At 69.6% G+C, this 57,671-nt stretch carries 45 protein-coding genes (1 of these 45 only partly in view); 31 read left to right on the forward strand and 14 right to left on the reverse strand.

Annotated features, from left to right (window positions below):
• From A3G1_RS0101195 to A3G1_RS0101205, 3 genes are all read left to right on the forward strand, one after another.
• Window positions 1–277: the final stretch of a Ppx/GppA phosphatase family protein gene (locus A3G1_RS0101195; RefSeq protein WP_018347629.1), read on the forward strand. It extends 638 nt beyond the left edge of the window; only the last 277 of its 915 coding nucleotides appear in the window; its start codon lies off the left edge, out of view; it ends in the stop codon at window positions 275–277.
• 82 nt (window positions 278–359) lie between these two features.
• Window positions 360–722, forward strand: coding sequence for a hypothetical protein (locus A3G1_RS0101200; RefSeq protein ID WP_018347630.1), 363 nt, complete (start codon window positions 360–362; stop codon window positions 720–722).
• Window positions 723–798: 76 nt separating this feature from the next.
• Window positions 799–1,608, forward strand: coding sequence for a sugar phosphate isomerase/epimerase family protein (locus A3G1_RS0101205; RefSeq protein ID WP_040477435.1), 810 nt, complete (start codon window positions 799–801; stop codon window positions 1,606–1,608).
• Here the strand turns inward: A3G1_RS0101205 and A3G1_RS0101210 are convergent.
• On the reverse strand, window positions 1,605–2,153 hold the full coding sequence (locus tag A3G1_RS0101210; protein ID WP_018347632.1) for a CGNR zinc finger domain-containing protein: 549 nt from the start codon (window positions 2,151–2,153) through the stop codon (window positions 1,605–1,607). The genes A3G1_RS0101205 and A3G1_RS0101210 overlap by 4 nt on opposite strands.
• A 134-nt stretch (window positions 2,154–2,287) precedes the next feature.
• Between A3G1_RS0101210 and A3G1_RS0101215 the strand changes: the two genes are divergently transcribed.
• The 5 genes from A3G1_RS0101215 to A3G1_RS0101235 all read left to right on the forward strand — a co-directional run bounded on the left by A3G1_RS0101215 (window position 2,288) and on the right by A3G1_RS0101235 (window position 5,792).
• Window positions 2,288–3,208, forward strand: a complete 921-nt coding sequence (locus A3G1_RS0101215; RefSeq protein WP_018347633.1) for a proline dehydrogenase family protein — start codon at window positions 2,288–2,290, stop codon at window positions 3,206–3,208.
• Window positions 3,209–3,503: 295 nt separating this feature from the next.
• On the forward strand, window positions 3,504–3,719 hold the full coding sequence (locus A3G1_RS0101220; RefSeq protein WP_018347634.1) for a helix-turn-helix domain-containing protein: 216 nt from the start codon (window positions 3,504–3,506) through the stop codon (window positions 3,717–3,719).
• A 100-nt stretch (window positions 3,720–3,819) separates the two neighbouring features.
• Window positions 3,820–3,921 (forward strand): 30S ribosomal protein bS22, encoded by a 102-nt coding sequence (locus A3G1_RS39335; protein ID WP_007465623.1) that lies wholly within the window; start codon window positions 3,820–3,822, stop codon window positions 3,919–3,921.
• Between the two features lie 115 nt (window positions 3,922–4,036).
• The gene (locus A3G1_RS32615; protein ID WP_018347635.1) at window positions 4,037–4,981 is read left to right on the forward strand and encodes an NAD-dependent epimerase/dehydratase family protein; all 945 of its coding nucleotides are present in this window, start codon (window positions 4,037–4,039) and stop codon (window positions 4,979–4,981) included.
• Window positions 4,974–5,792 (forward strand): lysophospholipid acyltransferase family protein, encoded by an 819-nt coding sequence (locus A3G1_RS0101235; RefSeq protein ID WP_018347636.1) that lies wholly within the window; start codon window positions 4,974–4,976, stop codon window positions 5,790–5,792. Before A3G1_RS32615 ends, A3G1_RS0101235 begins: the two co-directional genes overlap by 8 nt.
• On the opposite strand, the gene A3G1_RS0101240 is transcribed toward A3G1_RS0101235, so the two are convergent.
• The 3 genes from A3G1_RS0101240 to A3G1_RS0101250 all read right to left on the reverse strand — a co-directional run bounded on the left by A3G1_RS0101240 (window position 5,789) and on the right by A3G1_RS0101250 (window position 8,725).
• A complete protein-coding gene (locus A3G1_RS0101240; RefSeq protein WP_085985649.1) occupies window positions 5,789–6,652 on the reverse strand; it encodes an HAD family hydrolase in 864 nt (287 codons plus the stop codon). The genes A3G1_RS0101235 and A3G1_RS0101240 overlap by 4 nt on opposite strands.
• On the reverse strand, window positions 6,649–7,779 hold the full coding sequence (locus A3G1_RS0101245) for a DUF5667 domain-containing protein (protein WP_026211692.1): 1,131 nt from the start codon (window positions 7,777–7,779) through the stop codon (window positions 6,649–6,651). The genes A3G1_RS0101240 and A3G1_RS0101245 overlap by 4 nt, the downstream gene beginning before the upstream one ends.
• Before the next feature lie 142 nt (window positions 7,780–7,921).
• Window positions 7,922–8,725: an ECF subfamily RNA polymerase sigma factor, BldN family gene (locus A3G1_RS0101250; RefSeq protein WP_425411370.1), complete on the reverse strand. Its 804-nt coding sequence runs from the start codon at window positions 8,723–8,725 to the stop codon at window positions 7,922–7,924.
• Window positions 8,726–9,239: 514 nt separating this feature from the next.
• On the opposite strand from A3G1_RS0101250, the gene A3G1_RS0101255 reads away from it, so the two are divergent.
• The 3 genes from A3G1_RS0101255 to A3G1_RS0101265 are packed head-to-tail and all read left to right on the forward strand — an operon-like array spanning window position 9,240 to window position 11,545.
• Entirely contained in the window at window positions 9,240–10,643 is a 1,404-nt protein-coding gene (locus tag A3G1_RS0101255; protein ID WP_018347640.1) for an AMP-binding protein, read from the forward strand.
• Window positions 10,640–10,867, forward strand: a complete 228-nt coding sequence (locus A3G1_RS0101260; protein ID WP_018347641.1) for a glutaredoxin family protein — start codon at window positions 10,640–10,642, stop codon at window positions 10,865–10,867. The genes A3G1_RS0101255 and A3G1_RS0101260 overlap by 4 nt, the downstream gene beginning before the upstream one ends.
• 39 nt (window positions 10,868–10,906) lie before the next feature.
• Window positions 10,907–11,545 (forward strand): HAD family hydrolase, encoded by a 639-nt coding sequence (locus tag A3G1_RS0101265; RefSeq protein ID WP_018347642.1) that lies wholly within the window; start codon window positions 10,907–10,909, stop codon window positions 11,543–11,545.
• A 4-nt stretch (window positions 11,546–11,549) separates the two neighbouring features.
• On the opposite strand, the gene A3G1_RS0101270 is transcribed toward A3G1_RS0101265, so the two are convergent.
• Together A3G1_RS0101270 and A3G1_RS0101275 are read right to left on the reverse strand one after the other, a co-directional pair.
• Window positions 11,550–12,194, reverse strand: coding sequence for a LuxR C-terminal-related transcriptional regulator (locus A3G1_RS0101270; RefSeq protein ID WP_026211693.1), 645 nt, complete (start codon window positions 12,192–12,194; stop codon window positions 11,550–11,552).
• 24 nt (window positions 12,195–12,218) lie between these two features.
• On the reverse strand, window positions 12,219–13,475 hold the full coding sequence (locus A3G1_RS0101275; protein WP_018347644.1) for a sensor histidine kinase: 1,257 nt from the start codon (window positions 13,473–13,475) through the stop codon (window positions 12,219–12,221).
• A gap of 715 nt (window positions 13,476–14,190) precedes the next feature.
• Here A3G1_RS0101275 and A3G1_RS32620 point away from each other — a divergent pair.
• The 5 genes from A3G1_RS32620 (at window position 14,191) to hemB (ending at window position 19,787) form a co-directional block, all read left to right on the forward strand.
• Window positions 14,191–14,892: a redox-sensing transcriptional repressor Rex gene (locus A3G1_RS32620; protein ID WP_018347645.1), complete on the forward strand. Its 702-nt coding sequence runs from the start codon at window positions 14,191–14,193 to the stop codon at window positions 14,890–14,892.
• A complete protein-coding gene (locus A3G1_RS0101285; protein WP_018347646.1) occupies window positions 14,889–16,238 on the forward strand; it encodes a glutamyl-tRNA reductase in 1,350 nt (449 codons plus the stop codon). Before A3G1_RS32620 ends, A3G1_RS0101285 begins: the two co-directional genes overlap by 4 nt.
• On the forward strand, window positions 16,235–17,143 hold the full coding sequence (gene hemC / locus A3G1_RS32625; protein WP_018347647.1) for a hydroxymethylbilane synthase: 909 nt from the start codon (window positions 16,235–16,237) through the stop codon (window positions 17,141–17,143). The genes A3G1_RS0101285 and hemC overlap by 4 nt, the downstream gene beginning before the upstream one ends.
• Window positions 17,140–18,738, forward strand: a complete 1,599-nt coding sequence (locus tag A3G1_RS0101295; RefSeq protein WP_018347648.1) for a bifunctional uroporphyrinogen-III C-methyltransferase/uroporphyrinogen-III synthase — start codon at window positions 17,140–17,142, stop codon at window positions 18,736–18,738. Before hemC ends, A3G1_RS0101295 begins: the two co-directional genes overlap by 4 nt.
• Window positions 18,739–18,803: 65 nt before the next feature.
• Window positions 18,804–19,787, forward strand: a complete 984-nt coding sequence (gene hemB / locus A3G1_RS0101300; protein WP_018347649.1) for a porphobilinogen synthase — start codon at window positions 18,804–18,806, stop codon at window positions 19,785–19,787.
• A 177-nt stretch (window positions 19,788–19,964) separates the two neighbouring features.
• Here hemB and A3G1_RS40275 read toward each other — a convergent pair whose 3' ends face one another.
• Together A3G1_RS40275 and A3G1_RS32630 are read right to left on the reverse strand one after the other, a co-directional pair.
• Window positions 19,965–20,531 (reverse strand): hypothetical protein, encoded by a 567-nt coding sequence (locus tag A3G1_RS40275; RefSeq protein WP_157640833.1) that lies wholly within the window; start codon window positions 20,529–20,531, stop codon window positions 19,965–19,967.
• Between the two features lie 6 nt (window positions 20,532–20,537).
• A complete protein-coding gene (locus A3G1_RS32630; protein WP_018347650.1) occupies window positions 20,538–27,218 on the reverse strand; it encodes a polymorphic toxin-type HINT domain-containing protein in 6,681 nt (2,226 codons plus the stop codon).
• A gap of 354 nt (window positions 27,219–27,572) precedes the next feature.
• On the opposite strand from A3G1_RS32630, the gene A3G1_RS0101310 reads away from it, so the two are divergent.
• Entirely contained in the window at window positions 27,573–31,997 is a 4,425-nt protein-coding gene (locus A3G1_RS0101310; RefSeq protein WP_169437513.1) for a LamG-like jellyroll fold domain-containing protein, read from the forward strand.
• Window positions 31,998–32,033: 36 nt separating this feature from the next.
• On the opposite strand, the gene A3G1_RS0101315 is transcribed toward A3G1_RS0101310, so the two are convergent.
• Window positions 32,034–34,733 (reverse strand): ATP-binding protein, encoded by a 2,700-nt coding sequence (locus A3G1_RS0101315; RefSeq protein ID WP_425411363.1) that lies wholly within the window; start codon window positions 34,731–34,733, stop codon window positions 32,034–32,036.
• A gap of 545 nt (window positions 34,734–35,278) precedes the next feature.
• On the opposite strand from A3G1_RS0101315, the gene A3G1_RS32635 reads away from it, so the two are divergent.
• The 10 genes from A3G1_RS32635 to mqnP all read left to right on the forward strand — a co-directional run bounded on the left by A3G1_RS32635 (window position 35,279) and on the right by mqnP (window position 45,070).
• A complete protein-coding gene (locus tag A3G1_RS32635) occupies window positions 35,279–35,785 on the forward strand; it encodes a lytic murein transglycosylase (protein WP_018347653.1) in 507 nt (168 codons plus the stop codon).
• A 145-nt stretch (window positions 35,786–35,930) separates the two neighbouring features.
• Complete coding sequence (locus A3G1_RS0101325; RefSeq protein ID WP_018347654.1) at window positions 35,931–36,935, forward strand: GNAT family N-acetyltransferase; 1,005 nt, start codon at window positions 35,931–35,933, stop codon at window positions 36,933–36,935.
• Window positions 36,936–36,998: 63 nt separating this feature from the next.
• A complete protein-coding gene (gene hemL, locus A3G1_RS0101330) occupies window positions 36,999–38,300 on the forward strand; it encodes a glutamate-1-semialdehyde 2,1-aminomutase (protein WP_018347655.1) in 1,302 nt (433 codons plus the stop codon).
• A complete protein-coding gene (locus tag A3G1_RS0101335) occupies window positions 38,293–38,949 on the forward strand; it encodes a histidine phosphatase family protein (protein WP_018347656.1) in 657 nt (218 codons plus the stop codon). Before hemL ends, A3G1_RS0101335 begins: the two co-directional genes overlap by 8 nt.
• Window positions 38,946–39,503: a TlpA family protein disulfide reductase gene (locus A3G1_RS0101340; protein WP_018347657.1), complete on the forward strand. Its 558-nt coding sequence runs from the start codon at window positions 38,946–38,948 to the stop codon at window positions 39,501–39,503. Before A3G1_RS0101335 ends, A3G1_RS0101340 begins: the two co-directional genes overlap by 4 nt.
• Before the next feature lie 2 nt (window positions 39,504–39,505).
• Window positions 39,506–40,255 (forward strand): cytochrome c biogenesis CcdA family protein, encoded by a 750-nt coding sequence (locus A3G1_RS0101345; protein ID WP_018347658.1) that lies wholly within the window; start codon window positions 39,506–39,508, stop codon window positions 40,253–40,255.
• Window positions 40,255–41,730 carry a cytochrome c biogenesis protein ResB gene (resB, locus tag A3G1_RS0101350; RefSeq protein WP_018347659.1) on the forward strand — a complete coding sequence of 492 codons (1,476 nt, stop codon included), beginning with the start codon at window positions 40,255–40,257 and terminating at the stop codon, window positions 41,728–41,730. Before A3G1_RS0101345 ends, resB begins: the two co-directional genes overlap by 1 nt.
• Entirely contained in the window at window positions 41,727–42,686 is a 960-nt protein-coding gene (gene ccsB / locus A3G1_RS0101355; protein ID WP_018347660.1) for a c-type cytochrome biogenesis protein CcsB, read from the forward strand. Before resB ends, ccsB begins: the two co-directional genes overlap by 4 nt.
• A 13-nt stretch (window positions 42,687–42,699) precedes the next feature.
• Complete coding sequence (locus A3G1_RS0101360; protein ID WP_018347661.1) at window positions 42,700–44,148, forward strand: menaquinone biosynthesis decarboxylase; 1,449 nt, start codon at window positions 42,700–42,702, stop codon at window positions 44,146–44,148.
• Between the two features lie 46 nt (window positions 44,149–44,194).
• Window positions 44,195–45,070: a menaquinone biosynthesis prenyltransferase MqnP gene (mqnP, locus tag A3G1_RS0101365; protein ID WP_018347662.1), complete on the forward strand. Its 876-nt coding sequence runs from the start codon at window positions 44,195–44,197 to the stop codon at window positions 45,068–45,070.
• A 149-nt stretch (window positions 45,071–45,219) separates the two neighbouring features.
• On the opposite strand, the gene A3G1_RS0101375 is transcribed toward mqnP, so the two are convergent.
• Window positions 45,220–45,666, reverse strand: coding sequence for an Lrp/AsnC family transcriptional regulator (locus A3G1_RS0101375; RefSeq protein ID WP_026211699.1), 447 nt, complete (start codon window positions 45,664–45,666; stop codon window positions 45,220–45,222).
• A 135-nt stretch (window positions 45,667–45,801) separates the two neighbouring features.
• On the opposite strand from A3G1_RS0101375, the gene A3G1_RS39340 reads away from it, so the two are divergent.
• Window positions 45,802–46,041: a BldC family transcriptional regulator gene (locus A3G1_RS39340; RefSeq protein ID WP_026211700.1), complete on the forward strand. Its 240-nt coding sequence runs from the start codon at window positions 45,802–45,804 to the stop codon at window positions 46,039–46,041.
• Window positions 46,042–46,092: 51 nt separating this feature from the next.
• On the opposite strand, the gene A3G1_RS0101385 is transcribed toward A3G1_RS39340, so the two are convergent.
• Window positions 46,093–46,716, reverse strand: coding sequence for a UbiX family flavin prenyltransferase (locus tag A3G1_RS0101385; protein ID WP_040477282.1), 624 nt, complete (start codon window positions 46,714–46,716; stop codon window positions 46,093–46,095).
• Between the two features lie 60 nt (window positions 46,717–46,776).
• Between A3G1_RS0101385 and cds1 the strand changes: the two genes are divergently transcribed.
• Window positions 46,777–47,868, forward strand: a complete 1,092-nt coding sequence (gene cds1 / locus A3G1_RS0101390; RefSeq protein WP_018347666.1) for an L-cysteine desulfhydrase Cds1 — start codon at window positions 46,777–46,779, stop codon at window positions 47,866–47,868.
• Between the two features lie 56 nt (window positions 47,869–47,924).
• Here the strand turns inward: cds1 and A3G1_RS0101395 are convergent, their stop codons facing one another.
• Window positions 47,925–49,361, reverse strand: a complete 1,437-nt coding sequence (locus tag A3G1_RS0101395) for a DEAD/DEAH box helicase (protein WP_342664482.1) — start codon at window positions 49,359–49,361, stop codon at window positions 47,925–47,927.
• Between the two features lie 247 nt (window positions 49,362–49,608).
• On the opposite strand from A3G1_RS0101395, the gene A3G1_RS0101400 reads away from it, so the two are divergent.
• Window positions 49,609–50,733 (forward strand): MalY/PatB family protein, encoded by a 1,125-nt coding sequence (locus tag A3G1_RS0101400; RefSeq protein WP_018347668.1) that lies wholly within the window; start codon window positions 49,609–49,611, stop codon window positions 50,731–50,733.
• Here A3G1_RS0101400 and A3G1_RS0101405 read toward each other — a convergent pair.
• Both A3G1_RS0101405 and A3G1_RS0101410 read right to left on the reverse strand, forming a co-directional pair.
• Window positions 50,730–54,065 (reverse strand): hypothetical protein, encoded by a 3,336-nt coding sequence (locus tag A3G1_RS0101405; RefSeq protein ID WP_018347669.1) that lies wholly within the window; start codon window positions 54,063–54,065, stop codon window positions 50,730–50,732. The genes A3G1_RS0101400 and A3G1_RS0101405 overlap by 4 nt on opposite strands.
• A 774-nt stretch (window positions 54,066–54,839) precedes the next feature.
• Entirely contained in the window at window positions 54,840–56,123 is a 1,284-nt protein-coding gene (locus A3G1_RS0101410) for a C40 family peptidase (protein WP_018347670.1), read from the reverse strand.
• A 364-nt stretch (window positions 56,124–56,487) separates the two neighbouring features.
• On the opposite strand from A3G1_RS0101410, the gene mqnE reads away from it, so the two are divergent.
• Window positions 56,488–57,657, forward strand: a complete 1,170-nt coding sequence (gene mqnE / locus A3G1_RS0101415; RefSeq protein ID WP_018347671.1) for an aminofutalosine synthase MqnE — start codon at window positions 56,488–56,490, stop codon at window positions 57,655–57,657.
• Window positions 57,658–57,671: the final 14 nt, after the last annotated feature.

Genomic DNA, 57,671 nt, shown 5'->3' on the forward strand with positions numbered 1-57,671 from the left:
CGCGGCACCTTCCCGGGCCGGCCTGTGGGCGCCGCGCAGCCTCTCCCTGGAGGGCGTGCACCAGGTGCTCGGTTTCATCCGCAGGATGCCGGCCGACGCACTGGCCGAACTGGACGGTGTGAGCCCGCGCCGCGCCCACCAGCTGGTCGCCGGTGCCGTGGTCGCGGAGGTCGCGCTGCGCCAGCTCGGCGTGGAGCGGCTGGACATCTGCCCGTGGGCGCTGCGGGAAGGCATGATCCTGCGCTGGCTGGACCTGGCGGAAACCGGGGCTCCGTAAGGGAAAACTCAGGGTTTCCTCCGGGCAGGGCTGCCAGATTCCGGACCGCCGATCATGGATGGATGCGGCTACTGTGTCCGGTATGCAGCCGCATCACTTTCCCACCCGTGAATCCGCCGCGTTCCCCGTGCCCGCCGACGAGGTCACCGCGCTGATCGCCGCCCGCAGGGACCTCGGCCCCGAGGCCGAGGACGCGGTCGTCGCGATCTTCCTGGAGAAGGCCGGCCGGGCCATCGACGCCCGGGTCGAGCAGCGGGTCGCGGAGCTGCGCCGGGAGCGCAGCGGCCCGAGCTCGGGGCAGAGCCTGGCCCTGGCCATCGTGTCGATGGGCGTCGGCATCCCGGTCACGGCGATCGCACTGGGCCTGGACAGCGGCATCACCGCTGCCCTGGCCTGGGCCACCATCGCCGGGGTCAACTTCATCTTCAACCGTGGCAAGCGCTGACTGACCCCGGGATGAAACCGGCATACCCTTCAGATCCGGACCGGGCATGATCACCCGGCGCGGCTACCCTGGACAGGTGACGCCGCCAATCCCCGTCCTGCTGTCCAGCTCTTCCGTATACCCAGAAGCGACCCCCGCGGCCTTCGAGGTCGCCGCCAGCCTTGGTTACGACGGGGTCGAGGTCATGGTGTGGACCGACTCGGTCAGCCAGGACCCGGCAGCCCTGCGCGGGCTGTCAGCCCACTACGACGTGCCGGTCCTCGCGATCCACGCCCCCTGCCTGCTCGTCACCCAGCGGGTGTGGAGCCCCGACCCGTGGGAGCGGCTGCGCCGGGCGGCGGTCCTCGCCGAGGAGCTGGGCGCGCCGACCGTCGTCGTCCACCCGCCCTTCGCCTGGCAGCGCGACTACGCCCGGGCCTTTGTGGAGGGACTCGGCCGCCTCGGCCGCCAGCACCCGGACGTCAGGTTCGCCGTCGAGAACATGTACCCGCTGCGGATGGGCAAGCGCGAGTTCGTTCCCTACGCCCCGCACTGGGACCCGACAGCCGTCGGCTACGACGCCTACACCCTCGACCTCTCGCACTGCGCAGCCGCCAAGATGGACGGTCGCGACCTGCTCGCCGCGATGGGCGACAGGATGGCGCACCTGCACCTCGGCGACGGCACGGGCAAGGCGACCGACGAGCACCTCGTCCCCGGCCGGGGCACGCAGCCGTGCGCAGAGGTGCTGACGGCGCTCGCCACGCTCCCGGCCGGTACGTGCCAGGTGTCGCTGGAGGTCAACACCCGTAAGGCCGGGTCGCGCGCCCAGCGTGAGGCCGACCTGGCCGAGTCGCTGGCCTACGCCCGCAAGTACCTGGCCAGCTCGCCGGTCACGACGCCCTAAGCGGCAGGCTGCGCGGCCGTTTCGGCCGTCTCGGCCTTCTTCCGGGCGCGGTGCGCGGCGACGTGTGACCGGGTCGCGCAGCGCTCGGAGCAGAAGCGGCGGCAGCAGTTCGACGAGGTGTCCAGGTAGACGTTGCCGCACCGCTCGTCGGCACACACCCCGAAGCGGGCACTGCCGTGGGTGCACAGCCACACGGCCAGCCCCCACACCGCGCCAGCCAGGTACTCGGCGCTGACGGCCGAGCCGCGCCCCGTGACGTGCATGTGCCAGTCTGTCGCGTCGTGCCCGGAGATCCGCGGCTGCATCGGGTGGGCGGCGAGCAGCAGGTTCAGCTCCTCGACCGCGCCGGGGTCGTCTCCTGCCGTACCGGCCTCGAAGACGCCCCGCAGCCGCTTCTGGGCCCGGCGCATCGCGACGAGATCCCGGTCGGCGAGCTTGCTCTGCCGCCACGGGTGCCCGTCGAAGAACGCCGTCAGGGCGTCCATGTCGTCCAGCCGCGCGTTGACAAGATCAACCGCTGTCTGGGCGTACGCGTCGAAATCCACGCCACAACGGTAGACAATGTTCCGCCGCGTAACCAGTCCGGCGCGTAACCGGCATCGGGCGGGCCAAGTCCTTACCGGTCAGAGGCGGCGGCCCAGCGTTCCGTCGATGCGAACCGACCGTTACGCTTCAAAACATGCTCCGTTCGGTAATTCTCGCCGCGGCCCGCAGCAAGCGGGTCGAGCGGCTGGTTGAGAAGGCCCCGGTCAGCCGGGACGTTGTCCGCCGGTTCGTCGCGGGCACCACCACCGAAGACGCGCTCGCCGTGACCACGAAGCTGGTCGCCGACGGTCTCGCCGTGACGCTCGACTTCCTCGGCGAGGACACCTTCACGGCGGAGCAGGCCATAGCGACCAAGGACGAGTACCTCCGGCTGCTCGCCGCGCTCGACGCCGCCGAGCTGACCCCGGCCGCCGAGGTCAGCCTCAAGCTGTCGGCCCTCGGCCAGCGCTTCGACGAGGAACTCGCCCTGGCCAACGCGCGGGAGATCTGCGCGGCGGCTGCCGCGGCCGGCACGACAGTGACCCTCGACATGGAGGATCACACCACCACCGACTCCACCCTCGACATGCTCGCCGAGCTGCGCAAGGACTTCCCGACGACGGGCGCTGTCCTCCAGTCGTACCTGCGGCGCACCGAGGCCGACTGCCGGGAGCTGGCCGGGTCCGGCTCGCGGGTCCGGCTGTGCAAGGGCGCGTACAAGGAGCCGGAGTCCGTCGCGTACCAGTCGGCGCTGGAGGTCGACAAGTCGTACGTGCGCTGCGTGAACACGCTGATGGCCGGCGAGGGGTACCCGATGCTCGCCACGCACGACCCGCGCCTGATCACGATCGGCGAGGACCGTTCGCGCTGGTTCGACCGCTCGCCGGACTCGTTCGAGTTCCAGATGCTGTACGGCGTGCGGCCGGAGGAGCAGAAGCGGCTGGCCAAGGACGGGTACACCGTCCGCGTCTACGTGCCGTACGGCGACGAGTGGTACGGCTACCTGATGCGCCGCCTGGCCGAGCGCCCGGCCAACCTGTCGTTCTTCGCCCGTTCGCTGGTGACGAAGAAGTAGGCCCGGTACGCCGACGAGGGGGTCCCACGATGGGGCTCCCTCTTTTTTTGTCAATCTACTTGTCGGATATTGGCTGAAATAGCCGCATAAGTGGCTGTTGACCTGCGGAAACAGCAGTTCGTGCAAGGATTCGATTACATAGAGCTATCGCGCCAGCCCCACCGGTCCCGCTACCGTACAAGGAGCACGTGCGTGACCCGCCGACTCAGGCAGCCGCCGTCGGCCGCACGGGCTGATGGGCCGGGGTGCGCGGCAGCAGCGGCCGGGCGCCGGGCCAGGAGGGCACGGTGCGGACATGTCTGTGGCACAGGGCGACAACCGGCTGGCGGAGGTGCGGTTCCTCACCGTGGCCGAGGTGGCACTGCTGATGCGGGTGTCGAAGATGACCGTGTACCGGCTGGTGCACTCCGGCGAGTTGCAGGCCGTCCGGGTCGGCAGGTCGTTCCGGGTGCCGGAGCAGGCCGTGCACGCCTACCTCAAAGGGGCCTTTTCGGACCACGGCCCTGGCTGACCCGGCGCCGTCGGCGCGCAGGACGTGGCCCGATTAGCTCCTCGTAAATGCTACGGCTACCCTGAACAGGTTCACCTACCAAACTTTGAGGGGTTGCCGTATGGGCTCCGTGGTCAAGAAGCGCCGCAAGCGCATGGCGAAGAAGAAGCACCGCAAGCTGCTGCGCAAGACCCGCGTCCAGCGTCGCCGTTTGGGCAAGTAGTGTTCCGCGCCCCCCGGCGCTGACACTTCTTGCCTCACCTGCGCTACCCCGGGCGCGGTGCCGCCCGGGCTTTCCGGCCTCGCGGCGTACAGCCGTCACCCCAGGGAGCCGCCCCATGACCGTCCTCGTGACCGGCGCGGGCCGGTACCTGGGGGCGCACACCGCGGCCACGCTCGCCGCGTCGGACACCGTGCACGCCGTCGACGTGGTGCCACCCACTCCCGAGCTGGCGGCCGTACTGGCCGCAGCCGGGGTGGAGTTCTCCACCGTCGACCCGTCCGACGGCCACGCGCTGGGTGCCCTGCTCGACGAGCACTCGGTGCGCACCGTCGTGCACATGGCCATCGCCGCGATGCCGTTCCGCGAGGGCGGCCGGGCTGCGATGAAGGAGCTGAACGTCATCGGGACGTTGCAGCTCCTCGGTGCCTGCCAGCGCTCCGGCACCGTCCGCAAGGTCGTCGTGCGTTCCTCCAGCGCCGCATACGGCGCCTCCTCCCGCGACCCCGCGATCTTCACCGAGGACACCGAGCTGCGCGCCGTGCCGCGCGGCGGGTTCGTCAAGGACATCCTCGACATCGAGGGTTACGTGCGCGGCTTCCGCCGCCGCCGGCCCGACGCGGTCGCCACAGTGCTCAGGTTCTCACCCTTCCTCGGGCCCGCCGCCGACACCGCGCTCGCCCGCTACTTCTCCCAGGCCCTGGTACCGACGGTGGCCGGCTTCGACCCCAGGCTCCAGTTCGTCCACGTCGACGACGCGCTCGAGGTGCTCCGCCGGGCCGTCAGCGAGGACCACCCCGGCGTGTACAACGTGGCCGGTCCCGGCGTGCTCGTGCTCTCCCAGGCCATCCGGCGGGCCGGGCGGACGGCGGTGCCCGTGCCGGGCCTGGCCATCCCGGTCTTCGCGAAGGCCTTCGCCAACCTCTCGATCGACCAGCTCGAGTACCTGATGCACGGCAAGGTGCTCGACGTGGCCCGGCTGATCAGCGAGTTCGGTTTCCGGCCGCGCTCGACGCCGGAGACGTTCAAGGAGTTCGTCAGTGCCGTCGGCTCACATGAATAAGTTCGGTGACTTCCTCCGCCGCCGGCTCGACGGCGACTACGAGGTGGACGAGTTCGGCTTCGACCCGGACATGACCGACAACGTCTTCCTGCCGATGCTCCGCCCGCTGTACCGGAAGTGGTTCCGGGCGGAGATGACCGGCGTGGAGAACATCCCCGCAGATGGCAAGGCGCTCGTGGTCGCCAACCACTCCGGCACCATCGCCGTCGACGCCGTCATGCTCGCGCTCGGCATCCACGACGAGCACCCGGCCAGCCGCCACCTCCGGCTGCTCGGCGCCGACTTCGTGTTCGACACCCCGATCCTCGGCGAGTACGCCCGGAAGTCCGGCGCCACCCTCGCCTGCAACCCGGACGCCGAGCGGCTGCTCAACGCCGGTGAGCTGGTCGGGGTGTTCCCCGAGGGCTTCAAGGGCGTGGGCAAGCCGTTCAGGGACCGGTACAAGCTCCAGCGCTTCGGGCGGGGCGGCTTCGTCTCGGCCGCGCTGCGGACCGGCGCGCCGATCATCCCGGTGTCCATCGTGGGCGCCGAGGAGATCTACCCGCTGATCGGCGACATCAAGCCGCTGGCCAGGCTGCTGAAGATCCCGTACTTCCCGGTCACCCCGACCTTCCCGTGGCTCGGCCCGCTGGGCGCAGTCCCGCTGCCGAGCAAGTGGCTGATCGAGGTGGGCAAGCCGATCGAGACCGCCGAGTACGCCGACGGCGCCGACGATCCCGCCGTGGTGTTCAACCTGGCAGACCAGGTACGCGAGACGATCCAGCAGACCCTCGGGGAACTGCTGCTCAAGCGCCCCGACCCCTTCGCCTAGAGCTTCCTCCGGCGGCTGTGCCGGATGGCCAGGGCGACGGCCGCCACGGCCACACCCGTGCCGAGGACGACGGGGAGGCTGATCCTGGCCGCCTTGCGGACGGTACGGAAGTCGCGGATCTCCCAGCCCTCCCGGCGGGCCACCCGGCGCAGCTCGGAGTCCGGGTTCACCGCGACGGCCTGGCCCACACAGGACAACATCGGCACGTCGTTGTGCGAGTCGGAGTACGCCGTGCAGTGGCTCAGGTCCAGCCCCTCGGCGGCGGCGAGCTTGGCGATCGCGAGCGGCTTGGCCGGGCCGTGCAGCAGGTCGGTGGTGAGCCGTCCGGTGTAGACGCCGTCGCGGACCTCGGCCTCCGTACCGAGCGCGCCGGTCAGCCCCAGCCGCCGCGAGATGATCGAGCCCAGCTCGGCAGGTGCCGCGGTGACGAGCCAGACGCGCTGGCCACGGTCGAGGTGGAGCTGGGCGAGCGCCCGGGTCCCCGACCAGATCCGGTGCGCCATCAGCTCGTCGAAGATCTCCTCGCAGATCGCGGTGAGCTCGTCGACCCGGCGCCCGGCGACGAAACCGAGGGCCGCCTGCTTGGCGCCCTCGATGTCCTCGTGGTCCTCGGTGCCGCCCACCCGGAACTTGAGCTGTCCCCACGCGAACCTGGCCAGGTCGCGGGCCGAGAAGAACCGCCGGGCCGCGAGGCCACGGGCGAAGTAGTAGATCGAGGCGCCGCGCATCATCGTGTTGTCCACATCGAAGAACGCGGCGCCCGTCGGGTCCTGCGGCACGGTCAGGGCTGTCTCTACCTCATAGGAGGCCCAGCCAGGACCAGGAAGAACGTTCACAGCATCGAGCGTAGACCGCCTCAGCCGAAAATCCCGCCGAGGATCTTCCCGACCGTGCCGAACAGGCCGTCGTCCGGCGCCTGGGACGCACCCGGGGCCGGGCTGCTGGCCTGGGCGGCCGGAGCCTTCGAGGCCGGCTGCGAGGCCTGGCCGGCCGCGCTCGGCGGGAGCACGCCGTTGACCTGCGGGGCGGCGGAGGGCACGACCGGCTGGCCGTTCGTGCCCGCTGGCTGCTGCACCGCACCCGTACCGGTGCCGTTCTTCTTCGCCGGCGTGTTCTTCCCGCCCGGCTGGGTGCCACCGGCCGGGTTACCGGCGGCGCACTTCTGCGGGATCGGGCCGAGGTCGTCGAGGACGCTGCTGCCCAGGTTCGCGCAGCCGAGCACCGGGCGCAGCCCGGACGAACGCTGCTGCACCTCGCTGAGCAGGCCGAGCGAGCCGACCGCGCGGCCCTTGTCGCCCTTGACCTTGTTCAGCAGGTCGGACACGCCCTTGCTCTGCTCGGCGGTGAAGGACTCGACGGCGTCGAGCGCCGCCGGATCCCGCCGGTCGAGCGCCGAGCTGGTCATCAGCCGCACGCCCTGCTTGGTCTCGGAGTCCATGTCGTTGAGCACGGAACCGAGCGCCTCGGGGTCACCGGCCACGGCCAGCGCCTCGGCGAGCCGGGTCTTGGCGAACTGGAGGAAGAGCTGGCCACGGCTCATGTCCGTGCCAGCCAGGGCGAGCTGGGCCCGCTCCGTGGAGCGTTTCATCCCGTACAGCGGGTCGCCGGGGTTGGCGTCGCCGCTGGCCATGCCCATGCTCGACACCGCGAGCGCTCCGGCTGCCAGGCCGGCCACCGCAGCGATCCGGATCCGCCGGCCACGCTGCGAGCGCTGTACGGGCTCCGGCTCGGCGGGGGCCTCGGCTGTGGCGCCGATGCCCTCCCGCTCGATGGTCGCCATGAGCATGGCGTGCAGGTCCCGCTTGAAGTCGGGTGCGGGGCCAGCCTCCTGCCCGCCGGCCTTCTCCAGTGCTCCGGTCAGGGCGAGCAGGTGCTCGAGGTCGGAGTCCTGGCTGGCCTGGACGTGGTGCCGTGGGGCTCCGTGCCGCTCGTCGAGCAACTGCGCGAAGCTGTCGGACTGGCGCCGCCGTAGGAGAAATGCGTTCACCGTGCGCACCCCCAATCATTCGTGTGCCGCACACGGGTCAACGCAAGGCCGTAGGCAGGGGTTACGGGCCAGCTCACGAGCGTGATTCGCATCATCTGAGCCTCTTCACAAATCGCCCTAAACAGAGCGGGTCTCACAGTGCTCACAGCGTGAAGCCCTCGGGGAGCAGCCTGGCGAGCGCGCGGACCGCCCGGTACTGCAGAGCCTTGATCGCGCCCTCGTTCTTTCCCATGGCGTTGGCGGTCTCGGCGACCGAGAAGCCCTGGAGGAACCGGAGCACGATGCATTCCTGCTGCTCGGGGTTGAGCTGCTTGACCGCGGTGAGCAGGGTGACGTTGGTCAGCTTGTCGATCACGGCGGCCTCGGGGCTGCCCTCCGGGCCGCGTTCCTCCCGGTCGGCGTCGAGGACGTCAGCCGTGGCGACCTCGAGCCGGTACCTGCCGGACTTGAAGTGGTCTGCCACCAGGTTCCGCGCGATGGTGACCAGCCAGGCACCCAGGTCGCGGCCCTGCCAGGTGAAGCTGGAGATCCGCTTGAGCGCACGCAGGAACGTGTCGGAGGTCAGGTCCTCGGCCAGCGGGCGGTTGCCGACCCGGAAGTAGATGTACCGGAACACCGTGTCGACGTAGCGCTCGTAGAGCAGCCCGAACGCCGCGGCCTCCCCGGCCTGCGCCCGCTCGACCAGCGCCCAGACCTCAGCCGCGGCGTCGGACGGGTCCGGGCGGCTGGGCTGCTGCGGTGGCGGGGGCGGAGTCTGGCTGGTGCGCTGTTCCTCGGTGACCGGGGTGACGTCGGCGTGCCGTGCGTTACGCGGGCGGCCGAGCAGGGTACCGATCGGGGTGCGGCCTGCCGGGCCAGCGTTCGGGCGCGGGCGCCGGACGGTGCCCTCCTCGCTGCGCAGCGTCCCCGCCAGGAAGATCCGGAGGGATTCGAGCCCAGCGGACAAGCCGAAGGCGTCTCCGCCGCTCAGAACGTTGCCGGTCACCGGTCACCCGCCTGGGGACAGCGGCGGGCAGATGGTGCTTCGACGGGCACAGGGGCCTCCTCAGGCGAGGGGTGTCGGGAGCTAAAGCACGCGCGTTTGGCCGACTCTGTGATGGTAGAGCGGTGTTTCTTCCACATGTCCGAACTCCGATACGCAGTGACACAGTATGCTGCCGCAGCGGGTAGTCGTCGCACTTACTGTCCGTCATTTGTGGCACGACACGCCGGTACCGGAATCCGACACGCCGTACGAAATGTCGGAATTGCAAGTTTGGGGCGTTTGAGTATCGCCCAAACGTCACATTGGGGGAAGAGTCGGGCAGGTCGCGATGTCGGACATCCGACGCCCCGCCGGACCCCTGGCGAACCCGGGCACCACGGAACGCCTGCCGTGGAAGAACGCGCACGAAACCGGCACGGCTCGCCCATCGGGTACGGCTGTGTGCCAGACTCGCGCCGTGGAGTCCCTCGAGTCAATGGCAGAGTCTTCGAGTCCCGCCGCGAACCTCGCGGACCTCGTCCGGCGGGCCGCCGCCCGCGCACCACAACAGCCGGCGCTGATCACCCGCCCGCGGACCGTCACCTGGGCCGAGCTCGACGAGCTGGCCGACAGGCACGCCCGTGGCCTGCTCGGTGCCGGGCTGCGTCCCGGCGACCGGGTCGCGATCGTCATGCCGAGCACCATCGAGGCCGCAGCGACCCTGATCGGGGCGTGGCGCGCAGGGCTGGTGGCTGTGCCGATCAACCCCGGGTACACCGAGCGGGAGCGCGAGCACGTGCTGTCCGACTCCGGTGCGACGCTGGTGGTGGAGCCGGACAGCGCCCCGGTCGCCGACGGCGGGCCGGTGGTGGACGCCGAGGGCGGGCTGGCACTGCTCCTCTACACCTCCGGCACGGCCGGGCTGCCGAAGGGCGCGATGCTCAGCCACGCCGCGCTGATCGCCAACCACGAGCAGCTCGCGCGGGTCGAGCCGCCGATCGTGCGGGACGACGACGTCGTGCTGCTCGGGGTGCCGCTGTTCCACGCGTACGGGCTCAACTCCGGCCTGGGAGCCGTGGCCTACCACGGTGCGACCGGGGTGCTGGTCGACCGGTTCGATCCGGTGGGGACGCTGGACCTGGTCCGCAGGTACCGGGTGACCGCGATCCTCGGGGTCCCGCCGATGTACGTCGCCTGGTCGCTGCTGCCCGACGTGCCGCTGTCGTGCGCGAGCGTGCGGATCGCGGTCAGCGGGGCCGCGCCGCTGGAGGCCAGCACCGCCGCCCGGTTCAAGGCCGCCTCCGATCACACGATCTTCGAGGGGTACGGGCTGACGGAGACCGCACCCGTCCTGACCAGCACCCTCGTCGGCGGTGTGCCCAAGCCCGGCTCGATCGGCAGGCCGATCCCCGGCGTCGAGCTGAAACTCGTGGACATCGACGGCGACGAGGCTGAACCCGGCGACCCCGGCGAGATCGTGGTCCGCGGCGCGAACCTGTTCAGCGGGTACTGGCCCGACGGCCGGGGCGGCCCGGACGCCGACGGCTGGTGGCCCACCGGCGACGTCGCGTACGCCGACCCCGAGGGCGACCTGTTCATTGTGGACCGGATGGGCGAGCTGATCCTGGTCTCCGGGTTCAACGTGTACCCGCACGAGGTCGAGCTGGTGCTCGCGAGCCACCCGGCCGTCGAGGAGGCGGCAGTGGTGGGCGTCCCCCACCCGTACACCGGGCAGACCGTGAAGGCGTATGTGGTCACGTCGGCCCCGGTGAGCGTGGAGGAGCTGATCCGGCACTGCGAGCGGGGTCTGGCCCGGTTCAAGTGCCCGACGGCTGTCGAGTTCGTGGACTCGCTGCCGCACTCGGTGACCGGCAAGGTCCGCAAGCGGGAGCTGGCATGAGTACCCGGGTCGTGCTGCTGACCAGGGAAGGCTGTCACCTCTGCCAGCAGGCCCGCGAGGCCCTCGACCGCGTCGGCGAACCGTGGGCGGAGCTGGACGTGAGTACCGACGCGGAGCTGGAGCGCGAGTACGGCGACCGGCTTCCGGTGATCATGCTCGATGGGAAGGAGCACGGTTACTGGGAGGTCGAGGAGGACCGGCTGCTCCGAGATCTCGGTCACTGACGCTGCGAGAATGTCGTACCCCGGCTTTAGCCTGCCGATGTGGGAAGACACCTGATCTGGGACTGGAACGGCACGCTGCTCGACGACATCACACTCGTGGTCGCGGCGTCGAACGAGGCCTTCGCGTCGGTCGGCGGGCCTGTGGTGGAGATCGAGGCGCACCGGCGGGGTTTCCGCCGCCCGATCAAGGACTATTACAGCGATGTGCTGGGCCGTCTGGTCGACGACGAGGAGTTCGCCCGGCTGGACAAGATCTTCCACGACTCCTACCGGGTCGCGCTGCCCGACTGCGAGCTGCGTGAGGGCGTCGTCGACGCGCTGACCGGCTGGCAGGGCGGCCAGTCGCTGCTGTCCATGTGGTTCCACGAGGAGCTGGTGCCCTGTGTGGACGGTTACGGGCTGACCGAGTTCTTCGCAGCGGTCAACGGGCTGCGCGCGGATGTCGGCGGGGCCGGCAAGGCCGCCTCGCTGGCCCAGCACCTGGGTCAGCTCGGCCTGAGCGGCCAGGATGTCGTCCTGGTTGGCGACTCGCTGGACGACGCGGAGGCCGCTGCCTCGCTGGGCGCGCCGGCCGTGCTGGTGACCGGCGGCTTCACGGACGCGGAGCGGCTGCGGGCGCACGGTGCGCCGTGCGCCGACTCCATCCTGGAAGCCGTGGCGATCGCCGCGCGGTTCTGAGTTTCTAGGACCTGAGGAAGGCCAGTACCGCGAGTACCCTGCGGTGCTGGTCGGAGTCCTGGGTCAGGTTGAGCTTCGTGAAGATGTTCCGCACGTGCTTCTCGACCGCGCCCTCGGTGACGACGAGCCGGCGGGCGATGGCCGTGTTGGAGGACCCCTCGGCCATCAGCTCCAGCACCTCGCGTTCGCGCGGGGTGAGGCCGGCCAGCGGGTCGCTGGCCCGGCGGCGCACCATCAGCTGGGAGACGACCTCCGGGTCGAGCACCGTGCCGCCCGAGGCCACCCGGCGCAGCCCGTCGAGGAAGTCGTCGACGTCGACCACCCGGTCCTTCAGCAGGTAGCCGATGGAGCCGCGCGCGTCGGCCAGCAGGTCGTCGGCATAGGACAGCTCCACGTACTGCGACAGCAGCAGGATCGGGCTGCCGGGTACCTTGGCCCGCGCCTCGACGGCGGCCCGCAGCCCCTCGTCGGAGTGTGAGGGCGGCATCCGTACGTCCACAACGGACACGTCCGGCTTGTGTGCCACCACCGCCCCGACCAGCGAGGGCCCGTCACCTACGGCGGCGACAACCTCGCACCCGGCTTCCGTCAGCAGTCGGACGAGGCCCTCCCGGAGGAGGACCGCGTCGTCAGCCACCACTATGCGCATCGCCATGTCTCCATTGTGGAGGTGTCAGGTCACGGGTACCTCGGCGACCAGGACGGTCGGGCCACCTGCCGGGCTGTCGACGACGAGCTGCCCGTCGACGGCCTTCAGCCGGTCGGCCAGCCCGGCCAGGCCGTGGCCCTTCGCGAGCTGTGCGCCACCCGTGCCGTTGTCCTGGACCACGAGGTACAGATGATCATCTTGCCGGGTGAGCGTGATGGCGGCTTCGGTGGCCCCGGAATGCTTGGCGATGTTGGCCAGTGCCTCGGCGGCGGTGAAGTAGAGGGCGTTCTCGATCGCGGCGTTCGGCCGGCCGTCCAGGGCGACCTCGACGGAGACGGGCACGGTGCTGCGGCTGGCCACTGTGGTGAGCGCGGCGGCCAGGCCCCGGTCGGCCAGTACCGGCGGCGCGATGCCCCGGGACAGCGCCCGCAGGTCGCCCAGCGCTTCCTTCGTCTGCGTGATCGCGGCGGTCAGCGTCTCCCTCGCGGCCTCGGGGTCGCTGGCGACCTGGCGCTGGGCGCGGGACAGGTCCATCGCGAGCCGGATGAGCTGCTGCTGCGGGCCGTCGTGGATGTCGCGTTCGAGCTTGCGCAGCGCCGTGGCCTCGGCGGACACCGCCGCCGCCCGGCTCTCGGTCAGGTCGGTGATCCGGCCCTGGAGCTGGGCGAGCTGGCAGAGCAGCGCGTGCGAGACGCCGGCCTGTACCGAGGCGATTCCCCGCTGGAGCAGCGGCGTCAGGAAGACGAAGAGGACGCCGAGGGTCGTGTTGAGGATGATCCGGTTCTGGAGGGAGTCCGAACCCATGATGGTTTCGGTGACGATGTCGTTGTTGGTCTCGTCGTAGGGCAGGAAGCGGCCCCAGATCCAGTACGTCAGCCCGCCCAGCGCGACAGCCCAGAACGACAGTGTCAGGGCGAAGGCCGCCACGGCCATCGGGAAGTTCACGATCGCGTGTAGCAGGTCCAGCCACGACTGCCCCTGCCTGAGCTGCGTGAGCTGCCTGCGGAAGAAGCCGGAACCCTCGGGAGCCTTCGCGTAGTGCGGCCGGCTCACCTGCCTGCCGAGCATGCTGCTCATCCGCGACCGCTCGACATCGGCGAACAGCCGCGCGGTGTGCACCGCGACCACCAGGATCGGCAGCCCGGCCACGATGACCAGGGTGCCCATCCCGAGCGCGAAGAACGTGATGACGAGGACGAACGCCGGGATGGCGACCGGCAGGCCGGTCAGCAGGTACCTGGCGTCGCGGCCGATGCGGCGGAGCGGGGTGGCTGTGCTCATGGCGGTAACGCTATTGATTCACACCGGTGCTGCCCATCCGGGCGGCTGGCGTCTGCGTGGTCGGGTTGTCCCTACCCCCGAAGATCAAAATCTTGATGGGTTACCCGGGGCGGGGGTGCTGGGGAGTCGGTGGAGTGGGGGCCGGGGCCCAACCCGGAGGACGGCCAGGCTCCCATGGGCCGGGCTTTGGGTGGCTTTCGGGCCTCCGGGGTGGGGGGCGGGCGGTGGGCTGCGCGCGGCGGGGGCCGCGTTCCGGGTAACGGATGATGGTTTTGATCTGTGGGGTTGGGGGTCTGCGGCGGGTGGTGTGCGCCACGTGTGACCAGCTCCGCACGCGCCACGCCGGCGGGGTGGGATCCGCCACGCCGATGCGCGCAATATGCCTGGTAAATCCACTCTTAGGTAATAATTGGGGCACAGCGCCCACCCGCCTTCCTGTGCGAGCCTGAGAATGGAGGGCCTAGTGCCGCGGGGGCATAACTCAAGCTCACGACGCGGGTGGGTGGGTGCTGGCCCGGGTTTGCCGCCCCAGGAGGCCGCATCGCGTGCGGGGCACGGAGAGTGTGGCCTCCGGCACATCGGGTCACCCATTGTCAAGATCGCGATTTGTGCACTCGTTCACAAGCGCATACGCTGTCTGCGCGAGGAACCCTGATAGCACAGCTCGCTACAGTGCTGTGTGCGGGGGTCACAGTCCCCGTCGTCACGGAGTCAGATGAGCCAGCAGCGTACCGGCGGCCCGGGTAACACCCCCGGCAGCCCGGACTTCCCGGACCTCCCGGAGGCGACAGTCGCGCGCCTGCCGGAGTATCTCCGGGCGCTGCACGCCCTGGCGGAGGCCGGGCACGACACCGCGTCGAGCGAGGCGCTGGCCGCCGCGGCGGGCGTCAACTCCGCGAAGCTCCGCAAGGACCTCTCCCACCTCGGCTCGAACGGCACGCGCGGCGTCGGCTACAACGTCGACCGCCTGATCCGGCAGATCGAGCACGTGCTCGGCCTGACCGTGCTGCGCGCCGTCGCCCTGGTCGGTATCGGTAACCTCGGCCACGCCCTCGCCGGATATGCCGGGTTCGCCAACCGTGGCTTCCACATCGCGGCGCTCTTCGACGCCGACCAGGAGCTCGTCGGGCGCCTGATCAACGGGCTGACCGTCCGGCACATTTCCGACCTGGCGGCCACGGTCGTCGAGGAGAAGATCGCCATCGGCGTGATCGCCACCCCGGCCCACGCGGCCCAGGCTGTCGCCGACATCCTGGTCACCTCTGGCGTGACCAGCATCCTGAACTTCGCACCGTGTGTCCTCTCGGTGCCGGAAGGCGTCGACGTCCGCAAGGTGGACGTGGCCGTCGAGCTCCAGATCCTCTCGTTCCACGAGCATCGGAAAGCAGCGGCGCTGACCGGGGCGGTGACCTTGTGAACCCACTGATCGTCGGGGTGTCCTACCGGACGGCCCCCGTGAGCCTGCTGGAGAAGGTCTCGGTGCCGCCGGGCGACGTGCCCGCGCTGCTCGCCGGCCTGCTCGCCCAGCACTCCGTCGGCGAGGCGATCGTGCTGTCCACCTGTAACCGGGTGGAGATCTACGCCGCCGTCTCCGCCTTCCACGCCGGGCTCTCCGAGGTGTCGGCGGTGCTCGCCGCACACGCCGGTGTCGAGCTCGACGACCTGGTGGACCACCTCTACGTCCGGTACGACGACGAGGCTGTCCGGCACGCGTACCGGCTCGCCTCCGGCCTCGACTCGATGGTCGTCGGCGAGGCGCAGATCCTCGGCCAGCTGCGCGACGCGTACGGGGTCGCGACGGCAGCCGACGCCCCCGGCCGGGTGCTGCACGAGCTGCTCCAGACCGCGCTGCGGGTCGGCAAGCGGGTGCACGCCGAGACCGGGATCGACCGGGCCGGGCAGAGTGTCGTCTCCGCCGCGCTCGAGATCGGTACCGAGGAGTCGGGCCTGTCCCTCGAAGACGCCCGGGTGCTGGTCATCGGGGCCGGCGCGATGGGTGCCCTGGCCTGCGCCACGCTCAACCGGCTCGGCGTCGGCCAGCTCATGGTCGCGAACCGGTCGATGCCCAAGGCGCTCCGGCTCGCCAAGGCGTACGGCGGCGCGGCGATCGACTTCTCCGCGGTGCCCGGTGCCATCGAGGGCGCGGACATCGTGATCAGCGCGACGGCCTCCTCCGGGTACGTGATCACCGAGCTTCCGGCTCGCGGTCACCGCCTGGTCCTCGACCTGGCCGTCCCGCGCGACGTGGACCCGGCCCTGGCCGACCAGCCCGGCGTGATCCTGCTCGACATCGAACGGCTCGGCGTCGCGCTGACCGGCGCCCAGAGCGCCTCCGACGTGGCGGCGGCCGAGGACATCGTGGCCGAGGAGGTCGGAGCGTACGCCGCCTGGCTGCGCGGCGCGGAGATCGCCCCGACCGTGGCGGCCCTCCGGGCGCGCGCCGACGACGTCGTGGCCTCTGAGCTGCGCAAACTCAGTCAGCGCCGGCCCGACCTGCCGGACGAGCTGCGGGCGGAGGTCGCGCGGACGGTGCACCGGGTCGTCCAGCAGCTCCTGCACCAGCCGACCGTGCGGGTGCGGCAGCTGGCGGCCGAGCCGGGCGGCGAGCAGTACGCGGCCCTGGTCAGGGAGCTGTTCGCCCTGGACGTGACCACCGACAGCGTCGCGCAGGCCCTGCCTGCCAGCGGCGGCTGCGGCCGGGAAGACAGCCATCAGGAGGGCAGCCGCCGGGAAGGCGGCCGCCGTGAGGAGGCTGGGCAGTGAGGCTCAGGTTGGGTACGCGGGGCAGCGCGCTGGCGATGGCCCAGTCCCGGATGGTCGCCGACGCGGTGGAACGCGCCACCGGCGCTACCGTGGAACTCGTGGAGATCGTGACAAAAGGTGACGTGTCCACGGCCCCGGTCCAGCAGCTCGGGGTCGGTGTGTTCGTCTCGGCACTCCGGGACGCGCTGACCGCCAAAGAGATCGACTTCGCGGTCCACTCGTACAAGGACCTGCCGACCGCCCCGGCTGACGGCCTGGTGATCGCGGCCATCCCGCCCCGGGAGGACCCGCGCGACGCCCTCGTGGCCCGCGACGGCCTCACCCTGACCGAGCTGCCGCCGGGCAGCCGGATCGGCACGGGCGCCGCCCGCCGGATGTCGCAGCTCGCGGCCCTGGGCCTCGGCCTGGAAGCCGTCCCGATCCGCGGCAACGTCGACACCCGGATCGGCAAGGTCACCTCCGGTGAACTCGACGCGGTCATCCTGGCCAGGGCCGGCATCGCCCGCCTCGGCCGGACGGCGGAGATCACCGAGACGCTCGACCCGATGCTTCTCCTGCCGGCCCCCGCCCAGGGCGCGCTGGCCGTGGAGTGCCGTACCGCAGACCTGGAGCTCGCCGAAGCGCTCCGGGCGCTGGACGATCCGTCCACCCGCGCGGCCGTGACGGCCGAGCGCGCCATGCTCGCCGCCCTCGAGGCCGGGTGCAGCGCGCCCGTCGCAGGCCTGGCCGAGGTGACGGAAGACGAAGAGATTTACCTGCGCGGTGCCGTGCTCAGCATGGACGGCTCGTTCGCCGTCAAGCTGTCCGGCACCGGGACGCTCACCGACGCCGAGGGAGTAGGCCGGCGGCTCGCCGCCGAACTGCTCGCCGAAGGCGCCAACACCGTACTGGGGAGTGCAGCATGACCCGCACCCGTAAGTCCGCCGGCCGGATCACCTTCGTCGGGGCTGGCCCCGGCGACCCCGGCCTGCTCACCCGCCGCGCGTGGGACGCGCTGACCGACGCGGACCACATCGTCTACGACCGCAGCGTCCCCGACGCCCTGCTGTCGGTGATCAAGGCGGCCGTGGAGCCGGAGGCCGAGGGCGTGCACGCGCCGGAGTTCTCCCCGGCGGAGGGCGTGCCCGGCGACGTGGCGAAGGTCCTGCTGTCGGCAGCCCGGTCCGGCCTGCGCGCCGTGCACCTGGTGATCGGTGACCCGTTCGGCCACGAGGCCGTGGTCAAGGAAGTGCAGTCGGTGGCGCGGACCGCCGTGCCGTTCGAGGTCGTTCCGGGCGTGGGCCAGGCGTCCGGCGTCGCGACCTACGCCGGCGTCCCGCTCGGTACCGCCCGCACGACGGTCGACGTCGACGACGTGGCGACGGTCGACTTCGAGGCACTGGCGGCAGCCGTGCACCGTGGCGGCTTCGCGATGGCCGTGGAAGCCGGGGATCTGGGCCAGGTTCGGGACGGGCTGCTCGCGGCCGGTGTCGACGGCGGCTCCCCGATCTCGGTGACCGGCGACGGCACGGGCGAGACGCAGTACACGACGTCGTCCAGTGTGGACAGCTTCGTCGAGGCGGCGCTCGGCTTCTCCGGCCGGGTCGTCCTCACCCTCGGCGCCGGCGTCAAGGAACGCGACAAGCTCGGCTGGTGGGAGAACCGCCCGCTGTACGGCTGGAAGGTCCTCGTCCCCCGGACGAAGGAGCAGGCCGGCGTGATGAGCGCCAAGCTGCGGACCTACGGCGCGATCCCGTGCGAGGTGCCGACGATCGCCGTCGAGCCGCCGCGCACCCCGGCCCAGATGGAACGGGCGATCAAGGGCCTGGTCGACGGCCGGTACGCCTGGGTGGTCTTCACCAGCGTCAACGCCGTCCGTGCCGTGTGGGAGAAGTTCGGCGAGCACGGCCTCGACGCCCGCCACTTCGGCGGCGTGAAGATCGCGTGCATCGGCGAGGCCACGGCCGACGCCGTCCGCGCCTTCGGTATCCAGCCCGAGCTGATCCCCGCCGACGAGCAGTCGAGCGAGGGCCTGCTGGCGGAGTTCGCGCCGTTCGACGAGGTCCTCGACCCGGTGGGCCGGGTGCTGCTACCCCGCGCCGACATCGCGACCGAGACCCTCGCCGCCGGGCTGACCGAGCGCGGCTGGGAGGTCGACGACGTCACGGCGTACCGGACCGTCCGGGCCGCCCCGCCGCCGGCCGACATCCGCGACGCCATCAAGTCGGGCGGTTTCGACGCGGTGCTGTTCACCTCGTCCTCGACGGTTCGGAACCTGGTGGGTATCGCCGGCAAGCCCCACGCGCGTACCGTGGTTGCTGTGATCGGCCCGAAGACCTCGGACACGGCAACGGAGTTCGGCCTGCGCGTGGACGTGCAGCCGGACCACGCCGCCGTGCCGGACCTGGTCGAGGCCCTCGCCCAGTACGCCGTCGAACTCCGCGAGAAGCTGGCGGCCATGCCGGCCAAGCAGCGCCGCGGCTCGAAGGTGCAGGGCCCGACAGCCCTGAGGTTCCGCTAGTCAGTGCACCGGGGTGTCCGCCAGGGCACCCCGGTTCTGGTTTCGGCAAGAGTCAGGAGGCCCGGATGAGCTACCCCATCGCCCGCCCCCGGCGGCTGCGCACCTCTCCCGCGATGCGCAGGCTGGTCGCGGAGACCCGGCTCAACCCGGCAGAGCTCGTCCTGCCGATGTTCGTCAAGGAAGGCCTGACCGAGCCCCGCCCGGTGCCTTCCCTTCCGGACGTGATGCAGCACTCCCGCGACTCTCTGCGCAAGGCAGCTGCCGAGGCCGTCCGGGCCGGAGTGGGTGGCCTGATGCTTTTCGGCGTACCCGAGAAGCGCGACGCCACGGGCACCGGCGGCATCGACCCGGGCGGCATCCTGAACGTGGCGATCCGCGACGTCATCCGCGAGGTCGGCGACTCCACAGTGGTCATGAGCGACCTGTGTCTCGACGAGTTCACGTCCCACGGCCACTGCGGCGTGCTCGACGCCAAGGGCGATGTGGACAACGACGCGACCCTGGCCCGGTACGCCGAGATGGCCGTGGCCCAGGCTGCGGCCGGCGTCCACGTCCTCGGCCCGTCCGGCATGATGGACGGCCAGGTCGGCGTGGTCCGCAAGGCCCTGGACTCCGCTGGCTACACCGACCGCTCGATCCTCGCGTACGCCGTCAAGTACGCCTCAGCCTTCTTCGGCCCGTTCCGCGATGCGGTGGAATCCCAGCTGGACGGCGACCGCCGCACGTACCAGCAGGACCCGGCCAACCTGCACGAGTCCCTCCGCGAGGTCGAACTCGACATCGCCGAGGGCGCCGACATGGTGATGGTGAAACCGGGCCTCCCGTACCTCGACGTCATCTCCGCGATCGCCTCGACGGTGAACGTCCCAGTCGCGGCGTACCAGGTCTCCGGCGAGTACGCGATGGTCGAAGCGGCAGCCGCGAACGGCTGGATCGACCGGGAGCGGGCGATTATGGAGTCGCTGACTTCGCTGCGCCGCGCCGGCGCCCAGATCATTCTTTCGTACTGGGCAACCGAAGCAGCGTTGAAACTGCGCGAGCAGTACTGATTCCGGGAAAATCTTCGACAGAGTTTCGGCCACTCGTCCTTGAGTGGTCCGGCTTCAGTGCTGAGCTGCTTAGGAGCTTTCCGCTGCCTGCAAGCAGTTAGTGCAAATCCCAATTGCGCCAACGGCTTACGAGCCATGCCCCAATCCTCGAAAGAGGATTGGGGCATGGGCATGAAATTACGTATCTTCGGGCTTTGCTAACGCCCTCAAGGAGTTCTCGATAAGTATCCGATAATCGAGCATCGAGGGCTGCTTCAATACCTGAGTCAGGTAGTAGATAGCCTGATTGCGGATCCGCTCAAGAAACACGCCGCTGGAGCAAATTAGGTCGATGCATATGGCTCTGGTGCTGGCATCAGTCTCTGAATCTAGAATTTCCACGTAGGCCGGGAAACCCAGTGCAACCGCTGACATGCAATCCGCATATCTTACTTTCCCAAGAAAGTCTGGATCGGCTTCGGTCACGCTCCCGTCGGCGATGTCGATCAAGATATTAAGGGCGAAAGGAATTGCGGCATCGGGGCACTTCCAGAGGGCATGCACCATGCATTCGGCCACTGCTAGCGACGCTTCGCAAAGAAGCCCATTGGCGAATAGTATATCTTCAATTCTGGCCCCGGCGGCCTCGGCTGACTCATGATTCTCTGAATTCAACAAATCTTGAATCAGATGGGGAATTAGAGAGGCATTACCTTTCGGGGTGCGCAGGGTCGGCCAGTTGTGCCGACTTAGCTGGAGCTCCATGTCACCTCAATTGTAAAGACTGGCTATTACGTCGCTGTCAAAGACGGTACCCGGCGGGAATGCAGATTTGGGTGATGTGGCGCTGCAGGAGAAGCAGATATTAATCAGCCTTCCGTTCCGTGGGCGAACGGCCATCGTGAACCGTATCTTACTGGCGTCGCCGCCTAGCTGGTTGATGACACAAACCTCTGCACAAGCTCCCCCGCCGTGTGAGGCGCCTACGGCTACCTGCTTAGTCTCGACGTTATAACCGGCGGTCACTACGGCTGGAGGGTTTTTGGTCTGGCGAACGGAAGCCGCAAACTCATCTCGCATGCCGTTGGCCATGTCAAGCAGTTCGGTATCCGAACGACCAGTGCCATCCTGGACTTCGTTGTCACAGTTGTGCACCAGAACCGGGGTTGTGCCCGTGACGACGTAGTAGGTGTGTACGTCGCCGACAGTGAGGTCGCGCATCTGCTTGCTGCCGGTGTGGTTGGCCACGAGTGTGACGTGCACGGTGCTGCCGTCGAGCGTGCGCAGTTCGTGCCCGGCTTGAAGTTCCCCGGCGTTGACCCATGTGCCGAGGGTTGCGTCCCAGAAGGGGTGGTGCTGGGTGGTGGACAGTGTCTCATTTGTGCCGTCGTTCTTGGTGACGGTGAGTTCGGTGAGATCGGTGTCCTGGTTGACGTGCAGGGCAGTCACGGCCTTGGGGCCGGTCTCGCCGGTGACGGGGTCGGTGGCTACGACCTCGTCACCAATCTCCACGTTGGAGATTGGTTTCTGACTGCCATCGGCCATTGCGACTTCCGTGGCAGGGGCGAAGCTGTGACACTTTCCAGAACCGGCCATTGCTTCACCGGTGTCGTCTGCCTTGGTGCTGGCGGCTGCAGTGTCGTCGGCTGCTTTGCCGCCGGTGGCTGCTGCGTTGTCTGCCTTTTTGGCTGCTGCTCCTGCTGGGACTTCACCCCTGCGGAGGACAGCCTTGGCTTTGGCTAGTTTCTCGCCGAAGGCTTTGAAGGCTTCGTAGGCACGTTCGAAGGCTTTGGCAATCTTGGGGAGTTTGAAGATTTTGCCCCAGGGGATGATGTTGGCGACGGTGCTGACGCAGGCCATCACGTCGCCCTTGGTGATGCAGTCGCGGATGTCGTTGATGCCGAGGACCTCCATGAGGATTTCCCCGCCGGCCTTGAGGACGACGTCGAGGATCGGCGTCTCCGCGGTCTTCTTGGCGTCCTCGTATTCCTTCCTGGCCGTTGCGGCCTGGTGTTCCTGGTAGAACTGTTCGCCTTCGGACTGCGCCGCTGCGCCGCATGCGGCGTCGCAGCCGCCTCCGCCTGCTTCGATTTCTTCCCGGAGCATGCCGGTGGGGTCGGACAGGGTGACCGGGTTGTTGTTGGCGTAGGCGTAGCCATGCATCTGCTGCGGATCGAGCGGATCCATGATCGGATCTGCGGAGATGAACCGTCCGATGAACGGGTCGTACTCGCGTGCGCCGAGGTGCGTCAGACCTGTGCGGTCCTTAGTGCCGCCGACGTAGCCCTTGTCATCCACCCATGAGGATGGGATGGTGCCGCGTTCGGTTCCGAACGGGGTGAGGTATCGGCGGCTGATGGCCTGGCCGTTTTCGGCGATCGTGACATCGCTGCTGCCGTTACGGTCAGACGACAGCCAGGTGAGGCCGGCGTCGGTGGTGCGGACCGCGACGACCTCGCCGCCGTGGCTGTAGTAGCGGCTGGCTTTGCCGTCGGAGCGGACTTCCATGCCGGGCAGGTACAGGGTCTTGGCTCCGCCGGCTTCCTTGCGGATCAGCCGACTACCAGAGGCGTCGTACAGGAATTCGGTGACCTGTGAGCCTTCGGTGACCTTGGACAGGCGTCCTTCGGCGTCCCAGGCGAGTGCCTGCCCGGTGCCGGACGGGCCGAGTCGGGTGAGGGTGTTGCCGGTGGCGTCGTATGTCCACTCTCGGCGTCCGAGCGTGGACGACAGGGAGGTGACGGTGTGCGGCTTGGTGACGCCGTTTTCCTTGTACCCGTAGTTTCGGGTTAGGTCACCGGTGGTCTTGTGCTGTGTTTCGGAAAGCCGGTTACCGATCTTGTCGTAGGTCCACGAGTGCCAGTACGGCGCCGGGCCGTTCAGGCTGCTGGCCGATCGGGTCGTGCCGCAGTCGCCGCTGGTGGGCGTCCACGCTTCAGTGATCCGGTCGTGGTGGTCGTAGCTGAAGCACTGGGTGTCTGCGGTGAGGCCTTCGGCATTGTTGACGACCTTGGTGACCGCGCCGCCTGGGGCGTAGGTGTAGTTCACATCGGACACCCGGTACGGGGCTCCGATCGTCCGCTCGGTGATGGAGCGGATGAGCCGGCGAGAGCCCTCCTCGTAGTGGAAGGTCTTGAACACCGGCCGGCGGTCGTTGGTTTCTGTTCCGTCGTAGTCAAGGTCGAGACGTTCGACCTCGCCGTACTTGGTGTAGTACGTCTCTGCGACGTAAGAGCCGAGCCCGGCCGTTCGCCTGGGCGCGCCGAGGTTGGTGTAGCTCGTGGAGACGACCTCGCCCGGCAGTCCGCCCCGGCTGGGGTAGGCGATGGACTCGGGTGAGCCGTCGACTTTGTAGGTGAAGCTGTAGCCGTAGTTGCCGCTGAGGCCCGTCTCGTTCGCTGGGATGGAGATGTTGAGCTCGAGGGGCCGGTACGCGGAGTCGAACTTGTCGATCATCGAGTAGTAGCCGTTGCCGGCGGCGTCATACTGCCCGGATGCCCACTGCAGGCCGAGCGCCCCGGCTTTGTCGTACCACCATTCCGAGCGCTTCTTGCCTGCGGTGGTGTTCTCGAAGACGCCGGTCTTGCGGCCGAGTTTGTCGTAGCCGTAGGCCAGGACGATGCCCCGGGCGTCCTTGGTGGAGGTGAGCTCGCCGGCGTCGTTGTAGGTCATCTCGGTCGGCCCCTTGTCGGGGTCGACGGTCTTGATGAGCCTGCCGCGCAGGTCGTACTCGTATGTCCACGCGTTGCCCGCCACGTCGGTGACGGAACTCAGCGCCCCGGCCTTGTTATAGGCGTACTTCGTCGCGTCGTAGGACGAGGTGCGGGAGCCGCTGTGGTACTGGCGGATCTCGGTGGTCTGGCCCTGGGCGTTCTTCACCGTCGTGCCCGCCGAGCCTGTGGGCGGGGTGACGTGGGTCAGGTCGCCGTCGTACTCGGTTTTGGTGCGGTGCTTTTCCACGCCGTTGACGTAGAAGATGTCCGCGGTGGCCCGGCCGGCTGCGTCGAACTCGGTGACGTTCATGCCGGGGATCTCGTTGTCGGCGAACGTCACCAGCGCATTACCGGGTGCGTCGGTGTTGTGCGTCGCACCAGCCTTCTTGTACGGCTGGCCGAGGGAGTTGTACCGCGTCTCGGTGACGATCCGCCCGCCCGTCGGCCCGGGAATCTGCGTCTGGCGCGGACGCAGCAGCCCGTCGTACAGCTCGTAGGTGGTGACGTAGTTGCCGTTGGGTTTCAGGGCCTTGGTGGTGGTGACCACCGGCCCGTCGGTACGGACCTGGTAGGTGAACTCCGTCGAAGCCTGGGCGAACAAGTTCTTGGGCCGGTCCGGTGTCCATGCGCGCAGGAGGCGGCCGAGGCCGTCGTACTCGAGGGTTCCGGTCTTGTTGTTGGCGTCGGTCTGCGCCGCCGCCGAGCCCCATGCAGGGATGAGGGTCATCGAGGTTTTGTGGCCGAGCGGGTTGGTGGTGTCGACCTTGGTGACCGGGCCGCCGGTGGCGGGGGTGTAGGTCGTGGTGGTCTTCTCGCCCTTGGCGTCGTAGGACTCGATGCCCCGGCCGTAGGAGTCGACGACGCTGCGGCTCATTTCCTTGTACTGCGGCTGCCCGTTGACATACCCGATCAGCTGCTCAACCCGGGTCGCAGTGCCCTTTGTGGGCACCGCGCCCCACGCCTGCCCGTCGTAGGAGGTCCGCACGTCCGACAGCACATCGGCCGGGCGGGAGACCGGCTTGTCGCACGCCACCGACACCTTCTCCTGCCGCGAGGGCAGGGTCAGGATGTTCAGCGTGGTGTTTCGCAGCAGGGTGGTGCGGGTGCAGGACTCATCGCCTGCCACGGCCAGGTCACCGAGGTCACTGACGTCGATCAGCTGGCCGGTGGCTGGGTCGAAGGTGCGGATGACTTCGGTCTCGCGCTGCCTGCCGCCGGAGATGGCGCTGCTGGTGCGGGTTCGTTCGGTGTCGCCGCGGCGCGCTTCGGCTGTGCCCCAGGTTTTCACCCGGGTCGCGGTGACGGGCCCCCGCCAGGGTGTGGTGAGCGAGGACGACAGGACGGGGCCGCCGAGGCCGAGGAACGTTTTCTCCTCGCGTGGCTGGCCGGCGAACTGGTCGTGGTCGGTGATGCCGTCGATCGCGGCTGAGCGGAGGCTGCCGTCGGCGAGCTTGTCGCCGTTCATGCCGCGGAAGAACCGCCGCTCGGTGACCTGCTGCGCGGTACCTGCCTGGCCCTTGGTGGTGCGGACCTTGCCGTAGCCGCGCCACTGCGACCAGGTCTTGTACTTCGGATCGACCAGGCCGTCGGCGTCATCGTGCCGCCACGCGGCACCGTCGAGGTAGTCGTAGGTGGTCTGGACGGCGGGGCTGCCGCCGGTGTTGTCGTTTTCCAGGATCCGGGTCACGACGTACTTGTGGAACCAGTCGTAGTCCACGGTGTCCGTGCCGGGCTTCGGCACGGCTGCGGGCATGCAGCGCATCGTGTTCGCGGCCGGGGACGCCGGCATGGTCCCGGTGTGGGAACACTCGGGGCCGGAGTAGTCGACGGTGAGGGTGCTGCCGGACTCGCTGTGGATGGACTTGATGCGCATCCAGTTCATCGGTGCCTGCGTGTCCAGGGGCTTCATCACCCGGTTGGACAGCTGCACCCAGTCGAAGTTCACCTCCGGCAGGGACACCGCTGTGCCGACGTGGCCGGTCTGCTGGATCGCCTCCAGCCACATCCCGGCCCGCGTCCCGTCACCAGGTGCCGGGAACTCATGCCGCAGGGTCCAGGAGTCCACATCCGTCAGGTTCGCGCCGTCGGACACCTGCGTGCGGACCTTCGCGATGCGCTTGGTCGTGAAGAACACCGGGGACCACTTGCCCTGGCAGTTCCCGCCGTCGCACTTCTGGTCGAGCGGGGTGTCCGGGTAGTTCTCCGGGTGCGACCAGTCGCACGTCGAGCCCGGCAGGCACCGCTCGGCCATCTCAAACACCACACGGCCGACCGGGACTGTGGAGTACACGGAGCCGTCGCGCTGGCCGTAGTCGATCCGGTCCAGCCACCCGCCACGCGTGTAGGGCTTCGGGGAGCCGGCGGTGAGGTTCAGCGCGTAGAAGTTCGTTTCCTTCTGGTAGTAGTACGACATCACGTTGCCGTGCGGGTCGACCACGTAGTCCAGCTGCCACCGGTAGGCCTGATCGCACCAGCTGCTGGCGAACGTCGCGCCGTAGCACGGCTCGCCGGAGTTGTTGCCGAACACCGGCGTCGTCCACGCCGAGTTCGTCTCCTGCTTCCCGGCAGCCCAGCCCGGCAGGCGGTTCAGGCCGAAGTAGTACTGGTTACCGTCACTGGTCGTGACTTTCCAGTGCTCACCGTTGTCGTCACCGTTGGTGACCCCGGACAGCCGCTCGATCTTCGAGCCGTCATCGCTGCGGAGCTTCCACGCGCCGGTGGCGTCGTCGAGGACGAGCTCGCCGCCGCGGCCGTTCAGCGACATCGTCGCGTTGTCCGTCGCCCAGCACTGGTCACCGGTCTGCGCGGTGCCCTGGTTACCGCCCTTGTCATCCGCGCACGGCTTGTACCGGCGCTCAATGAACCCCGGATGGAAATCGAAACCCTCACCCAGCTGCGAAGGCTGATTGTTCGTCGCGACCGTCCGGCCATCCACAGCCGACGAGGAGTACCCGAGAGCGATCTGCGGCACCGGCCCGCCCAGGCCCGGCGGTACCCGCAGCGGGTAACTCCAGGAGAAGTCACCTGTCGGGTTACCCGAGCTCCATGTCGCCGACGGCGACAGGGACGTCGCCGAGAACGAGCCGGACGGCCCGGACGGGCCGGCGGCTGCGGCGAACATGGCGCCGCTGCCGGCGGGCGCGGCCTGGCCGCTGCCCGCCGCCTTCTGCGGTGCGGTGGCGAACTCAAGCGTGGCGGACAGCTTGCCGACGGCCTGGTCGTTGCGGGTCGCAACCGGGGCGGGCTTGCACTCGGCACGTTCCGGTGTGCTCAGCGCGCAGTCGGGCAGGCGGAAGATCTGGAGCCGGCTGGCCCAGTCCGCGCCGTAGGCGTCACGGAAGGCGGAGTAGTCGAAGTCAGCGTCCAGCGATCCTGGCGCGCCGGTGACCTTCCACAGCACACCCGGGATCTGGGCCTTGTCCGCAGCCTTGCGGTCGAGGACTTCGACACGGACCTTCCCGCCGGCCGGTGCAGCGGATGCCGCCTGCGCTTGTGACGCCGGTGCGGCGGCCAGGCCGATCGACAGCGGAGTCTTGCCGGCTTTCGCCTTCCCGCCGCCCGCCGGTGCGCTGGCGGCGGCCTGCCCGGATGCGGCTGGAGTCAGATCCAGCTCGGCGACGGCCGCAGCGGGCCAGGTTGCGGGGCGGTTCCCTCGCAGCGCCGGCTGGTTCTCCTTGGGGCTGGTGGCCGGTACCGGCTTGCCCTTAACGGACTTGTCGGGTTTGGCTGCGGTGGGCACAAATGGCGCCGCGAGTACGGGTGATGGGCCTGCCGCAAGGGCGGCCATGGCCAGAACGAGGCCCGCGCCTATCGCGCGCGAGGTTCTCAGTAAAGCAGATGATTGTGTGGCACTCGCCACAATAGACCCCCATCGTCTCCCAATAGGACCGGCGGAGGCTACCAGGGGCCACCGACACCCTGCTGCCCGCTGCGGGGCTGGGAGGTGAGATGTATGGGACAGCCAGGCCGGCCTTGGCGGTGGCATACTTCGGGGCCGCAAAACCCTGGGGATAGGAGCTACATGCACACGCACAGTCACCGCTGGCGGCGATATGCCACAGCTGTCCTGATAGGTACCTCAGCACTGTCCACGATGGGCACACTTCCCGCAGCGGCTGAAACGGCGGGTGCCGGCCTGGCGGCGGTTACGGAACAGCCTTCAGCGCAGGCCGCCTCCGATGTGGCGCGCAAGGCGAAGCGCCGCATCGAGGTTTCTGGTCTGCGGTCGGCGACGGACCAGGTGTTCGCGAACCCGGAAGGGTCCTTCACCCACGAGCGCAGCCTCACCCCGGTACGGGCGCGTAAGGCTGACGGCTCGTGGGTGGCGATTGACACCACGCTGCGCCGGGAGGGCACCGCCCTGGCCACCACAGCGACACCGGCCACGCTCCAGCTGTCCGGCGGAGGGGACACCGCGCTGGCCACCATGACCGACGGCCCGTACAAGCTGACCCTGACGTGGCCCGCCGCGCTGCCCGCACCGCAGGTCGCAGGCGATGTGGCCACCTACCCCGAGGTGTACCCGGGCGTCGACCTGAAAGTGCGGCCGACCCGCTCGGGCGGCATCACGCACATGCTCGTCGTGAAAACCCGCGCCGCCGCGGCCGACCCGCGCCTGGCCTCCATCACCCTCGGCGTGAAGACCGAACGGCTCACGGTCGCCGTCGGCCGCGACGGCGGGATCACCGCGACCGCAGCTGACGGGCGGGTAGTGTTCGCCGCCGGGCAGCCCTGGATGTGGGACGGCAAGCAGCCCGACACCGCCTCCGGCGACGACCCGGCACGATACGGCTGGGCACCGAGCAACGGAGCCCGCAAAGCCAAGATCGCCGTCGCGTACTCGGCGGGCCAGCTGACCCTCCGGCCTGATGCTGCCCTGCTGGCCGATCCGCAGGCGGCGCTGCCGCTGTTCATCGACCCGAGATGGGACACCATCGGCTACCAGAACGGCGGCGGATGGGGCCTGGTCAACCCGGGCAACCCCGGAAACCCGCTGTGGGGCGGGGAAGCCGCCACCGGCGACATCCAGATCGGCAGCGACCCCTCGGACGCGGACCTGTGGCGGGCGTTCATGCAGATGAACACCTCATGGTTCAGCCACAAGCAGATCATCAGCGCGCACCTGAAAGTCCTCCAGACGCACTCCTGGGACGCCAACTGCACCACACCCTCGTGGAAGCCGTTCGAGCTGCACCTCGCCTCGACCTGGAACCCGCTGACCCTCACCGGCAAGATCGGCGAGAGCAACAGCACCTACGGCAACTCCGAGAAAGGCAGCAACGGCTGCCAGAACGACCAGGAAGTCTGGTTCGACGTCCAGAACGCCGCCCGGGCCTCGGCTGACAATGGCTGGTCGTTCCTGGTGTTCGCGCTGAAGATCGCCGACGGCCACGAGTACAACGAGCAGGCGTGGCGGCGCTTCGACCAGAACTCGCCCCTGCTGTCGGTGGTGTACAACGATCCGCCCGGCGCGCCGCAGAACCTCACCATCGACGGCAAGCCCTGCAACGGCGGCACCCTCCACCTGGGCGCAGCAGCCAGCTACACCTTCCGCTCCTACGCCATCGACCCGCAGGGCGATGCCGTCACCGGCGAGCTGCACATCTCACAGAACGGCCAGACCAAGCAGACCCACCCCATCAACGCCGGATCCGGCTCCCCGCTCGTGTGGATCAGGCCAGCGTCAGAACTGCCCAGCGACACGTACTGGATCAATGCGAGAGCGACCGACGGCTACGGCTGGTGGGGGCCATGGGCTCAGGGCTGCACCATCGTCGTCGACCAGAAACCGCCTGCCACCCTCAGCGTCTTCTCTCCTGAGTATCCGCAGGATGGGACGGTGAACGGCGGTGTCGGACAGACGGGTATGTTCACGTTCCGATCTGACAGCGACGTCGTGTGGTACTCGTACTCCATGACCGGTGCCGACGGCAAGGTGATCACCGGGCAGGCCGCCGCCCCCAGCCCTGGCGCCAGCACGCAGGTGGCGATCACCCCAGCCGTCGGCGGGACAAACACGCTCCACGTCACCGCTTATGACCTGGCGGGCAACTCCCTCACTAAGCCGTTCGCGTTCTCTGTCAAAACACCCGGACCGGCCGTGCATCACTGGCAGCTCAACGAATTGCCAGGCGCCGCGACGGCCAACGACAGCGGCAGCGGAGACAAGGACGCCACCCTCGCGGGCACCGCTGCCTGGGCGGCACCGGGCTCGGTCCCCGATCACCTGTACAGCCACACCACCTACCTGACGCTTGACGGCGCCGGGCACGCGGCTACGGCCGCGAAGGTCGACGTCACGAAGAACTACACCGTCAGCACGTGGGTGAACCTCACCGACCGCACCGGGCACCGCGACATCATTTCCCAGCCGGCCACCCGCAGCAGCTCCCTCATCCTCAAGTACAACGGCACGGCCAGCCGCTACGAAGTGCTGCTCACCCGCACCGACACCGACAACCCCACCACAGACGGCGCCGTAGGCGCGGCGAACCCGCCGCTGGGCTGGACACATGTCGCCGCCGTATACGACACCAGCACCAGGATCCTGTCGCTGTATGTCAACGGCGTCTTGCAAGGGCAGAGCAGCCAGATCGGCACCGTCAACACAGGCGGTACCGGGCTGAACTTCGGCCGGTCCCTGTGGAACGGCGCCTACGGCCAGTACGTCAAGGGCGGTATCGACGACACCCGCGTCTACGACCGGGTGCTGCCCGCCTGGGAGATCCGCGGCCTGGCCCGCAAACTCGAAGCCTGGTACCAGTACAACGCAACCGCAGACGCCGGAAGCTCCCCCGACAGCAGCGGCAACAACCGCACCCTCACTCTCAACACCGGCACCTACTCCGGCGTCTACCCCGTCCGTGACGGCTTCACCGGCGAAGGCGCCCGCTACACCGGCGGCAACGGCCTCAGCGCCGGATCATCCTCGACCGCCCCCGGGGCGGTACGGACCGGCGGCGACTACACCGTCGCCGCCTGGGTCAAGCTCGACCGCAGCGGCAACAACCAGGCGGTCATCAGCCAGGACGGAAACCGCGCCTCCGCGTTCATCCTTGGCTACCACGGCCCGGCGAAGACCTGGATGTTCACCGTCTGCGCCAGCGACACCGACAACACATCCTTCACCCGCGCCGAATCCACCGCACCGGCAGCCCTCGGTGTGTGGACACACCTGGCCGCACGCGTCGACCGGGGCGGCGGGAAGATCATCTTCTACGTCAACGGAGAACAGCAGGGCAACCCGGTAGACCTGCCATCCACATGGGACGCCAGCGGTAACCTCGCGATCGGCCGATCGAAGTGGAACGGCACCAGCGCCGACTGGTGGGAAGGCGGCATCGACGACGTGAAGGTCTTCACCGGCGCGCTCACCGGAGACGACATCCTCGCCCTCGTCAACCAGACCCGCAACACCCGCCGGGCCGCGCCCCAGCACCTCACCGGCGACTTCACCGGCGACACCAAACCCGACGTCCTCGTCATCACCGGCACCGCCGGACTGGAAAAAGACGTCGTGACCGACCTGCGGGTCCTGCCCGGCAACGGCACCGGCACCCTCGCCGCAGCCATCCCGTTCTGGTCCACGAGCACGGCGCGACCACCAGGCGTCGAAGCGCCGCCGATCAAATGGCACGACTCGGCCCGCTGGTACGCCGCCGACCACAACTACGACGGACGCACCGACCTCCTGCTCATCACCCGCAACGACGGCGACATGCCCGCAACCCGCGGCGTGCAGGCATGGGTCTTCACCTCCACCGGCACCGCCTTCAACCCACCGGCACTAGCCTGGACCAGCACCCAGGACGACACCTGGGCCATGGAAAACCTTCAGGTTGGCTTCGCCGACACCACCCACGACAACCGCGCCGACCTCGTGCTCATGCAAACCACAGGCCCAGGCCAGTACAAGCTGCACGTGGCTAAGGCATCCGCAGGCAGCACCGGCTTCGAACCGATCGCTCTCTGGCACACCAACCCGGTCGGCGACGCAGAACCCCGCCGTGTCATCCAGCAGGTCGCGGACGTCGATGGCGACAAGATGGCCGATGTTGTCCACCTCTACCAGTACGACAACCAGCAGGTGAAGATCTCGGTCAAATACTCCACCGGCAGCGGATTCACCCCGAACTCGCAATGGGCGACCGCCTGGGACAGCAGCGCAGGCAACGGCACCTTCGACCTCACGCGCGTGAAGGTCACCACCGGCAACATCGACGCCGATGGCAAGCAGGACATCATCTGCCTCTACGACCAGCCCGCAAGCACAAGCAACCAGGTCCGGGCCTTCACCTTCACCGGAACCAAACCAGCGGCGACCGCCACCAGCACCGTACGGCAGGAGACCCCTGGAGCCTGGCTCCAGCGATCCACCGCGGCGGCCGACCTCAACGGAGACGGCAAGACGGAGCTGATCACCCTCAACATCACCGGCCCCAGCACGTTCCTCATCGAGAAACACCACAACAACGGAACAACGCTGGACGCGCCAGTCGTACTGTTCAGCGGGGGATAAGGGCTCAGCTGGAAGGTCGGATGATTCGTGCGGGGGCTACGACTCGTCCTTGACGCCGACCTGGCCGCCGGCTGCGAACATGCCGCCGGAGGTCAGGTCGGGGTGCTCGACGGCGAGGGCTGCCGCGACAGCTTCCGTGAGGGGCATCGCGGCGCCCTCGGCGTACAGGGTGTCGAAGCGGAGGTCGCCTAGCCGGCTGCGGGTGCGGCTGTGCTGCTCGGCCCAGTAGGGGGCGTAGGCGCCCGCCGAGCAGCGGAGCCGGCCTCGCTCGGACTCGGCGGCGCCGAACAGTACTGCCGCGGTGTCGGGCTGGCCGCCGAGGTGGCAGCGGACGCCGATCGCGTTGAGGGTCTCCACCGCGCGGGCACCGAAGCCGTAGGCCATCCGGGAGCGCAGGGCGACCTGGAGGTGTTCGTGGGCCGCGACGAGGTCGCCGCGTTCGAGGGCGACGAGGCCGAGGAGCATGTCGACGGTGCGGCGGCCGCGTTCGGCGGGGCGGGCGGCTTCGAGGGGGCGGGCCGAGGCGAGGAGGTTGGCCGCCTCGTCGAGTTCGCCGCGGCGCCAGAGCAACTGGGCGAGGTAGAAGATCGCGAAGAGCGCGTCGGCTTCCACGTCCAGCTCCGCCGCGAGGCGCAACGTCTCCCAGCAGGAGCGTTCGGCTTCGGCGACGAGGCCGATGTCGACGAGGGGGCTGGCCCGGCCGGCGAGTACGCGGACGAGGAGGCCCGGGTCGCCGGCCTGGCGGGCTGCGGCCTCGGCTCGCTGGGAGAAGCGGAGGGCCTCGGCGTACTCGCCGTCCACCCCGGCGTGGGCGGCGTGCATGTTGTAGGCCAGCGCGAGCTCGCGGCTCGGTACCGGAGTGTCCGTCGTGGTCATGCGCTCGTAGAGCCGGTACAGCCAGACGCGGCCCTCGCGGGCCAGGCCGCGCTCGCGCCACCACTGGTCGAGGGCACCGGCCAGGCGGAGCCCCTCGCGGACGTCGCCTCCCGTCGTACTCCACCGCAGCGCCGTCCGCAGCTCCACCGACAGCGGGTCGAGGGCGTGCATGGACAGGGTGACCGCGCGGCCCTCGGCATCCCGGCCGGCCCGCTCGGCGGCGTGGCGGCACCAGGCGACGTGCCGGTCCCGTGCTGCTTCCTCCTCGCCGGACTGGAGGAGTTTGCGCTGGCCGTAGGCCCGGATCGGGTCGAGCATCCGGTAGGTGGTGCCCACGGCGGTGGGCTCGGCCTGGACCAGCGACTTGTCCACCAGTACAGCCAAAGGGTCTAGCGGGTCGTCGCCCAGCAGCCACTCGATCGCCTCCAGCTCCACCGGGCCGGCGAAGACCGAGAGGTGACGCAGGAGCTTGGCCGCGCGGGGCCCGAGGGTCCGGTAGGACCAGGACACGGTGGCGCTCAGGGTCTCGTGCCGGTTGGCGGACTCGCCGGGGCCGGCCAGCAGGAGGTCTTCGAGGCGTTCGGCGAGCTGGCCGGCCGCGAGGAGTCGCAGCCGGGCCGCCGCCAGTTCGAGAGCGAGGGGCAGGCCGTCGAGGCGGCGGGCGACCCGGTCGAGGTGCGGCAGCTCGGCGGGCTCGGCACGCCGGCCACCACGAGCAGCCGCCGCGCGGTCGAGCAGCAGAGCCACCGCGTCGGACGGGCCGCCGTCGGGCTGCGGGGTGACGGACAGCGACGGGATGCGCCAGACGGCCTCGCCGGGCAGGCCGATCGGCTCGCGGCTCGTGGCGAGGATCGTCAGGCCCGGGCAGCTCGCCAGCAGCCGCGTCACCAGGGGAGCGAGCGAGGTGAGCTGGTGGTCGCACGTGTCGAGGACCAGCAGGCACTGCCGCTGGGCTGCGTGCTCGACCAGGGTCTCCGGCATGGGGCGGCCCGGCTCGGGCCGGAGGCCGAAGGCACTCGCCACCCCAACGGCGATCAGCGCCGGATCCGTGACCGAGGCGAGGTCCGTGAACCAGACACCGTCCTGATAGGAGTCGACCAGGTCCGTGGCGACCGCCACCGCGAGCCTCGTCTTGCCGGCCCCGCCAGCTCCCACCACCGTCACGAGCCGCTGCTCGCAGACGAGCTGCCGCAGCTTGACCTGCTCGTCGAGGCGGCCGATGAAGCTGGTCGGCGCGGCCGGGAGATTGTGCGGGGTGGCGTCCATTGTGCGTGGTGGCGGAAAGCGGTACTCCAGGCCGGGGGCCGCGAGCTGGTACAGGCGCTCGCGGTCGTCGAAGCCGCGCAGCCGGTGCAGGCCGAGGTCTACAAGCGACAGTCCATCCGGGAGGTCGGTGACCCTGCGGGCAGTCGCGCCGGAGCAGAGGACCTGCCCGCCGTGCGCGGCCGCCGCCACCCGGGCCGCGCGGTGCACCTCGAAAGTGGCGTATTCGCCAGCATGTGGGACGGCGTACCCGGTGTGCAGGCCCATCCTGACCCGGGGCCTGGCCGCCGGGCTGGGCCAGCTGTGGTCGGCCAGGGCGCGCTGGGCGGTCACGCAGGCGATCAGGGCCGCGGTGGCGTCGGCAAAGGCGACGAAGAAAGAATCACCCTCCGTCAACAATTCCGCGCCGTCGCAGTCACCGAATGTGAGGCGCATCAGGCGGCGGTGGTCGTTGAGGACAGGTCGGTACCCGTCACCGAGGAGCTGCGCCAGCCGCGTCGAGCCCTCGATGTCAGTGAACAGGAATGTCACCTGCCCGCTCGGCAGGTGCATATGTGCCGCCAAGCCCTGACCTCCGCCCCATGCGAATGGACTCATCGTGCCGCATCCCGCAACTCTTCGCATCAGCAGAACGGCTGGTCGCCGCGCTGGGGCGGCCGCGGGGTGCGAATTGCCTTTCGCGTTATGACGCCTGGGGCAACGACGGTACGCCGCCCCGGTTGCGGGTGGAAGGCAAATCTTGATCTTCTTTCCGGCAATGCGGGATACTCTGCAGCGTGCTGCGCCGACTCGCTTATTCACTCATACATGCCGTGTGCTGGGCGGCCATGAAAGTGTACGGCTGGGCCGGTGGCCCGAGACTGCGACTGGCCTCGATGGCCGTCGTCGCCCTGACGGCCGTGATCTCCGTGCTGATAGTGGGAAATTTTCTTCTACCGGCTGGTAAACAACCGGCTGCCGATTCGGCGGCCGTCACGCCGGACCCCAATACTCCTCAGTGGTCCGAACCGCCGTTGCCGTCAACCGGTTCTGCGACGCCGGGACCGCGACCCTCTGTTACGCCGAGTGCCCCGGCCACGCAGGGCACAGTCGCGCAGTGGGCCGCCGGGCTGGCGCCGAAAGTCGGCATTCCCGTTCCGGCTTTGCAGGCGTACGCGAGTGCCGAGCTGAAACTGGCAGCCAGCAAGCCCGGCTGCCATCTGGCATGGACGACGCTGGCCGGGCTGGGCCGGATCGAGTCCAACCACGGCCAGGAGGGCGGGGCGGTGCTGGGTGCGGACGGCAAGCCGAGCAAGACGATCGTCGGTATCCCATTGGATGGGAAGAACGGCACGAAGGTCATCACGGACACGGATGGCGGGCGGCTGGACGGTGACGCTCAGTACGACCGGGCGATCGGGCCGATGCAGTTCATCCCGACCACCTGGGGCAGCTGGGGGCGGGACGGCAACGGCGACGGGGCCGTCGACCCGCACAACATCTTCGACGCCGCGCTGGCCGCGGGGGAGTACCTGTGCTCCGGGTCCCGTGACCTGGGCCGGGCCGCCGACTGGCAGAGCGCCGTCCTGTCCTACAACGCCGTCGACGTGTACCTGAAGGATGTCTTCGCCCGGGCCGACGAGTACGGCAAACTCAGCCGTACACCGTAGATACTGAAGATACCGGTGCGTCCGGACACTGAGGAGAGACAGCGGCGCGCGGTTGGGAATGCGAACAGTAACCATGTGGACACGAGCAGTACGGATTTTGCCCGTTCGAGGGCTCGCGTTCACCGCCACAGTCAGGTAAGCAGAGATGGTGCGCGTACGCGAGTGGGAGCCAGCCAAGGCCCCAGGCCATGACCTGGAAGCGTGGCGGCGGCTGTACAACGAGATGCTCGCCGCTGATCTGCCCGGCGAGCCACACTGGCGGGCCGAGCGGCTCCGCGAGTACTTCGCCGTGACCATGCCGGGGGAGGCGCGGGCCGACTGGTTCCTGGAGGACGACTCCGGGGAGGTGATCGGGGTCGCCGGGCTGCGGTTGCTCGACGAGATCGGCGTCATGGAGATCTACGTCCACCCCGGACGCCGCCGGGCCGGTGCCGGGCGGACCCTGGCGGCAGCCTGCGTCCGGCGCGCGTACGAGTCCGGGCGGTCTGTGCTCGGTGCCGAGGTCGCGGCCGGTACCCCGGGCACGCTGTTCTACCCATCGCTCGGCTTCCGGCTGAGCAGTGTCGAGGAGCGCAACCTGCTCGACCTGGCCACTGTGGACTGGGGGCGGATGCGGGAGCACGCCACGCGGACCGGCTCCGGCTACACGATCGAGTACTTCCCTGGCGGCCCGCCGGACGACCTGCTGCCCGCGTACGCCCTGGCCAAGCAGGTCGTGCAGGGTGAGGACGACGATATCGAGCTGAGCCCCAGCTCGTACTCGGCCGGCCGGCTCGCCGACAGCCTCGCCGTCCTGCACGCCCGTGGCCTGACCCCGTACGTGGTGTGCGCCGTGCACAACCGCTCGGGTGCGATCGCCGGGCTGACCGAGGTCGTCGCGCCGGCCCAGCATCCCGAGCGGGCCGACCAGTACGACACGGTGGTCGTCCCGGCGCACCGTGGCTACGGGCTGGGCCTGGCGATGAAGGCCCGGATGCTGCTGGAGCTGCGCTCGGCGGTACCGGAGCTGCGGGACGTGCAGACCTGGACGGCGATGGAGAACGAGCCGATGGCCCGGGTCAACGCCGAGCTGGGCTTCCAGCCGGACCGGCAGTGGTACGAGTACGAGGCGGATGTCGCCGAACTTGCCAGGAGCCTGAGGATCGAGTGAAGTTCGACACTGTGTAGAGGGTGAAGATGATCTTCCTGGGGGCTCTGCCAGAATAGCTGGATTGTGACACCCTATTCCGCCGACGCACCGGCCTCCCAGGAGCTCTTCGACCGCGCGCAGGCCATCGTGCCGGGCGGGGTCAACTCGCCCGTCCGCGCCTTCCGCTCGGTCGGCGGCACGCCACGGTTCATGGTCTCCGGCACTGGTTGCCGGATGACGGACGCCGATGGCCGCGAGTACGTGGACCTGGTCGCCTCGTGGGGGCCGCTGCTGCACGGGCACGCGCATCCCGAGGTCGTCGCGGCGATCCGTGAGGCAGCAGGGCAGGGCACGAGCTTCGGTACGCCCACCCCGGGCGAGGTCGCGCTGGCCGAGGAGCTGGTCGCGCGGACGCCGGTCGAGCAGGTCCGGCTGGTGAGTTCCGGTACCGAGGCGACGATGTCGGCACTGCGGCTGGCTCGCGGGTACACCGGCCGGTCGAAGATCATCAAGTTCTCCGGCTGCTACCACGGGCACTCCGACGGCCTGCTGGCCGCCGCCGGCTCCGGCGTGGCGACGCTGTCGCTGCCCGACTCCCCGGGGGTCCCGGCTTCCAGTGCCGGCGAGACCATCGTGCTGCCGTACAACAACCTCGATGCCGTACGCGAGGCGTTCAGCGCGCACCCCGGCCAGATCGCGGCGATCATCACCGAGGCCGCGGCCGGCAACATGGGCGTGGTGGCTCCGCTGCCCGGGTTCAACCAGGGGCTGGCCGAGATCGCGCACGCCAACGGTGCCCTGCTCATCTCCGACGAGGTCATGACCGGCTTCCGGGTGAGCCGCAGCGGCTGGGCCGGGCTCGACCCGCACGACGCCGACCTCTACACCTACGGCAAGGTCATGGGCGGCGGCCTGCCAGCTGCCGCGTTCGGTGGCCGGGCCGAGATCATGGGCATGCTCGCCCCGGCCGGTCCGGTGTACCAGGCAGGCACCCTCTCCGGTAACCCCCTGGCCTGCGCTGCCGGGCTGGCCACGCTGCGCCTCGCGACCGACGAGGTCTACGCGCAGCTCGGCAAGCACTCGGCTTGGCTCCAGCAGGAGGCCAGCGCGGCGCTGACCAAGGCCGGCGTGCCGCACCGGGTGTCGACGGCCGGCAACATGTTCTCGATCTTCTTCACCGAGAACCAGGTCACCGACTACGACTCTGCCAAGACGCAGGATGTTGAGGCCTTCAAGCGGTTCTTCCATGCGATGCTGTCGCGCGGCGTCTACCTGCCGCCCAGCGCGTACGAGGCCTGGTTCGTGTCGGCGGCCCTCGACGAGGCCGCGTTCGAGACGATCTCTGGGGCGCTGACCTTCGCAGCTCAGGAGGCCGCGCATGTCTAGCGGTACCGAGACGATCGTGCACGTGGTCCGGCACGGCGAGGTACACAACCCGGAGAAGATCCTCTACGGCCGCCGCCCCGGGTACTACCTGTCGGACCTGGGTGTGCGGATGGCCGGCGCCGTCGCGGACTTCCTGGCGCCGCGCGACCTGACCTACATCGTGTCGAGCCCGCTCGAACGGGCCGTGCAGACCGCCGAGCCGATCGCCGCGAAGTTCGGCATGGACGTCGACATCGACGACCGGCTGCTGGAGAGCACCAACTACTTCGAGGGCATGCGGGTCAGCGTCGGCGACGGCGCGCTCCGCTCGCCCCGGCACTGGCCCGTCCTGTGGAACCCGTTCAAGCCGTCCTGGGGCGAGCCGTACCTGGAGATCGCGCACCGGATGTTCGACGCGCTGCTCGCGGCGCGTGAGGCGGCCGAGGGCCACGAGGCGGCCGTGGTCTCGCACCAGCTGCCGATCTGGACGCTGCGCCGGTACGCGCAGAAGGAACGGCTGTGGCACGACCCGCGCAAGCGCGAGTGCTCGCTGGCCAGCGTGACGAGCTTCCGGTTCGCTGGTTCCTCGCTGATCGGGGTCAAGTACGCCGAGCCGGCCGGGCACCTGATCAAGCTGTCGCCGACCGCGAAGGACGCCAAGGGCGCATGAAACGAGTCATCCCGCTCGTCGCCGTGGCCCTGCTGGCCCTGGCCGGCTGCGGGGACTCGGGTGACGCACAGAAGGTGACGGGGCAGCAACGTTTCGTCGCCGGTGACGGTACAACCTCGGTCTTTGGCGTGGCAGAACGCAAGAAGGCGCCGGCGGTGGCCGGGAAACTCCTGGACGACGCGGGTTACACCTTCACGCCGGGCAAGGTCACCGTGCTCAACTTCTGGGCTTCGTGGTGCGCGCCGTGCCGAGAGGAAGCTGACGACCTCGAAGCCGTCTATCAGGCCACCAAGGGGTCCGGCGTCGACTTCCTCGGCGTCGACATCCGCGACGGGCGCGACGAGGCGAAGAACTTCGTGGCCGGCCGGTTCACCTATCCCAGCCTGTTCGACCCGGCTGGCAAGGTCGCGCTGAAGTTCCGTGACGTGCCGCCGAACACGATCCCGGCCACGTTCGTCATCGACAGGCAGGGCCGGATCGCCGTCGTGATCCGCAAGTCCGTCGAGCGTGACGAGCTGCGCAAACTCCTCGACCCCATCGTGGCGGAGCAGTAACGATGGGCCAGAAGTTCGCCGACATCGCCAGCACCGGGCCGCTGATGCTGGCCGCGCTGGTCGCCGCGCTCGCCGGGCTGGTCAGCTTCCTGTCGCCGTGCATCCTCCCGCTCGTACCGGGATATCTGTCCTATGTGACCGGCCTCGCCGGCGCCGACATGGACTCCGGCAGCCGCAGGACCAGGATGCTGGCCGGGTCTGGCCTGTTCGTCGCCGGATTCACGGTCATTTTCGTCGGTACCGGGATCGTCTTCGCCGGCCTCGGCCGCGTCCTCGGCGAGCACCAGCGCACCGTCGAGATCGTCACGGGCGCGCTGATCATGCTGATGGGGCTGAGCTTCGCCGGGCTGGTCCCCGGGCTCCAGCGCGAGCTGCGGATCCGCAAGCTTCCCGCCGTCGGGCTGGCCGGCGCCCCGCTGCTCGGCGCGGTCTTCGCGCTCGGCTGGGTGCCGTGCGTGGGCCCGACGCTGGGTGCGGTGCTCGGGCTGGCCGCCGTCGAGGGCTCGGTCGGGCGCGGCGCGCTGCTGTCCGTGGCCTACTGCATCGGCCTCGGCCTGCCCTTCCTGGTGTTCAGCCTCGGGCTGCGCAAGGTGATGGGCCTGTTCACCGCCGTGCGCAAGCACAGCCGCTGGGTGACGCGGATCGGCGGCGCGTTGCTGGTCATCGTCGGCCTGGCCCTGGTGTCCGGGCTGTGGGGCGAGTTCATGAACTGGCTGCGGGCCACGGTCGGCCCCGGCACGGTGGGCATCTGATGGTCGCGATCGTGCGTAAGGCCTGGCGGCAGCTCACCAGCATGCGTACCGCGCTGGTGCTGCTGTTCCTGCTGGCCGTCGCCGCCGTACCCGGCTCGCTGCTGCCCCAGCGCGGCGTGGCGATCGAGAAGGTCAACGACTACCTGAAGAACAACCCCGGCGCCGGGCCCTGGCTCGACCGGTTCTACTTCTTCGACGTGTACTCCTCGCCGTGGTTCGCGGCGATCTACCTGCTGCTGTTCACCTCCCTCGTCGGCTGCATCCTGCCCAGGCTGCGCACGCAGGCCGAGGCGCTGTTCAGGCCGCTGCCCGACGCGCCGGCGCGGCCCGAGCGGCTGCCGGTGTCGAGGACGTTCGACGGTACGGCCGAGGACTTCGCCGCCCGGCTGAAGAAGGCCCGGTACCGGGTCGCCATCCGCGACGGTGCCGTCTCCGCCGAGAAGGGGTACCTGCGGGAGACGGGCAATCTCCTCTTCCACAGCGCCCTGATCGTGCTGCTGGTGGGCGTGGCGCTCGGGTCCTGGTACGGCTGGCACGGCAACCGGCTGATCGTCGCCGGGCCGGACGGCGAGTTCTGCAACACGCTGCAGCAGTACGACGAGTACGGGCTCGGCGCGCGCGTGGGAGCCTCCGATCTGCCCGAGTTCTGCGTCCGGCTCGACTCGTTCAAAGCGTCCTACCTGGACAGTGGCCAGCCGCTGTCGTTCACGGCCAACGTCGGGTACCTCGACGGTGCGAAGGAAGGCACCCACCGGCTCAAGGTCAACGAGCCGCTCCGGCTGAACGGGGCGAACGTCTACCTGCTGGCCAACGGGTACGCGCCGATCCTGGAGTACACCGACAAGTTCGGGCGGAAGCTGACGACGACGGTGCCGTTCCTCAACTCCGACCCCATGCTGACCAGCAGCGGCGTCGCGGTGTTCCCGGACGCGAACCTGGACCCGGCGACCGGCAAGCGTGAGTACGGCCAGCAGATCGGCTTCCAGGGCGTCTACCTGCCGACCAAGCCCGCTGACCCCTCCGTCGGCCGGTCGGCCTTCCCGACGGAGAAGGACCCGGCGCTGATGCTCGTCGCGTACCGGGGCGACCTCGGGCTCGACAACGGCATCCCGTCCTCCGTCTACAGCCTCAAGCAGTCCCAGATCGACTCGGGCAGGCTCAAGCCGGTCGGCGAGCCGCACATGCTGGTACCGGGCGGCGAGCCGTGGAAGCTCGACGACGGCACGACGGTCCGCTTCCTCGGGACGAAGTCGTGGGTGGCCGTGTCCGTCCGGCACGACCCGGGCGAGCCGATCATGCTGACCGGTGCCGTCCTGCTGCTCGCCGGCCTGCTGCCCTCGCTGGCGATCCGCCGCCGCCGGGTGTTCTACCGCGACGGGCAGGTCGGCGCGCTGGCGAAGAACGAGTACCCGGGGCTCGGTGCAGAGCTCGACCAGCTACTTCGAGACAAAGACGCTAGTGAGGTGCGCGTATGAGCGGGCTGTCGGACTCCCTGTTGCCGGTGGCGATCCTGGTCTACACGCTGGCGATGCTCGGCTACGCGGTCGAGTACGCCTTCAGCAGCAGCCGTGGCGCGCCGTCCCGCCAGCTGGTGACCGTTGGGGCCGGTGGGCCGCCGTCGCGGACCACTGAGGCTGAGCCCCGGAACCGGGCAGCGCTCGGTGGCAAGATCGCGCTGGTCCTGACCTGGCTCGGTGCGGCCGCCCACCTGGGCACGATCGTCACGCGCGGGATCGCCGCCGAGCGGATGCCGCTCGGGAACATGTACGAGTTCGTGGTCTTCGGCTGCTTCGTCGCCATCGCGAGCTGGCTGGGCATCGTCACCCGCCGGCCGAACCTGCGGCACCTGGGCCTCTACGCGACGCTCGTCGTTGTCCTGCTGCTCGGCATCGCGGCGACCACGCTCTTCACCCCGGTCGGGCCGCTGGTGCCTGCCCTGGACTCGTACTGGCTGGCCATCCACGTCACCGCGGCCTCGATCTCGTCCGGCGTGTTCCTGATCGGCTTCGTGCCCGCCGTGCTGTTCCTGATCCGGAACAAGTACGAGCGGCTGACGGCCGGGGTGCCGGAGCGCGAGGTGTACCTGAAGTTCCCGGTCTCGCTCGGCGCCAAGCTGCCGAGGTCCGAGGTGCTGGAACGGCTCACGTTCCGCATCCACGTCTTCGCGTTCCCGATCTGGACGTTCGCCGGGATCAGCGGCGCGATCTGGGCCGAGGCGGCGTGGGGCCGGTACTGGGGCTGGGACCCCAAGGAGGTGTGGCTGTTCATCTCCTGGGTCGTCTACGCCGGCTACCTGCACGCGCGGGCCACGCCCAGCGTCCGGCGCACCACGGCCATCTGGATCGCGATCATCGGCTGGGTGACCATGCTGGTGAACCTGTTCGGCATCAACTTCATGGTCGAGGGCCTGCACTCCTACGCAGGGCTCTAGGAGAGGTAAACCTGTGGCGTACACCGATCTCAAGGACTTCCTTCTCGCGCTGGAGAAGGCCGGTGAGCTGGTCAGAGTCACCGCGCCCGTCGATCCGGACCTGGAGATCAGCGAGATCGTCCAGCGGGTGGTGAAGGCAGGCGGCCCCGCGCTGCTGTTCGAGCGGCCGACCCGGGGCGACATGCCGCTGGCGATCAACATCTTCGGCACCGAGAAGCGGATGGCGATGGCCCTCGGGGTCAGTTCGCTGAACGAGATCGGTGACCGGATCGGCGCGATGGTCAAGCCGGAGCTGCCGGTCGGCTGGTCGGGCATCCGGGACGGCATCGGCAAGCTCATGCAGCTCAAGAGCGTGCCGCCGAAGCGGGTGAAGACCGCGCCGTGCCAGGAACTCGTGATGCGCGGCGACCAGGTCGACCTGAACAAGCTGCCGGCCCTGCAGACCTGGCCCGGTGACGGCGGCATCTTCCACAACTTCGGCCTCACGCACACCAAGCACCCGGAGACCGGCAAGCGCAATCTCGGCCTGTACCGGCTCCAGCAGCACTCGAAGAACTCGCTCGGCATGCACTGGCAGATCCACAAGGACTCGACGGCCCACCACGCCGTCGCCGAGCGGCTCGGCCAGCGGCTCCCGGTCGCGGTGGCCTTCGGCTGCGACCCGGCCGTCACGTACGCCGCGACGGCCCCGCTGCCCAGCGACATCGACGAGTACCTGTTCGCCGGGTTCCTGCGCGGTGAGCGGGTCGAGATGGTGGACTGCCTGACGGTGCCGCTGCAGGTACCGGCGCACGCGCAGGTCGTGCTGGAGGGCTACGTGGAGCCCGGTGAGCGGCTGCCCGAGGGCCCGTTCGGCGACCACACCGGCTTCTACACGCCGGTCGAACCGTTCCCCGTCCTGCACATCACCGCGATGACGATGCAGCGCGAGCCGGTCTACCACACGATCGTGACCTCGAAGCCGCCGCAGGAGGACGGGCCAATCGGCAAGGCGACCGAGCGGATCTTCCTGCCGCTGCTGAAGATCGTCGTGCCGGACATCGTGGACTACAACCTGCCCGAGGCAGGCGTGTTCCACAACTGCGTGATCGTCTCGATCAAGAAGCGGTACCCGAAGCACGCCCAGAAGGTCATGAATGCGATCTGGGGCGCGCACATGATGTCGCTGACCAAGCTCATCGTCGTGGTCGACGAGGACTGCGACGTGCACGACTACCACGAGGTCGCCTTCCGGGCCTTCGGCAACGTCGACTACTCGCGCGACGTGCTGATGACGGAGGGCCCGGTCGACCACCTCGACCACGCCTCCTACAACCAGTTCTGGGGCGGCAAGATGGGCATCGACGCCACCCGCAAGACCCCGGAGGAGGGTTACCACCGGGGCTGGCCGGAGGAGATGACGATGTCCGCCGACATTGTGGACAAAGTCACCCGCAGGTGGAAGGAATACGGCATCTCCTGAACCCCGGGTGCTTCCGGCTCTCGTACCGGGTGAATACTGAGCGGCCGTGAAGGCATTTCTGCGGCTCGTGAAGATCGAGCACTCGGTGTTCGCGCTGCCATTCGCGTACCTGGCCGCCCTGACCGCGATGCGGATCCACCACGGCGGCCGGGTCGCCTGGAAGGAACTCGTCCTGGTCACGGTGGCGATGGTCGGGGCGCGGACCTTCGCGATGGCCGCCAACCGGATCATCGACCGGAAGATCGACGCACAGAATCCGCGTACCGCCGACCGGGAACTCGTCACCGGCGTGGTCTCCGTGCGCAGCGCGTGGACGGGCGCCCTAGTCGCTCTGGCGGTGTTCCTTGGCGCCGCTGCCCTGCTCAACCCGCTGTGCCTCTACCTGTCGCCGCTGGCCGTCATCCCGCTCGTCGTGTACCCGTACGCGAAGCGCTTCACCGACTTCCCGCAGGCCGTCCTCGGCATCGCGCAGATGGTCGGCCCCGCCGGCGGCTGGCTGGCCGTGACCGGCAGCTTCGACGGGTTCTGGCCTGCCTTCGTGCTCAGCCTGGCCGTCGGGCTGTGGATCGGCGGCTTCGACCTGATCTACGCCTCACAGGACGCCGAGGTGGACCGGCGGATCGGCGTGCGGTCGGTACCGGCGAGGTTCGGTGTCGCCGCGGCCCTGCACGCGTCCTCTGTGGTGCATGCGGTGAGCTTCGGGCTCTTCGTGTGGTTCGGTGTGCTGACCGGCTTCGGCTGGCTGTGGTGGATCGGGCTGGCCCTGGCTGCGGTGGCCTTCGTCTACCAGCACGCGATCGTCTCGCCTGCCGACCTGTCCCGGGCCAACCGGGCGTTTTTCACCGCGAATGGGTTCGTGGGGATCGCCCTGTTTGTCCTCGCGCTCGCCGACCTGGTGTTTCTCCAGGGTCTGCGCGTGTAATTCATTCATTGTCGGGTACCTGTCACACTGAGAGTTCGCCACTCCGGTACGGAGGCGCTATGTACAGGTACCCGAACGACCCGCTGGACATGTGGGTCGACGACGACGAAACCGAGCCCTTCGAGACCGCCGTCGAGGACGAGGGCTAGCTAGGACTCCAGGTGCTGCGGTCGCCCCTCCCACTTGGTGGACAGGGCGACCGTGGTCCTGGTACGCGAGATGCCCGGGATCCGGTTCAGCCGGGCGATGACCTGCTCCAGCTGTGCGATCGTGCCCACCCTCGCCTTGCAGAGGAACGACTCCTCGCCGGCCATGAAGTAGCAGGACTCCAGCTCCGGTACCTCGTTGAGCGAGGCGGTGATCGCGTCGATCTCGCCCTCGTTGGTGATGATCCCGATCAGTGCCGTCACGCCGAGCCCGATCGCCTCGGGATTGACGGAAGCCGAGTAGCCGAGCAGTACCCCGCCGGCTTCGAGCTTGCCGACCCGTTCGTGCACGGCAGGTGCTGACAGGCCGACCTGGCGGGCGAGTTCCGCGTACGACAGCCGGGCGTTCTCCCGGAGCAACTGGACGAGGCGACGATCAATGGCATCCACATCGCAGACGATAGCGGCAGCGGTGCACGGTACTCCAAAAACCGCCCAGATGGGCAATGTTTTGGTGTTTCCGGGATGGGACACAACGATGGTGCTCTAATGGTCAGTACGTCCATTGCGACGTAAGGGGGGGTTGTGGACACAGGCGATCGTCTATTGACACCGGGCGAGGTGGCAGCGCTGTTCCGCGTGGACCCGAAGACCGTCACCCGATGGGCGGCGGCGGGGCGGATCGGCAGCATCCGCACGCCCGGGGGACACCGGAGATTCCGGGAGTCCGAGGTGAAGGAGCTGCTGGGCAGCGAAGGCCTGGCTGAGGAACCAGCCCCGCCATCTGCTGCACCGCCGACGCAACACCGGCCGGCGCACCACTAGGTACCGGCAGCTCAGCCCGGCCGGCCCGACCGTGGCCGGCCGTCGGCGTCCTCAGGGCCTCGCGGCTCCGAGTTCGCCGGACCAGCGCTGGTAGAGCGTGTGCTGCACGCCGACGGCGTCGAGGACCTTGCCAGCGACGAAGTCGACGAGCTGGCCGAGGCTCTGGGCGCCGGAGTAGAAGCCCGGGCTGGCCGGCAGGACCACGGCACCCGAGTCGTGCAGGCGCAGCAGGTGCTCGAGGTGGCTGCGCGAGACGGGCGTCTCCCGGGGTACGACGACGACCGGGCGGCGTTCCTTCAGGTTCACGTCGGCGGCGCGCTGGAGCAGGTCCTTGGAGAGCCCGAGGGCGATGCCGGCGCAGGCCGCCGTGCTGGCCGGGACGACGAGCATGCCGTGCACCGGGTACGAACCGCTGCTCGGCCCCGCGGCCAGGTCACCGGCCGGCCAGAACCGGACATCGGCCGGCTCCCGGCCGAGCCACAGCCCGAGGTCGTGCTCCCAGTGCGCGTCACGGAACGAGATGCCGGTCTCGTCGAGGATGGTCAGCCGGGCGGCCCGGGAGATCACCAGGTCGACGGGCAGGCCGGCGTCCATCAGCGCGGTCAGCACCGACCGGGCGTACGGCGTGCCCGAGGCGCCAGACACCCCGACCACCCACGGCACACGCTGAGTCATGGGGCAACGCTACCGTGATCTTCGCGTGGGGCTCTGCCGGGCTCGGGTAGCGTCAGGATCATGGAACAGCTAGACCGGTGCTGCAACGAGACCCGCGACTGGGTGACCGAGGCGATCGGCAAGGTGGCCGCCGACGCCAACCGCTCAGCCGACACGCATCTCCTGCCCTTCCCGCTCCCCGTGGAGTGGGGCATCGACCTCTACCTCAAGGACGAGTCGGTGCACCCCACCGGCTCGCTGAAGCACCGTCTGGCCAGGTCCCTTTTCCTGTACGCGCTGTGCAACGGCTGGATCGGCGAGCACACCACGATCGTGGAGGCCTCCTCCGGCTCGACGGCGGTGTCCGAGGCGTACTTCGCCCGGATGCTCGGCCTGCCCTTCGTCGCCGTCATGCCGGCCAGCACCTCGCACGAGAAGATCGCGCTGATCGAGTTCAACGGCGGCAAGTGCCACCTGGTGGACGATCCGGCGAAGGTGGTCATCGAGGCCAAGTGGCTCGCCGAGGACCTCGGCGGGCACTTCATGGACCAGTTCACCTACGCCGAACGGGCCACCGACTGGCGCGGCAACAACAACATCGCCGAGTCGATCCACGATCAGCTCCGCCTCGAACGCCATCCCGAACCGGCCTGGATCGTGGTCGGAGCCGGCACGGGTGGCACGAGCGCGACGATCGGCCGGTACCTGCGCTACCACCGCTACTGCACCAAGCTGGCCGTGGTCGACCCCGAGAACTCCGCCTTCTACCAGGCGTGGAAGACGCTCGACTTCACCGCGCGGACCGGCAAGGGCTCGCGGATCGAGGGGATCGGGCGTCCGAGCGTCGAGCCCTCGTTCCTGCCGAGCGTCGTGGACCGGATGATCTCGGTACCGGACGCCGCCTCCCTGGCCGCCATGCGCAAGGCGAGCGAGCTGCTGGGCCGGCGCGTGGGCGGCTCGACGGGTACCAACCTGTGGGGCGCGTTCTCCCTGATCGGCGAGATGCGCGCGGCCGGGCAGACCGGGTCCGTCGTCACGCTGCTGTGCGACGGCGGGGAACGCTACGCCGAGACGTACTACTCCGACGAGTGGGTGGCCAGGCAGGGCATGGACCTGGCCCCGCACACCCGGACGGTCGAGTCCTTCCTCAGCACCGGCACCTGGACCGGCTGACGGTAAACGAAACGGCCGTCACCCCAAGCCAGGGGTGACGGCCGTTTCAGTTGCTACTAGGAGGACGGACGGTGCTCGCGACGCGGGCCGCTGCTGCGGAAACCGCCCGGCTGGCCGCCGTCCCGGTACGGACGGTGCCCGCCGTCACGCGGTGCGCTGTCCCGCGAGCCCCGGTACTCGGTGCGGGGCCGGTCGTCGCGCGGACGGTCGTCCCGCGCGCCCCGGTATCCGCCACGCGGGCCGCCGTCGCGGTAACCGCCCTCACGGCGGAAACCACCCCGGCGCGGGCCACGCTGCTGGCGCTGCTCACGCGGGTCGGGGACGGTGGTCGGCTCGTAGCTGGGCTTGCTGGCCCCGGTGATCTCGGTCAGCTGGGCGTCGCCGGGGCGGACCCGGGTCTCGGTCGGCTTGACGCCGGCCTTGTCCATCAGCTGGCTGATCGACCGGCGCTGCTTCGGCAGGCCGAGCGTGACGACCCGGCCGGACTCGCCGGCCCGTGCCGTACGGCCGGCGCGGTGCAGGTAGTCCTTCGGGTCGTGCGGCGGGTCGACGTGCACGACGAGCGAGACGTTGTCGACGTGGATGCCCCGGGCCGCCACGTCGGTGGCGACGAGGACGTTCACGACGCCGTCCTTGAACTGGGCCAGCGTGCGGGTCCGCAGGCCCTGCGGCTTGCCGCCGTGCAGGCCGACAGCCTTGACGCCGGCCTGGAGGAGCTGGTCGGTGACCCGGTCGACAGCCATCTGGGTACGCACGAAGAGGATCGTGCGGCCCTCGCGGTTGGCGATCTCGGCGACCACGGAGAACTTCTCCTGCGGCGGGACCAGCAGGACGTGGTGGTCCATCGTGTCGACGGTGGCCACCGGCGGCGCGATCGAGTGCGTGACCGGGTCGACCATGTACTTCTTCACGATCCTGTCCACGTCACCGTCAAGGGTGGCGGAGAACAGCAGCCGCTGGCCATGCTTCGGGGTCTGGTCGAGCAGGGCCATGACGTCGTCCTGGAAGCCCATGTCGCACATCTGGTCGGCCTCGTCGAGGACGGAGATCTCGACCTCTGACAGGTCGCAGACACCCCGCTCGCACAGGTCGGACAGGCGGCCGGGCGTGGCGACCAGGACCTCGGTGCCCCGGCGGAGCGCGTCGATCTGCCGGTCGTACTTCACACCGCCGACGGCGGTGCGGACCCGCAGGCGCAGCGAACGACCCAGCGGCTCGAGCGCGTCGGCGACCTGCATCGCCAGCTCGCGGGTCGGGACCATGATCAGGGACAGGGGCTTGTGCGGCGTCGCGGTACGGCCGGCCAGCCGGGCCAGCACGGGCAGGCCGAAGGCCAGCGTCTTGCCGGAACCGGTGGAGGCGCGGCCCAGCACGTCGTAGCCGGACAAAGCGTCGGGAATAGCGACATTCTGGATAGCGAACGGCGCTTCGATGCCACGGGCAGCGAGCGCGGAGATCAGACTTGCGGGCAGGCCAAGTTCAGCGAAGGACAACGGAAACCTTCCGGATAACGGGCGCGTCACCCAGGAGAGACCTCCGTGTCCGGCTTCCGTGTGAAGGAACCAGGACTGCGAGCCCCTGCGACGCCTGAAATATGCGCCGGCTGGCAGACGAGCCAGGGCATGCGGACACGCACGCCGTCGACATGATGAACCAAGTCTAGCCGAACGCCCGGATAACCCGCTCCGCCCCGTGACGCAGGTGACTGTGACCTCGGTGACCACGGGGCAGGATGGCGGGATGAGCACCCCCTCGAACCCTCTCGCCCAGCACACCCTCGCCGAGTTACGGCAGCGGCGGAGCATCAAGTGGCGCGGGTACCCCGACGACGTCCTCCCGCTCTGGGTCGCCGAGATGGACACCTCGCCGGCCGAGCCGATCAGGGAGGCGCTGGCCGGGGCGCTGGCGCGCGGCGACCTCGGGTACTCGACCCGGGCCGGGGTGCCGGAGGCGTTCGCCGCGTTCGCGGAGAAGCGGTACGGCTGGGCCGTCGACCCGGGGCAGGTCTGGCTCACGCCCAACGTGATGCTGGGCGTCGCCGAGGTCCTGCGGCACGTCACAGAGCCGGGCGACGGCGTGGTCATCAACCCGCCGGTGTACCCGCCGTTCTTCCACTACATCCCCGACAGTGGCCGGCGGATCGTCGAGTCGCCGCTGACCTGTGTGGACGGCTGCTGGCAGATCGACATCGAGCGGCTCGAACGGGACTTCGCGGCCGGAGCCAAGGCGTACCTGCTGTGCAATCCGCAGAACCCGACCGGCGTCGCGTACAGCAGGGAGACGCTGATGGCGATCGCGGAGCTGGCTGACCGGTACAACATCAGGGTTCTGGTGGACGAGATCCACGCGCCCCTGACCTACGCGGAGACCCGGCACATTCCCTTCCGGAGCCTCGACGTGCCGGCGGCGCGGCGGGCCGTGGTCTTCCACTCGGCCTCGAAGGCGTGGAACCTGGCCGGGCTGACGGCCGCCCTGATCGTCGGCGAGGACCTGCCGATCGCGGAGAACTTCACCGACGCTGTCGGCCACCTCGGCGTGTTCGCGACGGAGGCGGCCTTCCTGCACGGCCTGCCCTGGCTGGAGTCGCTCGTCGACGGCCTCGACGCCAACCGGAAACTGCTCGCCGAGCTGCTCCCTGAGACCATCGGCTACACGATGCCGTCGGCGACCTACCTGGCCTGGCTGGACTGCTCGCGGCTCGGCCTGGCCGACCCGGCGGCGGTCTTCCTCGAACGCGGCCGGGTGGCCTTCAGCGGCGGCGCGGCCTTCGGCTCCGGCAGCCATGTCCGGCTCAACCTCGCCACGTCGCCGGAGATCCTCACCGAGGGCGTCCGCCGGCTGCGGAACGCCCTGACCGCTGGCTAGCGGAACAGGCTGTCGATCAGGCTCGGCAGGAAGAAGAACGCTGCCACACCCAGGCCGATCATGACCGACAGGACCGCTGCCAGAACCACGATCACCTTGCGGTTACTCGCGTTCTCCGGCTCGCTGGTCTGCCCAGCCCGCATGATCTGGCCGGTCAGCGAGTTGGTCATCTCCAGCGGGTCGGAGACCGGGATCGAAGAGCCATAGACGGTACCGCGCTGCGGTGCGCCCGGCTGCGCAGGCACGTTCGACAACGGCACCGAGGCCCGGCCGTACACCGTCCCCCTGGCCGGGGGCTCGGCTGGCGGCTTGGCATCAGAACCCCAGGCCGGAGCCCCCGGAGCGGCCGGTGCCGACATCGGCTCGGCTGACACCCGGGTGGTCGGGATCGCGTACTGCGCAGCGACCCGCGTCGTCGGGATGACCGGAGCCGGAGCGGCCTCGGCCTCCTGCGCGGCCGGACCGGCCGGACCACGCCGAGGCGGAGCCTCATGCCCGCGGTCCCCGCTGAACGAAGCCCCGCCGGGCGACTCCGGCGGCCACTCCTGCCCTGCGGCCCCGAACGACGAAGGCGTCTGGAACTGCTGCTGAGGCTGCTGCCCGGGCGGCGGAGGTGGCGTCCCCTGCTGCTGGGCGAAGTCATGCCAGGCCGGAGCCTGCGCCGGTGCTTGCGACGGCATGGCGTTGGGCGCCGGCCACTGGTCCTGTGCTGGTGGTGCTGAGGCTGGTGGTGCGCTGGGTGGTGCCCAGTGCTGCTGGGGCATGCCCTGGGGCGGGGTACCGGGAGCTTGCTGCCACTGCTGTGCCGGGGCCCCGGAGACGGGTGCTGGCGGGGCGCTCTGCGGGGTTGGGGCCGGCCACTGGTCCTGGGGGACTGGGACGGCGCCGTGGGCTGGCCACTGGTTCTGAGGCGCCGGGGCGCCGCCGGGGGCTGGCCACTGGTCCTGTGCTGGTGGTGCTGAGGCTGGTGGGGCGCTGGGTGGTGCCCAGTGCTGCTGGGGCATGCCCTGCGGCGGAGTTCCGGGAGCCTGCTGCCACTGCTGTGCCGGGGCTCCGGAAACGGGTGCAGGCGGGGCGCTGTTCGGCGCGGGCCACTGCTGCTGCGGCTGGGCGGCGGGCATGCCCTGCGGCGGAGTACCCGGGGCTGGCCACTGGTCGGCGGCCGGGGAGGTAGCCGGTTGCGCCCACTGCTGCTGGGGCATGCCCTGCGGCGGGGTACCGGGAGCCTGCTGCCACTGCTGCGCCGGGGCTCCGGAGTCGGGTGCAGGCTGGCCCTGCCAGTGGTCGGCGGGCGGCTGGGGCATCGGAGCTGGCGGCGGTGCGTACGCGGGCGGCGCGGACTGGACAGGCGGAGCCGAGTACACGGGCGGGGCCGAGATCGGGTCGGGTGCTGGCACGGCGGGCTGCTGCTCGGCTGCCCGGTACACCCGGGGCTGCGCGGCGATCGCCACAGCCAGTGCTTCCTCGGCCGAAACGGCGGCACCGGCAACGCGAGCCGAACCGCGAGCTGGGCTGGCGGTGGCTGGTACGGCGGGCTGTTCAGCCTCGGAAGGCATCGCGGCGGCGGGCGTCTCCGTACCCCACGGCTGAGCATCAGCAGCCGGGGCCGGGAGTCCACTGGGGACGGCTTGCTCGGCCTCGGCGGGGCTCGAACCATTCCACTGGCCGGCTGGTTCCGGATCGAGCGCCGACGGCTGCGACGGCCACTGCTCGGCGGCGGACTCGGATGCCGGAGCTTGCTGTGCGGCCGGCTCGGCCGGAGACCACGGCTCGGGCTGCGCGGTCTCCCACTGGCCGGACGACTGGGCGTGCGCCGACCCGGAAGCGGGCGGCCACTGGCTGTCGTCCTGCGTCACCACGGCAGGAGCGGGCTCCGGCTCCGCGAGGGCCTGCGGGGCATCAAGCTGCACCGGAGCACTGGCGAGCTGTGCGGGATCCGCGACAGCCGGAGGCTCGCCCGGCGGGTTGTGCAGCGGCCAGTCGGGCGGAGCCGGCAGGTTCTGCTCGGGCTGCTCGGACCCGGCGGGGTCATCCAGCGGCGAGCCGACCGAAGCAGGCTCCCAAGCGGGCGCGGCCGGAGGCGCGTCATCGAGCGGCGTGCTCACCGCGGCAGGCTCCCAGGCAGGCGCGGCCGGAGGCGCGTCATCGAGCGGAGTACTTGCTGCGGCAGGCTCCCAGGCGGGTGCGGCCGGAGGCACGTCGTCGAGCGGCATGGCGGCGCTGGCCGGGATCGGCTCACGCACAGGCAGCGGGCGAACGGGTGCAGCCGGGGCCGGATCATCCAGGGCGCTGACGGGTGCGGCGGGCTCCCACGGCTGGCTGGGCTGGTCGTCCACAGGGGACGCCGGCTCGGAGCCGGTCTCGGCTGTGCTCGGGCTCCACTTGGCGGCGAACGCTGCCCACGGTGTATCGGCCTGGGGCTGGTCGGCTGCGGGCTCCGGCTCTGGCGCTGGGTCCAAGATGGACGACGCGGCAGGCTCCCACGAGGCGGCCGGGGGCGCTTCTGGTACCGGAGGGGCGGAAACGGGCTGCTGCTCCAGCACCGGGGCGGGCTCGGGTGAGAACGCGACCGGCTCCGGCAGGGGATCGGCAGGCTGGAGGGGCGGGACCTCGCCGGAACGGTACACAGTGGGCTGTCCCGGGACCGACGACATCGCGCCGTCGTGGATGATCGCGCCCGGCACCGTCGCCCGGCCCACGGCAGGCGCCGAATCCGGCACCTCGGCAGGCGAATGCGGAACGAACCGGTCGGCCGAGACGGACGTCAACGGCTTCGGCTCCGGTACCTCGGTGGCGACCGGCGGCTGATCGTCCCACCCGGCAGCCGGGCTCGCAGCAGGACTGGCCGAGGACCACGGCGACTCGTCGGCCGGGGGGAAACCAGCGCCGGAGACCGGGACCGGGGCCAGGTCTGCCGGGGGCGCCCACGGATCCCCGGCTGGGGCCGCGACGGCAGCCGGAGCAGGCTCGGGCTCGGCGGCGGGCGGGGTCGTGCTCGCAGCGGGGGCCGGATCCGGGTCGAAGCCCCAGATCGCATCGCCGTCGGCCGGGAGGTCGGGCAGCTCGTACGCCTCCGGCAGGTCGTCCTCGACCACGTCCGGGATCACCGTGCCGACCGGCGGCAGGTCCTCCATCGGCGGCAGGCCCGAGTCGCTGGCGGCCGAGCTGTCGACCTGCGGCCTGGCCAGCCCGGCGGCCGGCTGCTCGTCCTCCGAAGTGGACGGTGGTGGGGCGAAGCCCGGGTCGGGGCTGGCCGGCAACGGGGGGAACTGGTCGTCCACCGGGTCAGAACCAGCGGCCGGCGGCGGGAACTCGCCGGGGATGACGGCCATCGGGGAGGAGAAGGACTCCGCAGGTACAGAGGAGAAGTCACCTGACCCCGCAGGAACCGGCGGAAAATCCTCAGGCCGGGAGTGCGCAGACGCGGCGAACTCACCAGGCGCAGCCGGCCCGGCAGCGGAGAACTCACCCGGAACAGCCGAACTCGGAGCTGAGAAGTCCCCAGGGACAGCGGAGCTAGGAGCTGAGTACTCACCCGGAACAGTCGAACTTGGCGAAGAGAAGTCGCCCGGGGCAGCCGAACTCGGCGCCGAGAAGTCACCAGGGACAGCCGAACTCGGGGCGGAGTACTCACCCGGCACGTTCGAGTTGGGGGCCGAGTAGGAGCCGGGGGCGACGTGGCCCGGGGCCGAGAACTCGCCCGGGGCAGCGGAACCCGGGGCCGGGAACTCGCCGGGGACGACGGAGCCCGGGGCGGAGAATCCCTGTCCCGGGAACGAGTCCGGGGCTGGTGCGTAGGCCGGCGGGGGCGCGTAGTGGCCCGGGGCGCCGTCCACAGGGGACGTATGGCCGGGAGGCGGCGGGTAGTGGCCAGCCGGGTCTGGCCCACCGCGGAGCGGAGGCCAGGTCGGCGGGTTGCCCCGGCCGACCGGGCTGGCGCAGCGCGGGCAGGCGGTAGCTTCAGCCGAGATGACGGCTCCGCAGGCCAAGCACCGTTCGTCGTTCACTTCGAGCCCTCCCCGCAGCCGAGCGCTCGCCCATTCTGACACGGATCGACAATGCTCTTCGACGTTGTATCAGCGGCGATGTGACATGGCTGTGAATAACTACCCGGCGCTGGGTGAAACAGGCGCCGGGGCTGGCGTCGCAGACGGTACAGCAGGCGATCCACTCGGGGACGGGGCTGGGCTCGGCGAGGCCGGCCCGGAGGGCGACGGACTCGGCGAAGGCGACGGGGACGGGCTGGGCGACGGCGAGGGAGACGGGCTCGGGGAGGGGCTCGGGCTCGGCGACGGCGAGGGAGAAGGGCTGGGCGAAGGCGACGGGGAAGGCGAGGGGGACGGCGTCGGCGTCGGTACCGGGGTGGTCGGCGTGGGAGTGGGCTTCGGGGCCGGCGCCGGGTTGTGGTTCACGGCCGGGAGGACGCGGGTGATCGCGTACACGCTCGACGGGGAGAACTTCGACAGCCGGACGGTCGCGCCGGAGTACGGAGCCTCGATGATCCAGCCGTCGCCGACGTACATCACCACGTGGTGGATGAGGGCCGGGTCGACGGAGTTGTTGTAGAAGACCAGGTCGCCGGGCAGCGCGTTGCGCGTCGTGACCGGGCTGGTCTCCCGGTACTGGGTGGCGGCGAAGTGGGTCAGCACCGGGCCGCCGACCTCGCGGTACGCGTCGAGCACGAGACCGGAGCAGTCGTAGGTGTCCGGGCCCTGCGAGCCGAGCACGTACGGCTTGCCGAGCTGCTGGAGCGCGAAGTTCACCGCGGCCTTCGCCTTCGGGTTGGCCTCCAGCCCGTCGGTGTTGACGCCGGTGCGGGACAGGATCTCGATGGCCTGGTCGCGGAGCAGCTGGGCCTCGGTGCTGACCTGCTTCTTGGCCTCCTGCTCGGCCTTCCACTGCCTGTCCAGCTCGGCGAGCGTCGCGCTGTGCTCGTCGTACTGCTTCTTGAGCTCGGTGACGCGGGTGCGGGCCTGCTGGTCGGCCGACGCCGCCTCGGTCTTCGCTGTGCTGGTCTCGGTCGCCTTGCGCTGGGCCGCCTGGTACTCGCGGGCGGTGTTCGTGGCCCTGCTCTCGTGCTGCGGGCTGCCGCCGACGCCGGGGGCGAGCTTGCTCAGGTCGCGCAGGTCGCCGCTCAGCGGGCCGAAGGGCTGGTAGACCGTCGAGTCCTTGTACGTGTTGGCCGCGGCCTCCGAGGCCTGCTTCTCCAGCGTCTCCAGCTCGGCGGTCGCGGTGCGGTGGTCCTCGGTGGCGCTGATCAGGGTCGCGCCGGTGGTCTCCGCGTGGGCCTGGGCCTGGAGGAGCTGCTGGCCGAGGAGCTGCACGGTCGCGGTCTCCGCGTCGAGCCGGCTCTTGAGGTCCGAGGTGGCTGTCGTGGTGCCCGCTGCCACGCCGGGCGGGCGGGCGCCGGAGTCCGGAACGGAAAGTCCTGGCTCGGCTGCGGAGGGTGAACTAAATGCTAAGACCCCGAGAAGGGCGCAGGCCAGAAGATAGGCCGCTTTCCGGAGTCGCATGTGTCCCCCTGCATTTCCAGCACTGCCGACCTGAACACCTTACGGAAGGCGTACGTGCGGCACCAGACCCCGCAATCGGGCGGAAACAGCACCAGCCAGGGCGGAAGAGGCGGGGTACTGCGGAGAAGTCCACGAAGGTGCCACGCGGAGTTCACGGGACGGCCGCCCAACCCTGCGCGAACGGGCAACACCGGCAAAGCCCCGAGGCACCGGCCGATCCGCCCCGACGTACCCTCGGGGAATGGACGCCGGACTCAAGCGTGAACTGGAAGCCAAGGTCTATGCGGGGGAGCGCCTGTCCCGCGCCGACGGTGAGGCGCTGTACGCCTGCGACGACCTGGCCTGGCTGGGCCGTCTCGCGCACCACAGGCGGACGGAGCTCAACGGCGAGGACGTGATGTTCAATGTGAACCGTCACCTCAACCTGACGAACGTCTGCTCGGCGTCCTGCGCGTACTGCTCGTTCCAGCGCAAGCCTGGCGAGAAGGACGCGTACACGATGCGGGTCGAGGAAGCCGTCCGTCTCGCGAAGGAGATGGAGAACGAACAGCTCACCGAGCTGCACATCGTCAACGGCCTGCACCCGACGCTGCCGTGGAAGTACTACCCGCGGGTCCTGCGCGAGCTGAAGGCCGCGCTGCCCGGCGTGAAGCTCAAGGCCTTCACCGCGACCGAGGTGCAGTGGTTCGAGAAGATCTCCGGCCTGCCTGCCACCGAGATCCTGGACGAGCTGATGGACGCCGGCCTGGAGTCGCTGACCGGCGGTGGCGCCGAGATCTTCGACTGGGAGGTCCGCCAGCACATCGTCGACCACGACTGCCACTGGGAGGACTGGTCGCGGATCCACCGCCTCGCGCACGAGAAGGGCCTGAAGACCCCGGCGACCATGCTCTACGGGCACATCGAGGAGCCCAGGCACCGGGTCGACCACGTGATGCGGCTGCGTGAGCTGCAGGACGAGACCGGCGGCTTCGTCGTCTTCATCCCGCTGCGCTACCAGCACGACTTCGTGGACTCGAAGGACGGCATCATCCGCAACAAGCTCCAGGCCCGGACGACGATGGCCAGCCCGGCCGAGTCGCTGAAGACGTTCGCCGTGTCCCGGCTGATGTTCGACAACGTCCCGCACGTGAAGAACTTCTGGGTCATGCACGGGGTGTCGCTGGCCCAGCTCAGCCTCAACTACGGCGTGGACGACCTGGACGGCTCGGTGGTCGAGTACAAGATCACGCATGACGCCGACGACTACGGCACGCCGAACAAGATGAACCGCGAGGACCTGATGGAACTCATCAGGGACGCCGGGTTCCGCCCGGTGGAGCGCAACACCCGCTACGAGGTGGTCAGGACCTTCGACAAGGGCCCCAGCCTCGCCGAGCGCCGCTCCGAGCCCCAGCAGGTCTGGGCGTAAGCGAGATCGTGGGA

Source organism: Longispora albida DSM 44784, assembly GCF_000379825.1.
Taxonomy (GTDB): Bacteria; Actinomycetota; Actinomycetes; order Mycobacteriales; family Micromonosporaceae; genus Longispora; species Longispora albida.

Coding starts and splice junctions, on each gene's coding strand:
- A3G1_RS0101200 (WP_018347630.1), top strand. CDS start 360: ATGCAGCCGCATCACTTTCCCACCCGTGAATCCGCCGCGTTCCCCGTG.
- A3G1_RS0101215 (WP_018347633.1), top strand. CDS start 2,288: ATGCTCCGTTCGGTAATTCTCGCCGCGGCCCGCAGCAAGCGGGTCGAG.
- A3G1_RS0101220 (WP_018347634.1), top strand. CDS start 3,504: ATGTCTGTGGCACAGGGCGACAACCGGCTGGCGGAGGTGCGGTTCCTC.
- A3G1_RS39335 (WP_007465623.1), top strand. CDS start 3,820: ATGGGCTCCGTGGTCAAGAAGCGCCGCAAGCGCATGGCGAAGAAGAAG.
- A3G1_RS32615 (WP_018347635.1), top strand. CDS start 4,037: ATGACCGTCCTCGTGACCGGCGCGGGCCGGTACCTGGGGGCGCACACC.
- A3G1_RS0101235 (WP_018347636.1), top strand. CDS start 4,974: ATGAATAAGTTCGGTGACTTCCTCCGCCGCCGGCTCGACGGCGACTAC.
- A3G1_RS0101255 (WP_018347640.1), top strand. CDS start 9,240: ATGGCAGAGTCTTCGAGTCCCGCCGCGAACCTCGCGGACCTCGTCCGG.
- A3G1_RS0101260 (WP_018347641.1), top strand. CDS start 10,640: ATGAGTACCCGGGTCGTGCTGCTGACCAGGGAAGGCTGTCACCTCTGC.
- A3G1_RS0101270 (WP_026211693.1), bottom strand. CDS start 12,194: ATGCGCATAGTGGTGGCTGACGACGCGGTCCTCCTCCGGGAGGGCCTC.
- A3G1_RS0101275 (WP_018347644.1), bottom strand. CDS start 13,475: ATGAGCACAGCCACCCCGCTCCGCCGCATCGGCCGCGACGCCAGGTAC.
- A3G1_RS32620 (WP_018347645.1), top strand. CDS start 14,191: ATGAGCCAGCAGCGTACCGGCGGCCCGGGTAACACCCCCGGCAGCCCG.
- A3G1_RS0101295 (WP_018347648.1), top strand. CDS start 17,140: ATGACCCGCACCCGTAAGTCCGCCGGCCGGATCACCTTCGTCGGGGCT.
- hemB (WP_018347649.1), top strand. CDS start 18,804: ATGAGCTACCCCATCGCCCGCCCCCGGCGGCTGCGCACCTCTCCCGCG.
- A3G1_RS40275 (WP_157640833.1), bottom strand. CDS start 20,531: ATGGAGCTCCAGCTAAGTCGGCACAACTGGCCGACCCTGCGCACCCCG.
- A3G1_RS0101310 (WP_169437513.1), top strand. CDS start 27,573: ATGGGCACACTTCCCGCAGCGGCTGAAACGGCGGGTGCCGGCCTGGCG.
- A3G1_RS0101315 (WP_425411363.1), bottom strand. CDS start 34,733: ATGAGTCCATTCGCATGGGGCGGAGGTCAGGGCTTGGCGGCACATATG.
- A3G1_RS0101325 (WP_018347654.1), top strand. CDS start 35,931: ATGGTGCGCGTACGCGAGTGGGAGCCAGCCAAGGCCCCAGGCCATGAC.
- A3G1_RS0101335 (WP_018347656.1), top strand. CDS start 38,293: ATGTCTAGCGGTACCGAGACGATCGTGCACGTGGTCCGGCACGGCGAG.
- A3G1_RS0101340 (WP_018347657.1), top strand. CDS start 38,946: ATGAAACGAGTCATCCCGCTCGTCGCCGTGGCCCTGCTGGCCCTGGCC.
- A3G1_RS0101345 (WP_018347658.1), top strand. CDS start 39,506: ATGGGCCAGAAGTTCGCCGACATCGCCAGCACCGGGCCGCTGATGCTG.
- resB (WP_018347659.1), top strand. CDS start 40,255: ATGGTCGCGATCGTGCGTAAGGCCTGGCGGCAGCTCACCAGCATGCGT.
- ccsB (WP_018347660.1), top strand. CDS start 41,727: ATGAGCGGGCTGTCGGACTCCCTGTTGCCGGTGGCGATCCTGGTCTAC.
- A3G1_RS0101385 (WP_040477282.1), bottom strand. CDS start 46,716: ATGACTCAGCGTGTGCCGTGGGTGGTCGGGGTGTCTGGCGCCTCGGGC.
- cds1 (WP_018347666.1), top strand. CDS start 46,777: ATGGAACAGCTAGACCGGTGCTGCAACGAGACCCGCGACTGGGTGACC.
- A3G1_RS0101400 (WP_018347668.1), top strand. CDS start 49,609: ATGAGCACCCCCTCGAACCCTCTCGCCCAGCACACCCTCGCCGAGTTA.
- A3G1_RS0101405 (WP_018347669.1), bottom strand. CDS start 54,065: ATGGCCGTCATCCCCGGCGAGTTCCCGCCGCCGGCCGCTGGTTCTGAC.
- mqnE (WP_018347671.1), top strand. CDS start 56,488: ATGGACGCCGGACTCAAGCGTGAACTGGAAGCCAAGGTCTATGCGGGG.